This is a genomic window from Tardiphaga sp. (assembly GCF_025356345.1).
GTDB lineage: Bacteria > Pseudomonadota > Alphaproteobacteria > Rhizobiales > Xanthobacteraceae > Tardiphaga.
Window position 1 is genome coordinate 1 of record NZ_JANXTC010000151.1, and the last position, 54,176, is coordinate 54,176.

The window sequence follows — 54,176 nt, forward strand, 5'->3', positions numbered from 1 at the left end:
CTGAAGGTCAGGATCTCGGCATCCGCCGACGGGTATAGCGAAAGAAAGGCGCCGCCCATCAGGCCGCCGAGCCCGGCCAGCGCCGATCCGAACAGGAAGGTGAAGAGGAAGACGCGCTGGATGTTGACGCCGGAGGCCTCGACCATTTCGGCGTCGTCAACGCCGGCGCGGATCAGGGCGCCCAGCCGGGTGCGATTGAGCAGCAGCCAGAGCCCGACGAACACCACGATCCCGGTCACCAGCACGAACAACCGATAGGTCGGATAGAACGTGCCGAACACCTTCATGCCGCCCCGCAGCAATTGCGGGATCGGCACCGTGAAACTGTCGCCGCCAAAGATCACCAGCGACAGATCATTCAGGAAGAAGGCGACGCCCAGCGTCAGCAGTACCTGGCGCAGCTCGTTGCCGCGGACGAATCGCAGCAGGCCCTGGTCGAGCACAAAGCCGATCGCGGCGATCGCCAGCATCGCGCCGATGCCGCCGAGCACGAAGCTGCCGGTATGGGTCGCGACCGTATAGCCAACATAGCCACCGAACAGATAGAGCGCACCATGGGCCAGGTTGACGATCCGCAACAGGCCGAAGATCAACGTGAAGCCGCTGGCCACCACGAACAGCAGCGCCGCGAAGGTCAGGCCGTTGAGGATTTGAAAGAAGCTCATTCCTGATCTTGCCTATGGTGCCGCTGGACCGACCGTGAGGTACCAGTCCAGAATCTGCTCGCCGGTCATGAAGACCACATCCGATTTCTGCTGGATGGTTTCGAAGATGCGGCGGAAATGCTTCAGGCGATGCGGTGCGCCCATGATGTAGGGATGCACAACCAGTGCCATGATCCGGGCTGAATCGACTGAGTCTTCATAAATCTGCTCGAACTGGTCGATGGCCCGGTCGTAATATTCGGATGCCTTGTGGTGCTGGATCAGCATCATCGCGACGTCGTTGCATTCCTGCGTATAGGGGACGTTGACGATCGGCGTCGTGGTGGTCTTCAGCCATACCGGCTGGTCGTCGAGCACCCAGTCGGCGACATAGTCGTAGCCTTCGAGCTTCAACAGATCCGGGGTTTCCCAGGTCTCGGTCAGGCCGGGACCGAGCCAGCCGCGCGGCCGCTTGCCGGTAGCGGCCTCGATCACATCGGCGGTCTTGCGGATGTCGTCGCGCTCGTTCTCGACCTTCTGCATGTTGCGCTGGGTGAAGCCGTGCCCCATGAATTCCCAGTTGCGCGCCTTCGCCGCGTCCACGATCGGCGGATAGGCGGCGATCGCCGCGCCGTTGATCGCCAGCGCCGCCGGAATTTTGTAGTCGTCGAACACTTTCAGCAGGCGCCAGAACCCGACGCGATTGCCGTATTCGTGCCAGGCCCAGTTCGGAATGTCCGGCGTCGGCGAGCCGCCCGCCGGCGGCGTCAGCACGGTACGCGGCATGGTCTGCGTCGCATCCCATTCCTCGACATTGACGATTACCCACACCGCCATGCGGTTGCCATTCGGCAGCTTGAGCGGCGCGCGCGTCGCGATCGGCGAATAGGCAATGCGTTCGGTCGGCAGCATCAATAGGGCTCCGGCGAGGTGATGGTGATACCGAGTGACGGCAGCCCCTCGATGCGGGCGTCGATCACGTCGCCGGGCACGATCGGACCGACGCCGGCGGGGGTGCCGGTATAAATCAGATCGCCCGGCTCGAGCTTCATCTGCTGCGACAGCTGCGCCACGATTTCAGGCACGGTCCAGATCATCTGGCCGATGTCGCCGCGCTGCTTTTCGATGCCATTGACCGACAGCGTGATGGCGCAGCCACTGAAGTGCCGGGCGTCGCGCGCCGGCGCGATCGCGCCACACGGCGCGGACGCATCAAAACTCTTGCCGGCTTCCCACGGCAGCTTGAGGTCACGCGCCTCGCGCTGACGGTCGCGGCGGGTCAGATCGATGCCAACCGCATAGCCCCAGATATATTCCAGCGCTTCCTCGGCATCGATGTTGCGCCCGGCACGGCCGATCGCGATCACCAGCTCGACCTCGAACTGGAAATCGTCGGTAAAGGGAGGATACGGCACGCGCGAACCATCCGGCACCACGGAATCACGTGGCTTCTGGAAAAAGAACGGCGGATCGCGCTCGTCTGCCTCGCCCATCTCACGAATATGGTCGAGATAGTTGCGGCCGACGCAGTAGACGCGGCGCACCGGAAAAAAGCCGCCACCCACCACCGGCACGCCGGTGACGGGAATGGCGCGGAGCATCTGCTGCGAGGTCACGTTCACGCCCCGGATTCCATCTCGGCCTTCCGGCCCTGATACCAGTCGAGGATCTGCTCGCCGTTCCAATGCACGACGCCTTCGTGCTGGTTGAAATAGTCGTAGAGCTCTTCGAGATATTTGATTCGGAACGGCTGGCCGGAGATGTAGGGGTGGATCGCCAGCGACACGATCTTCGGACGCTCGGCGCTCTCCAGATACAGCCGGTCGAAGGTATCGATCGCCCGCTTCTTGAAATGGTCGCTCTCGTGGTGCTGCACCATCATCATCGGGATGTCGTTCAACTCCACCGTATAGGGCAGCGTCACCAGCGGGCCCTTGGCGGTGTTGATGGTGGTCGGCTCATCGTCATAGACCCAGTCGCCGATATATTTGACGCCAGCCTCGGCAAGATATTCCGGCGTGTCCAGCGTCTGCGTCAGGCCGGGTCCGAGCCAGCCCACCGGGCGCTTGCCGGTGAAATTCTCGATCACGTTCATGGCGCGGTCGATCATCGCCCGCTGGTCCGGCTCCTTGTGAATGGGGCCCTGCTCATAGGCGTGGCCCATGAATTCCCAGCCGGCATCCTTGGCGGCCTGGGCCACGCGCGGATAATCCTCGCAGACCCGGGCGTTGATCGACAGCGTCGGCGCGATGCCATGCTTCTTGTAGAGGTCGAAGAAGCGCCAGACACCGACGCGCATGCCGTATTCGTGCCAGCTCCAGTTCGGCACGTCGGGCAGCAGCGCCACGCCGGTCGGCGCCGGGATCACCTGCCGTGCCATCGGCTTGGCAATGTCCCAGACTTCCAGATTCACGATGGTCCAGATGATGATCTTGGCGCCGCCGGGCAGCTTCATCCTTGGGCGGTCGACAATCGCGGAATAGTCGCAGCGTTCGCGCGGAAGCATGGGGCCGGTCATGGGTTGGTTCCCTTTGGGGTGATATTGTTTGGATGGATCACGCCGCCTTGGCGGTGACGATCCGTGGAACGCGCAAGTGCCGATGCCGCGGACAGTTCGCGGCGAGAGGCTTCAACCATGGGCAGCAGCCTTGTTCGCAGCCAAACCGTCCAGTTTCATCACCGCGTCGGTGTCCATCACCAGGCCAAAGGCGGTGCGGATGCAGGCCAGACCCGCTTCATGCAGCGCCGACCCATCCATGCTGTCGACGCAGTCCTCGACCACGATCACCGCGTAATCCCGGACGTTGGCCGCCGTGGTGGTCGCCAGCACGCAGGAATTGGTGTTCACGCCGGTGATCAGGAGCGTGTTGATGCGGTGCGAGCGCAGTAGGAAATCGAGATCGGTGCCGAGAAAGCAGTCGTAGCGCTTCTTGGTATCGACGATGAAATCGCGGGGATCGAGCAGATCCGGCATCACCGTGCAGCCTGGGCCGCCGGCGATGTTGTGGCGCATCACGTTTTTGCGCGTCGCCCGCGGATCTTCCGCGCGGGTCCGCCAGAACGGGTTGGCGCGAATTTCCTTTGCGTCGCGATAGGACGTGACCTGATGGATCACCGGAATGTCGACTGAGCGACACCAGTCAAACAATCGCTTGTTGGCCGCGATGATCCTTGTCGCCACATCCGGCGTGGTCGGCATCGTTGCGACCGACATGTCGAGATGACCGCGATGCAGGTCGATCGCGACGACGGCAGCCTTGATGTGGTCAACGCCGAGATTCATGATCATCATACCAGCGGGTTGAACGAAGTCTTGAGCAGCGCACGCTGATCGATCCCGAACTTGTCGGCAAGCCAGTCGGCCAGCACCTCCTGCCCGATGGTCGGGTTGTCATGCTGGCAATGCTCGGCACCGGTCTCATCAGGTTCGAGCACGCGCATCGTGGCATCGACGCCGTTGGCAATGGCATGATCATAGGTAGAGCGCGCCGCGGTCACCGTCAGCACGTCGTGGCCGCCATGCAGCACCAGATAGGGACACTTCATATGCTCGAGATGGCCCTTCAGGGTGAACGGCTTCATTAATTCATGCGCATCCTTCATGGTCTTGACGCCAAACACCCAGCGGATGTGCATCGCCAGCCCGAAATCGTCGCCCTTCTGTCCCCACATGTCGTGAACCGACCATACCGCGCCATGCGAGATCGTCGCCGCCAACCGCGGCTCGTAGCAGCCGGCGCGCGCGGCATAGTAGCCGCCCATGCTGGAGCCACACACCGCGATCTTGGAGGCGTCGACATCGGCGCGCCGCGCCAGCCAGTCGATGCATTTGCCGACCGGCACTTCGGAATCGGCGCGGGTGGCAAGACCATGACGTCGCAGCGTACCGCCCTGACCGGGCAGATCGACCATCAGCACCGAGATGCCGCGTTGCAGACAGCCATGGGCCTGCATGAACCACATCTCATCCTTGATGGAATCGAGGCCACCCATGCAGATCAGCACTGGCAATTTCTTGCCGGGAAACGGGGCGCGGATGAAATAGCCGCACATCGGCTTGCCGTCCTCGTACGGGATGTCGACCACTTCGCCGGGCGGATTGAGATAGGAAATGAATTTGTGCGAGCAGGCCTCCATCTTCTCGAAGGTCGGCAGCCGGCGCGGGTCGATCGGCTCGAGGTGGAATTCGGCCTGGCGGTAGTAGTCGGCGGCACGGAGGAAGCAGTTCATCGCGGTGCGGATGTGACCGAGCTTTTCCTCGGCCAGACCGCGCTGCCAGTTGTTATCGGCAATCACCATCCATTCCTTGTGCCAGCTCTCGAGATCGCCGGGGATCATTCGGGATCCCGCCAGCATGATCTCGCTGACGCTGCCGCCACCTTCCTGGCTTTCGCCGAGGCCGCGGCGAAACTGGTAGGCCAGCCAGGGGTGCTCCGGCCAGTGATGCCATCCGAATGGCTCGTAATGCGGGCCGCGATCGGCGGTGATCTCCTCGATCGCGTTTTCGTTGATGGGCTTCACGGCTGCCATGGACGTACACGCCTCTAGCTTCGTTAGGGTGCGTGCATCTTTGCGATACAAGGCCGGGAGTCAACGACAATTACATACACTTTATCCGCAGCACACCATTTAAGCGTCACGCTCTATTTTTAGGCGGCATTTTTTGCCAGATAAATAGCGCTTTCTTGTTGTGGGAAAAATGTCCAGACTGAAGTAAATCGAAACTGTATTCACTCGTCCGGTCCGGGAGGACTATCTGATGCTTGATCCGTCCGTCCCGCCCGAAGCTTCCGCGCTGATCCGCGCTGGCAATCGCTCGCTATCCGTCATGGATCATATCCGCGAGGCGATCCTGAACGGCTCGGTCAGCGCCGGAGAACGCATCAACGAGGTCCGGGTCAGCAAGACGCTGGCGGTGTCCCGGACGCCAGTCCGCGCCGCGCTACAGGCACTGGCAGGCGAAGGCTTGCTGGACTATGCGCCGAACCGGGGCTTCACGGTGCGCGAGTTTCCGCTGGATGCGATCGTCGATGCCTATGAAATCCGTGCTTCGCTGGAAGGCGTGGCCGCCCGCTTCGCGGCCGAGCGCGGGCTGAGCACCGAGGAACGCGCCGTCATCGAACAAAGCCTCGCCGCCGGCGACAGACTGCTGGCGCGAGGCACGCTGGAATCCGGCGACATCACGATCTATCGCGACATCAACGGCGACTTCCACGACGCACTGCTGCTCGCCGCCCGCAACCGCATGCTCGCGGAGATGATACGGATCTGCCACCATGTCCCGGTGTCGTCGAGCCGCAACATTGTCGTGTTCGAATATCGCGACGTCCGCCGCCGCCATGACGACCACCATCGCATTTTCGAGGCCATTCTGGCGCAAGAGCCGCACCGCGCGGAAATGCTGATGCGCGAGCACGTCTCCGGCGTGAAGGCGTCGCTGGTGAGGTCGCTTACCGGGCATGATGCCAGCACAAACCGGGTCAATCGCCCGGTGCCCGCGGCGACCGAATAGCAATACGGTCTATAAACCCGAGTTGCTGGCCCGGCCCGCCATCCGGAGCCTCGCGGCTGAATTCGGCTTCGCCAGGCGCGCACAAACGCACTTCGAAACTGGCTATGCCGCTAAGGCTGGAAAGATGGCGATCCCGGCATGACTCGAACATGCGACCTACGGTTTAGGAAACCGTCGCTCTATCCGGCTGAGCTACGGGACCGCGAACCCGCGCGATGAGCGGGCACATCGGAAATTGCATACCAGAGCTCTGGAGATATCGCCAGCCCACGACAGCGATGTCGCCACGTTTCTGCCATCGGCAAGCGCCGCGCCCAGCGACCTCATACCGGTTTGAAGACCCCTGCCGTCCATGCTCGGAACATGGGGCGCGGCGCGAGTTCGCCCGTCATCAGTTGAGAACCCCGTCGAAAAGAAGAGGCTCGATGAACAGGATCATACTTCCTGCCACCGCCGCCGTGGCGGCCGGACTGGCGTATCTCACGTTCTCGCGCAGGACCCCGTGCACCGGCATGCCGCGGTGAGCCAGTCCTACGCTTATGGTCCTGGTGACTATGGCTATCGCGATTGCGGCTTCTGGAATGCAGATGTCGCGGCGGGAATTGTTGGCACTGCCGGCGCCATCGCCGCCGCGGCTTTCCAGGAATTCCCATGATCGGCCGGTCTAAACTCGAGACTCCTACGCGCGTAGTAATGATTTGCTGTGTCCGCCCGGCAGGTGGTTTCGCTGCGAGCGTGGTAATCGACTCATCTGCCCGTCAGGATTGCAGATTAGTTGCGGATAAGCGGCCAGCCGCCCGCTTATCCGTTTCCCAATGGCCACACCCGGACACCGCATCGCGCCACATCGCTAAAATCGTCGATAAATTGTTGTCGGCCAGTTGAAAACGGCCGTGATAATAGCGACAAGAAATGTGTGGTATCTTTCTCCCGATCTTTGTTTGGATTAACTGATTTTGGCGATAGCGAAAAAAAAGACGCTGCTGGTTGGCGGCTGGCTATGCAGCCTGGCGCTGTTGTCGACGCAGGCGCAGGCGCAGTGGTGGACGGCCGCCCCTGCCGATTATGAAGAATGCGCCGAGCGCGTGGAAAGTTCTTCGGCGTCGCGCCCCGACAGGACGACGCTTTTGTCGGATTGTGACAGCAAGTTTGCCGGACGGCGAAAGCCCGGCGGCGGCTACACATATTTCGATTTCATGCAGAACCGTAGCTTTGATATTGCCGGTCCGAATCCGACCACCACCGAGCAGCGAGCGATCGACGAGCAATACACCAGTTATCTCGACACCCATCGCCGCAGCTTCATGGCCGATGCCGCCGCCGAGAAGCAAAGAGAGCAGCAGCAGGCCTCGCTCCAAACCGAACCGGTCGTCGCGCCGGCGCTCGTTCCGCCCAAAGAAGCCAAGGTGGCTAGTGTGCCCCGGGCCAAGCCGCGCCCCAAGGGACCCGACTGCACGGTGGAGCCGCTGGCCTGCGGCTGGTCCAAGCTTTCCTCGGGGTTAAAAAACATTACGGGTTCGTTGTTCGGGACCCCCTCTTCCGAAAAACAAAAACGGATCTGACTCTGCCTAGTCTGTAATGACCATCGCCCAGAACATCCGATAGGGCGATTTGGAGTTGGCGACCGAAGCGACGCCAACTTTGCGAGCGCCCGGCATCAGCAGATTCTCACGGTGCCCGGCGCTGTTTTCCCATTCGCGAAGCGTTTCCGGAAAAGTCAGGAAGCCCGCCGCGATATTCTCCGCCGCTTTCGACATGCGCAGTTTTGCCACCCGAACCAAAAACAATCCGCCAATTTCATGGCTGACCTTGCCGCTGACCGACATGGCCATGGCCTGCTGCAGGGCGACCGCGTTGAGACGGCCGTCCAGCGCAACGCTCGACAAGCCATGGGCCCTGCGGAACATGCTGATCTGGCCGGCGTAGTCGGCTGCGATGCAAGGGCTGACCCCACATGCCAGGGCCGCCATGACGACAAGCGACTTCCAGGAAGTCGCCGCTGCAGAAATATCGCGAAATAGAATATTGAAAATGCCCGGAATGATTCGCACCGGCGCGCACCTCGGGTGATGACCATGTCCGCCTGAAAGCGCGCGCGCCCAGGCGGACAGGGTGAACTAGTTGAGCTTATTTCTTGGCCTTCTTGGCCTTGCTCACCTTGGCCTTGGCGACCTTCGGCGCTGCCTTGGAGGCAGCCTTGGACACGGCCTTGACTACCTTCTTCGCCTTGCGACGGCGATGACCCAGCGGGATGCCGAGCTTGATGGCCTTCTGACGCAGCGAACCGCCGGTACGCTTCATGGCCTTGGAAATCTTCTCCAGCGGCGTCTGGGCCTTGGAATGCTCCTTCAGCGTCTTGACGTCTTCCTTGGTGTATTCACGACGAACGAGTTTCTTCTTTACTGCCTTGGCCATTGTAGCTCCGATTCTTACGTTGAAGTGGTCGATCGGCACACATGGCACCGATGATAGGAAGGATCAAACGTCCGGTTTGACGCGCAATTGCGTTCACCACCGTCAAATCACATCGCTATCTATACTAAAGATATGCGGAATGACATAGCCCTTGACGTCACAGATGGATGTTCTTCATCGCACTTGTTTTGTTCTCTAGGTGGTCGAAAAACGATTCGCGCGCGAAAATCGCCATGATTGCTACCAATTGATGGTTATCAGCGAACTAATGCACGCCTCCGGGGCCGATGGTTCGATAGCAAACATTCGCTGATCTCCGACAGGGGCATCAGACTACCTTTGCCGAATCTATAGCTGGAGTAATCCAGCGTTACGACTCACGAATATCCGCCGCTGTGAGTCCGGGGGAGCCCTTGCCGGCCTGCTCCGCGCGCCTGATCAGATTGACAACATGTCGCGTCAGCGGGATCCGCAGACCGGTCCGGCCGGCCAATTCGACGACTACACCCTGCAGATAGTCGATCTCGGTGCGACGTCCGTCCTGCAAATCCTCCCACATCGATGAACGCGCGCTGGCGTCGATCTTCATGGTTCGCCCGAGTACCAGGGCGAACAGAGCATCCGGCAGCCGCAGCAAGGCCGGAGTCATTCTCGCAGGTACAGGGGTTGGCGAAACCGGCCGGATGCCCGCCGCCTTCAGCACCGCGAGCGCCTCCATCATCTGATCGGCGATCAGGACACGCCAGGCGCGCTGCGCCAGTTGTTCACGCAACGGCAGACCGGACAGGGCATTCAGGGCGTTGTTCAAATTGATGAGCAACTTGCCCCATTGCACTCCAATGATGTCATCGGTCGGCCGCACCGCAAAATTCGGGACCGACAGAGCCGCGGCGGTGCCGGCGGCGTCGTGCTCAACAATGACGGCGCCGGATGTCGCGCGATGGAAGTGCGCATCGCTCAGGGACATGACGTTGAACGGCACCATGCCGCCGAGCACGACCCGGCCGGGCAACCGCTCGCTGAGCACCGCGACATTGCCGACACCATTCTGCAGGCTGACAATCACGGCGTCGTCCGGCGCGTGGCGCGCTATCAGCCCGGCGATCTCCGCCGTATCGGCACTCTTGACCGTGACCAGGACCGCACCGACCCCCTGCATCAGTTCAGCCGTGTCCGACAACCGCAACTGACGCGCGGCGACGCGACAATCAAGCCCGTCGATATCGGTGACCCGCAGTCCGTGGCTCAGGATCTGTTCGATGATGCGCGGCCGGGCCAGCAAACGGACGTCCCTGCCCGCCGCGGCCAGTACCCCGCCCGCAAAGCAGCCGATGCTACCCGCGCCCGCGATACAAATGGACTTTGTTGCGATCACTTCATCACCCGTTCATGGCGCAATCGGTAGTAACAAAATGCCGCTACGATGACTATCGTGCGGAACCGGGGCGCCTTGTAAGCGTCATACCGCATCGCTATGTTCCGTCTTGGGCTATCACCACAGGAGATCACCATGGGTTTGCTCGATATCCTCAACGGCATGCAGAATGGCCCGCGCGGCCCCAGCGATCCCAATGATACGAGCGGCGGAATGTCGCCGATCACCATGGCGATCCTGGCGATGCTCGCCTACAAGGGCTACAAGCACTTCACCGGTAATCAGAATGCGCCGGTCAATATTCCATCATCCTCGAATGCTACACAAGCCAGCCTGCCTGAACATGGTGCGTCGGGTGGCCTGGGCGAGATTCTCGGTGGCCTGTTCGGCGGACATCCCGGCCAGCCCCAGAGCGGCGGCATCGGTGATCTGTTGAAGGGCGGGCTTGGCGGCCTGCTCGCGGGCGGCGCTGCCGGCGGACTGATCAATGGCGGGCTCGGTGACCTGCTCAAGCAATTCCAGCAGAATGGCCAGGGAGAAACGGCGAATTCCTGGGTCGCCAATGGCCCCAACAAGCCGATCGCGCCAAATGATCTGGGCGCGGCGCTTGGAGCCGAACAGATCGATCAGCTGACGGCGCGAACCGGTATGTCGCGGGACCAACTGCTGTCCGAATTAAGCAATGAGCTGCCCGATGCGATCAATCACTTCACGCCGCACGGCCGCCTGCCGACCGACGACGAAGCCACAAGACTTTAACCCGTAGCCAACCATTATTTACAGGGAGAGCACCATGCTCTGGATTCTCTTCATCGGCTTCGTCGCGGGCATCATCGCCCGGATGCTATCGCCCGGCCCCAACAATCCCAGCGGATTCATCCTGACCACCGTGCTGGGCATTGCCGGCGCGTTTCTGGCAACCTTCATCGGCCAGCAGATCGGCCATTACGGCCCCAATCAGGGCGCCGGCTTCATCACCGCCACGCTCGGCGCTCTGGTGGTACTGTTCATCTGGAACAGGCTGGTGGCGCGCCGGGTGATTTCCGACCCGGGCGCATAGCCAGACTTCAATTGTTCACGAAAGAAGCCCCGGGTCGCGAACTGGGGCTTCTTACTGTCGCGGCGCGTCAGCTGAGGTGCATCCCCGCATCCATGCGGACGATTTCGCCGGTCATGTGACCCGACGGCGCGGTAGCAAGGAAGCAGATCAGATTGGCGATGTCCTCGGCCGTCGATGCCATCTTCAGCGGCACCCGCGCGATCACGGATTCGCGCACTTTCGCAGCGGCTTCGGCACCACGGCCCTTGGTGAACCATGGCGTATCGATATAGCCGGGACATACCGTATTGACGCGGATCAGCGGCGCCAGCGCCCTGGCCAGCGACAGCGTGACCGAATTCAACGCGCCCTTGCTGGCGGCGTAAGCGACCGACGATCCCGCCCCGGTCAGGCCCGCGATCGACGATACATTGACGACAGCCGCGGCGCGGCTGGAAGCCTTGGCACCGGCTTCCAGCAACGACCGCGCCGCGCGCACCATCTGGTATGGCCCGATGGTGTTGACGGCATAGATGCGCTGGAAGTCTTCGGCCGACAAACCGTCGAGATCATCATGCGGCACGTGCTTGGTGGTTCCGGCATTGTTGATCAGCGCGTCGATGCGGCCCCATGGCGCGGCGGCGGCAATGATCTTGCGGCAATCCTCGTCCTTCGAGACATCGCCCTGCACCACGACGACCTCCGCGGCGCCCGCCTTGCGACACAGTTCGGCGGTCGCTTCGGCTTCGTTCTGGCTTGAGGAGTAATTGATCACGATGCGGGCACCGTCCCGGGCAAGAATAGCCGCGGTGGCCGCGCCAAGTCCGGACGCAGATCCCGTAATCACGACGCACAAACCATCCTTCGACATCTGCATTTCCTCTGTCCATTTGTTGATCGTGGTTGCGATGTACCATGGCGACGGTCGGCCGGTATACAAGCGGCGCAACTCCGCTCCGCGGAATAAGGCCGGTTGGCGGGCGACCTCATGCCGTCACCGCAGGACGCCCTGCGGCGATCCGGCTTGTCTTCGCTCCGGCTTTTCCGCATCATCGATCGCAACAACATCAGCGCCCCATGCCCGGCATCCAGCCGAATGAGACGAGCGCCCACAAGGAAACGCAGTGACCGATACCGACAACATTGTGGCCGAGACCGCGCAGCGCATCTTCGCCGATTTTGCCGACGCGCAGACCATCAACCACAGCAAGGATGGCGCCTGGAAAGCGCCACTGTGGCAGGCGCTGACCGAGGCCGGCCTGCCTTTGTCATGGGTGCCGGAAGAGTGCGACGGCTCCGGCATCAGCATGGCCGAGGGATTTGCCGTGCTTAGCGCCGCCGGCCGTTTCGGCCTCGCCGTGCCGCTGGCCGAGACCATGCTGGCCGGCTGGCTGCTGGCGCGGGCCGGGATCGCCTCGCCGGAAGGCAAGATGACGGTGGCCCCGGCCAGCCCGAAGGACCGCATCACCCTCAATGCCGACGGCACCCTCAGCGGTCGCGCCCGCGGCGTGCCATTTGCCGGCGACGCCGCGCATATCGCGGTGATCGCCACCGGCATCGGCGGCGCCTCAATCGCGCTGGTCGCTTGCGGCGACTGCCGGATCGAAGCTGGACTTAATCTGGCGAATGATGCGTCGGACACCGTCAGCTTCGGCAATGTACGGCCGGTCGCTATCCAGCCGGCGCCAGCCGGCTGCGACCAAAACGCCTTGATGCTAATGGGCGCGCTGGCGCGCAGCCTGCAGATCGCCGGGACGCTGGAATCCATGCTCGATATCAGCGTGCGCTATTCAGGCGACCGCGTCGCCTTCGAGAAGAAGATCTCGAAATTCCAGGCCGTGCAGCACAACCTCGCGAGACTGGCAGGAGAGACCTCCGCCGCGCTGGCTGCCGCCGGCTCCGCCGCCGATGCGCTGTCAAACAGCACGACGTTCGATGACGCGATCTTTCTCGAAGTGGCTTCCGCCAAGATCCGCTGCTCGGAGGCCGCCGAAAAAGGTGCCGCCATCGCGCACCAGGTGCATGGCGCGATCGGCTTCACCCAGGAGCACATCCTGCATCGCTTCACGCTGCGTGCGCTGGCATGGCGCGATGATTTCGGCAGCGAGAGCTACTGGGCCGTCGAACTCGGCAAGCTGATAGCTGCCCGCGGCGCTGACGAGCTGTGGCCGCTGGTCGCTTCGCGCTGATCCCGACATATAGATTTCTTGAAGAAGCGAGATTTTCATGACCGCAGCCCTGCATTTCGATCCCATCCGCCTGCCTCCGGAATGCGAGGTGCTTCGCCAGGAAGTGCGTGCCTTCCTCGCCGAGGAAATCGCCGCCGGCACCTTCGACCCGCACAAGCCGCAGCGCGAGGATTCCGACGCACCGGAATTCTCCCGTCGCGTCGGCGAGCGCGGCTGGCTCGGCATGACCTGGCCGAAGCAATATGGCGGCCATGAGCGCAGCTTTCTGGAGCGCTACGTCATCACCGAGGAAATGCGCGTGGCGAATGCGCCGACGCGGCGCTTCTTCGTTGCCGACCGGCAGAGCGGCCCGGTGCTGCTCAAATACGCCCCCGAGCACATCAAGATGGATATCCTGCCGCGCATCTGCCGCGGCGAGGTCTGCTTCTCGATCGGCATGAGCGAGCCGAATTCCGGTTCCGACCTGTTCGCCGCCAACACCAAGGCCACCAAGACCGACGGCGGCTGGCTGATTAACGGCAGCAAGATCTGGACGACCTCGGCGCATATCGCCGACTACATGATCGCGATCTTCCGCACCTCGCCTTCCACCAAGGAAAACCGCCGCCACGGCCTGACCCAGTTCCTGGTCAATATGAAAAAGCCAGGCATCGCGGTGAACCCGATCGCGCAGATTACCGGGCAGTATGAATTCAACGAGGTGGTATTCACCAATCATTTCGTGCCCGACGACCACATGCTCGGCGAGCTCGACAGCGCCTGGAAGCAGGCGACCTCCGAACTGGCCTATGAGCGCTCCGGCCCGGAACGCTTTCTCGAAACCTATTACGTGCTCACTGAGCTGGTGCGCGCAGTCGGCAAGAACCCCGATACAAGGAGCGCGGAAGGCATTGGCCGCCTCGTGGCGCAGCTGCACACGATGCGGCGAATGTCGGTGTCGGTGGCCGGGATGCTGCAGGCCGGCAAGGAGCCGGTGGTGGAAGCCTCCATCGTCAAGGACATCGGCACCATCTGGGAGCAGCAGCTGCCGCACCGCGTCCGTGAACTCGCCGCCTTCGTCGACGCCGACGCGACCAATCACGCCACGTTGGACGAAATGCTGTCCTTCGCCATCAAGGTGGCGCCGAAACTGACGATTCAGGGCGGTACCACCGAAGTGCTGCGCGGCATTATCGCGCGCGGTTTGGGGCTGCGGTGATCTGTCATTCCGGGGCGCGAGGGCGCGGCCCGAGCGAACCCGGAACCTCGACATAATTGAACACATCCAGATTCCGGATGCGCACTCGGCCGCGCCGTGCGCGCCCCCGGAATGACGACCATCAGAATGAGGAACACCATGACCACCTACAAAGACATCGCCGTTGAGACCCGCGGCCATATTGCGATCATCGAGATCCGCAAGCCGCCATTCAACTTCTTCGACATCCTGCTGATCCAGCAGATCGCCGATGCGCTAGACGGGATCGACGCCAATCCGGAAATCCGCGCGACGGTGCTGTGCGCCCAGGGCAAGGCATTCTGCGCCGGCGCCGATTTCAGCGATCCGAACCGCAAGGAGACCGAAGCCGCGGCCAAGAGCGGCGACCCCGCCGACAATCTCGGCTCGATCGGCCATCTCTATATGGAGGCGGTACGCATCTTTCGCGCTAAAAAGCCGATCGTCGCGGCGGTGCAGGGCGCGGCGATCGGCGGCGGGCTTGGCCTCGCGGTGTCGGCGGATTTCCGCGTGGCCTGCCCGGAAGCGCGCTTTGCCGCGAACTTCACCAAGCTCGGCTTCCACCCCGGCTTCGGCCTGACGGTGTCGCTGCCGGAAGTAGTCGGCAAGAACAATGCCGAGCTGATGTTCTACACCAGCCGCCGCGTCGGCGGCGAAGAAGCGCTGAAGATGGGCCTGGTGAACGTGCTGGTGCCGCTGGATCAGGTGCGTGACGCCGCCATCAAGCTGGCGGAAGAGATCGCCGAATGCTCGCCGCTCGGCCTGCTGTCGACCCGCGCGACCATGAAGGCCAACCTCGCCGACCGTGTGGCGAAGGCCACCGAGCACGAATTGTCGGAGCAGACCCGCCTGCGCGCGACCGAGGACTTCAAGGAAGGCGTCAAGGCGACCGAAGAACGCCGCGTGGCGAATTTCAAGGGCCGATAAACATTGCCCTGCGTCGTCCCCGCGAAAGTGGGGGCGACGCTTTGACTACGGGTTTTTTCGTACCACCAGCGCATCGACGATGGTGACGCCCTCGCCGTGCGGATGCACCAGCACCGGGTTGAGCTCGATCTCCGCCAGATCATTCTTGAATTGCGCGGCTAATTGCGACACCTGCGCGATCAATGCCGCCAGCGCCGGGACGTCAGCCTTCGCCGCGCCACGGAATCCATTGAGCAACGGCGCGGCCTTCAATTCGCCAAGCATGGCCACCGCCTCGGCGAGGCTGACCGGCGCCGGCCGATAGACGACATCCCTGAACAATTCCGCCGTCACGCCGCCGAGGCCGACCATGATCATCGGTCCGAACGTGGCATCCAGCAGCGTGCCGACAATGATCTCGACGCCCGGCCTGGCCATCGGCGCGACCAGCACGCCCTGCAGGACGGCCTCCGGCCGATGGTGCCGCGCGTTGGCGAGCAGCGCATCATAGGCGAATGCCGCCTGTTCCGGCGTCAGGATGTTGACCCGTACACCGCCGACCTCGCTCTTGTGCGGGATGTCGCGCGACTGGATTTTCAGCACCAGCGGAAGGCCGATCCGGGCGACGGCCTCATTCAGCTCCGCCTTCGCGGTCACCAGAACCTCGTCCGGCAAGGCCACGCCGGCGGCGCGCAGCAACGATTTGCTGTCGTACTCCGACAAGGTCGCCGAAGTCAGACGTGCGGCCAGATTTTCCAGCGCCGGATTTGTCGCAGTCGCCGGTGACAGGCTGAAGGTTGAATAGTTAACCAACTGACTCAGCGCCACGGCCACATGCGTCAGTCCCGACAGCACCACGACACCCGACTCCGCAAGCCCGTTGCGCGCATAGAGCGACGGCAGCGTGTAGGACCAGAACACGATCGGCTTACGCTGCCCGTCCATCAGCGGCGTCAGCTCCGGCTGCTTGAACGGCATCCGCGTCTCGCTCGACAGCGAGATCACCACCAGAATGATGTCGACCTCATCGGAGACCTCGAGCAGATCGAGGGTCTTCTGCAGCCCGCCACTGTGTACGGCCTGGGCGGTGATATCGATCGGGTTGCGCGGCGAGCCGTAGGACGGGATCATCCCGCGGATCTTCGCCTGCACCGCCTCCGACAATTCAGGCACCTGCAGGCCCTGCGCCGACACCGCATCGGCGGCCCAGATGCCGGCGCCACCGGACACGGTGACGACGGCGACACGGTCGCCCTTCGGCCGCGGCGTGGTGGTCAGCACCGCGGCGATCGTGACGGCCTCGTCGAGATCGTGGGAAACGATAAAGCCGTATTTGGCGAACACCGCGTCATAGGCGGCACTCCAGCCGGCCATGCTCGCGGTGTGTGACGCCGCCGCGCGCCCGCCAGCGCCGGAGCGACCCACCTTGGTGACGATCACCGGCTTGCCGCTTTCGGCGGCGCGGCGCGCCGCGGTGAGAAATTTCTCGGTGTCACGGATGCCCTCGATGAACAACAGGATCACGTCGGTCGCCGGATCCTGCACCAGGTAATCCAGAAATTCACCGGCGCCGAGATCGGCCTCGTTACCGGTGGAGATCACGGTACTCAGCGCAATGCCGAGCGCCTTGGCGCGGTTGTAGATCGCAAAGCCGATGCCGCCGGATTGCGCGACGATACCGATCCGTCTGGTCGTGGCGAGCAGCCGCGGCTGCTCCGGCTTCACATCCACCGTCGGGCTGAAGGTGGCGGCGACACGCTTTAACTCATTATAGTATCCCTCGGCGTTGGGGCCCGAGATCCGCATCCCGGTCGATTGCGCCAGCGCTGCGATGGCGTCCTGCATGCCGGTGCTGTCGCCGCCCTCTTCCGCGAAGCCGGACGAGATGATGATCGCGTTTCTGACACCGACGGCGGCACATTCCCGCAGCGCCCCGAGCACGGCACGAGCAGGAATGATGACGATGGCGAGATCGACCGGCCCGCCGATCGAGGCCATCGACGGGTAACAGGTCAGGCCATGGATCTCGGCGTAGTTGGGATTGACCGGATAGATCGCACCGGGAAATGCGTTCTTGCGCAGAAACGCCAGCAGCAGCCCGGGGATCTTCTGCGCGTCGCGCGAGGCGCCGATGATGGCAATGCTGTCCGGAGCGAAAAACGAGTCGAGCGGATGGGTGCGGTTGGCGGCCATTGAAAGGACGTCCTTGTTTTTATGATTATGGGTGGCTCAGGCGACGATGTGAAACGTCACCCCGCCGAGCAGGAACGAATCGCCGCCACAGGGACAGCCGCGCGCGCGGGCCGCATGACGGACCTGCGCGACATCATTGACGCGAAAAACGAGCCCGGTCAGCGCATCGCTGCCGCCCGTGACGAAATGCAGACCGCAATTCACCAGCGCGATTTCAGGCTGGTCATGCGCGGACCGGCGCACCGGCGCACCGATGATCCGGCTCCAGTGCAGCGCCAGTCCCTCGGGATCGGGGCTTTGCAGCTCGACGCCGACCAGCGCCTGCGTGGTATCGTTACGGATCGACCGTTCCCAGTCCGGCCCCGCCGGCGGATAGGGACCGCGAATATCATCGCCGCCGTCGGTGTGATTGAACTCGATGAAGGCCGCGCGGCAGTCGCGCGGGTGCAGTTGCACGCCATGATAGGGCGGATGATCGATCACATGGGCGATCCGAACGCCGATCGACTCGGCATGGCGACCGCGTTCGTCGGGATCGTCGCAGGAGAAGATCGCCATATAGCCGCGGCTCTTGTCGAGAAAGCGGCCGGCCGCGGTACCATCCCGGGTCGGCGCCACGACTTCGAGCAGCATGGTATCGACCGGCAGCAACGCGTTCACGAGGCCGTATTTGGCGACATTCGGATCGCGGTAGCAGACCTCAAGTCCCAGAATGGCGGCGAGATGGCTCACCACCGGCTCCAGCCGCGGCGCCACCAGACAAATTTGGCGAAGCCGCGGGTGAGGCATCTCAGTGGCCCTGGAAAACAGGTTTGCGTTTTTCGACAAAGGCCTGCGCGGCCTCCTTGTGGTCGGCGGTCTCACTGCAGCGGGTATGATGGATGGCTTCGGCATCGAAGCAGGCTTCCAGCGTCATCGTCTCGGCATTATTGATGTTGCTCTTGATATAGCCGAGCGTGATCGACGGCCCCCGCGCCAGCGACATCGCCAGCTCATGCGCGGCCTTCTCGATGTCGGCGTCATCAACCACCTTCGACACCATGCCCAGCGCGAGGGCTTCCTGCGCCGTCAGCACCGGCGACAGCAGATACAGTTCGCGCGCCTTGGCGCTACCGAGCATCTGGGTGAGAAAGTAGGTGCCGCCATAATCGCCGGAGAATCCGACCTTGGCGAACGCCGTGGTGATCTTGACCGAGGCGCTGGCGACACGCAGGTCGCAGGCCAACGCGATCGACAGGCCCGCACCCGCGGCCGCGCCGTCGAGCTGCGCCACCACCGGCTTCGGCATCTGGTGCAGCAGGCGCGACACTTCCATGCCGCGGCGCAGATTGGCGCGCTTGGCTTCGAACGGCAGCGGCGCACGGCCGGCGGCCATCGACTTTACATCGCCACCGACACAGAAGGTGCCACCCGCGCCCTTCAGCAGCACCGCGCGGACGTCATGGTCCTCGGTGGCGCGCCGCGCCGCCGCGACCAGGCCCTCGGTCATCTCGACATTCAGCGCGTTGCGACGGTCCGGCCGGTTCATGGTGATGGTCAGCAGGCCATTGTCGAGCGACTGCAGAACGATGTCATTCATAAAAGTCACCTTTTTATTATTCGTTGTATTCACGGTTCGTCATTGCGAGGAGCCTTTGCGACGAAGCAATCCAGTTCTTTCGAAGTTGGCAGCTTCTGGATTGCCGCTTCGCTTCGCTACAGGGAAAGCCGATTGGCTTTCCCTGACCTCGCAATGACGGGGAGAGGCCGTTTTATGAAAGCTTCTTCTTACTTCTTCACCAGCGGGCAGCGCGAGGCTTCCAGCGGCTGGAACGCCTGCTCGCCGGGAACGGTGGCGAGCAGCTTGTAATTGTCCCAGCGACCTTTTGATTCCGACGGCTTCTTCACTTCGAACAAATACATGTCGTGCACCATGCGGCCATCCTCGCGGATGCGGCCGTTCTTGGCGAACATGTCGGTGATCGGCGTGTCCTTCATCAGCTTCATCACCGGCGCCGAATCGGTCGTGCCGGCGGCCTTGACGGCGTTCAGATAGTGCAGCACCGAGGAATAGACGCCGGCCTGTGCCGAGGTCGGCACGCGCTTGGTCCGCGCCTGGAAGCGCTTGGTGAAGGCGCGGGTTTCCTCGTTCAGATCCCAGTAAAACGCTTCCGCCAGGATCAGGCCCTGCGCGGTCTCAAGCCCGACGCTGTCGATGTCGGAGATGAAGGCCAGCAGCGGCGACAGCTTCTGCCCACCGCTCTTGGTCAGGCCGAATTCGGCGGCCTGCTTGACGGCATTGATGGTGTCGCCGCCGGCATTCGCGAGCCCGATGACCTTGGCTTTCGAGCTCTGCGCCTGCAGCAGGAACGACGAAAAGTCAGACGTGTTGAGCGGATGCTTGACGGTGCCGAGTACCTTGCCGCCGGATTTCAGGATCACCGCGGCGGTATCGCGCTCAAGATCCTGGCCGAAGGCGTAATCAGCGGTGAGGAAGAACCAGCTGTCGAGGCCGGCCTTGACGGTCGCCAGGCCGGTGACATTGGCCTGCGCATAGGTGTCGAACACGTAGTGCACGGTGTAGGGGCCGCAAGCTTCGTTGCTGAGCCGGATCGAGCCCGGGCCGTTGAACATGATGATCTTGTTGCGGGCACGGGCAATCTCGCTTGCGGCCAGCGCGGTGGCCGATGCCGCCACGTCAATGATCGCCTCAACGCCCTGATTATCGAGCATGTCGCGCGCAATGTTGGCCGAAAGATCGGCCTTGTTGAGATGGTCGGCGACCACGATCTCGATCTTGCGGCCGAGCACCTCGCCGCCGAAATCCTCCGCCGCCATTTTGGCCGCGGTTTCGCTGCCGACGCCGGTGATGTCGGCATAAAGGCCGGACATGTCGAGAATCGCGCCAAGCTTCAATGGTTTGGACTGCGCCATCGCCGCGTTTGCGGAAAAAGCCATCGCCGACGCCAGCAGTCCTGAAATAATTCTCTTCACAATTTCCTCCCTGGGAACGGCCCGCGGCATGATGAGCGGCGTTCGTTATTGTTGCTGCAATCATGGCGCAACGCGTCGCCAGCGGCAAGCCGAGCCGTGGGAAGAAAGTAGCTGTCGGGGCACTCGTAGCGGACACGGTGCAAGGCGCCTCCCCGGCAGGCGTCATGCACTGCGGAGCCGGGACTGCCAGCAACGCCGATGCCGGATTAATGTCCCGGCCGCGCGGAGCGGCGCGAAAAACAATGCCGCCCCGCGTCCGGGACACGCGTCCGAACTTTTATAGTTTAGGGTCAGCCAGGATCGCGGCCGAACTCGCAAGCACTGCTCATTCGTATTTCCCGCGAAACGGAATGCATAGGCTGGTATAAGTCGAAGGCGACCGACCGTACGCGGCGGTGGCGTCAGGGGGCGGCAATGGCGGCTAGCGGTCGTCGCGAGGTAGTAATGCTGCTGGCCATTACCTGCATCGCGACTTCGATCGAAGCGGCGCAGGCCGGCGGCTGCTGGTTCGAACCGCAGGGCGAAGGCCGCGTCGCTGCTATCATTGACGCCCGCACGTTTCGCCTGCGGGACGGCCGCGAGGTGCGCCTTGCCGGTATCGAAGTAACCTCCACTTCGGTGGCCGATACTGCCGTGCTGGCCCGGCTGATTGCCGGGCAGGACGTCACGCTGCATGGTGACGATGATGCCCCGGATCGCTACGGCAGGCAGCCCGCCTTCGTGTTTCTCAAGGACGGCCGCGGTTCGGTACAAGTCCAGTTGCTGACGCAAGGCGCGGCACTGAGCGCGGGATCGGTTGCCGAGATAGACTGCGCCGTTGAATTATCCGACGCCGAAGCCCGGGCCCGGCGCGACCGAATTGGGGTCTGGGCCAAGCCGATGGTCATAAAAAACGCGGAAAGTCCGGGCGATATTCTGTCAGAGATAGGGCGGTTCGCGGTAGTCGAGGGCAGGGTCCGATCGGTGCGGCAGACCGGAGCAACGAGTTACATCAATTTTGGTCGAAACTGGACACAAGACTTTGCGGTGACTATCTCGAAGCGCGTGGTAGGCGCGCTTGAGGCTGCCGGCGTCGCGCTTCCGTCGCTTGAAAGACGTCGGATCCGGGTTCGGGGTTGGGTTGACAGGCACGGCGGACCTCGGATCGAGGTCCTTCGGGTGGGCCAACTTGAAGTGGTCGGAGGCAACTAGGCCGCGTGGCAAATCGACGATTTGGCAGAGAGTGACGACGTGACAGCGACGGGACGGCAGACCGGTTCAAGCCGCGGCCTTTGGGCTGCGCCGGTTTTGCTGTGCGCGGCTTTGGCCCTGTCGGCGTGCGGCGATGCCAGCCGTTTCGAGGTCGCGACAAAACCAACCACCCCCACCAGGCCACCGAAGCCGGCTGTCGTGCAGACCCCGGCTGGCGAAAAAGAACATGAGCGAATCCTGGCCTCCTATGGCGGGTCGTATGACGACCCCCGCCTGGAATCACTGATTACCAAGACGGTGGAGCGACTGGTCGCGGCCTCCGAACGGCCTGACCTGGCCTATAAGGTGACGATTCTGAATTCGGGCGCCGTCAACGCCTTCGCGTTGCCGACAGGACAGCTTTATGTCACCCGCGGCCTGGTCGCGCTGGCCAGCGACACCTCCGAACTTTCCTCGGTCCTGTCGCATGAGATGGCGCATGTGCTGGCCAAACATGCCTCGATCCGCGAGGAACAGGCGCGGCAGGCCTCCGTCACCCGGGTCGTGACCGACATGGCCACTGGCGATCCCGACCTCACCGCGCTGGCACTGGCAAAGTCCAAGCTGACGATGGCGAGCTTTTCGCGGGCACAGGAATTCGAGGCTGACGGTATCGGCGTCGGCATCTCCGCCCGCGCCCATTTCGATCCCTACGGCGCCTCGCGCTTCCTCGCCTCGATGGAGCGCAACGCCGCCATGAAGGCCGGCCGCTCGCCGCTCGATCCGCGCGCGCAGGACTTTCTGTCCTCGCATCCGGCGACGCCGGAGCGGGTGCAGAACGCGCAGGCCAACGCCCAGCAATATACCTCGCCCGAAGGTGGCGAGCGCGACCGTGAGACCTATCTCGCGGCGATCGACAACATCGTCTATGGCGAAGATCCCAGCGAGGGTTTCGTTCGCGGTCGCCGCTTCCTGCATCCAAAGCTCGGATTCAGTTTCCAGGCGCCGGAGTCCTTCACCCTCGACAACACCGCGCAGGCCGTGATCGGGGTTCGCGAAGGCGGCAACCAGGCGATGCGTTTCGACGTGGTCCGGGTACCGGCCGAGCAGACGTTGAGCGACTATCTCAATTCCGGCTGGATGGAGAATGTCGAAAAGGCTTCCACCGAGGACCTGACCATAAATGGTTTCCCGGCGGCCTCGGCGACCGCGCAGGGTGACCAGTGGCAATTTCGCGTCTACGCGCTTCGCTTCGGCAGCGACGTCTACCGGTTCATTTTCGCCGCCAAGCAGAAGACCACCGAGAGCGAACGCAACGCCCGCGAAACCGTCACCTCGTTCCGCCGGCTGTCGCTCGAGGAAATCCAGGCGGCACGGCCGCTGCGGCTGAAGGTGATCACGGTACAGCCGGGCGATACGGTCGAGTCATTGTCGCACCGCATGAACGGCGTTGACCGTCCTGCAGAGAGGTTTCGCGTTCTCAACGGCCTTGATGCCCGCGCCAATGTCAAAGCGCGCGACCTCGTTAAGATCGTGGTCGATTAATTCCTCGTCGTCACAACAGCAAAAAGCCCGACCTTGCGGCCGGGCTTTTTCAGAACTGACTTTACGCGACGCTTACGCGGCTTCGTCGGCCACCGCGGCATCGTCGCCGTCGGAATCCGCATCATCCGCGCCAGCCTCGGCACCCGCCTCGGCCTTGGCGCCGCGGCGCGGGCTCTTGGCAAGCTGGCCTTCGATTTCCTTGACCGCTTCGGTCTCGGTGACGTGCTGCACAACCGCGATTTCGCGCGACAGGCGGTCGAGCGCGGCTTCATACAACTGGCGTTCGCTGTAGGACTGCTCGGGCTGCGAGTCGGACCGGAACAAATCGCGAACCACCTCGGCAATCGCGACGATGTCGCCCGAATTGATCTTGGCTTCGTATTCCTGGGCGCGACGCGACCACATCGTGCGCTTGATGCGGGCACGGCCCTTCAGCGTTTCCAGCGCGCGCTTCACCAGCGCAGGCTCGGACAGCTTGCGCATGCCGACATTGGCGACCTTGGCGGTCGGCACCCGCAGCGTCATCTTGTCCTTCATGAAATTGATCACGAACAGTTCAAGCTTGGCGCCCGCGATCTCCTGCTCCTCGATGGCAAGGATCTGGCCGACGCCATGCGCCGGATAGACCACAAACTCGCCGGTCTTGAAGCCCTGGCGCTGGGTCAGAACCTTTTTCGGCTCCTCCGTGCGCGGCGCCGCGGTGGCGGGCTTGGCGACCGCCTTCACCGCTTCCTTCGGAGCAGCCTTGGCGGCAACCGGCGCCTTCACGGCAGCGACGGGAGCCTTGGCCGCAACCGGCTTGGCGGCTGGTTTCTCGGCAACCTTGGGGGCGACCTTGGCGGCGGGTTTCGCAGTCTTGTTGGGCATTGCACTTCTTTTGTTTTTGGAGGACTTGACGTTAACAGATTTACCCGTGACAGGCTTAGCAACGACCGCCTTGGCACGTGGAGATTTGGCAGCCACATCCTTCACGGCGGCCCGGCTATCCTTGACAGAAGGCTGAGCACGGCCTTTGGTTGCTCCGCGGCCAGCTGCGGCGGCTTTCTTCGAAGTAACCTTCGAAGAAGCTTTCGGACTCTTGGAGACACTTTTTTTACGCGTTTTCTGTGACACAGCCTGTGCGCGGGAACTGCCGCGCCCCTGTTTGATGTGAAACGGGGGACCCGGCAGGGCCAATCGAGCGGCACCAAAGGGTCCAGCTTGTTGAATGTGCCTATAATAGCACATTTCCCGCAAAAATCAATGATTTATGGCCCACCTAGGCCGGCTTGGGGCCGTGGCGCCGTTCAAATCAGGGGTAGGGTAAATTTAGCTGTCAATCCGCGCCGGTGATCGAGGCCAGCGCCGGATGCGGAACTTAGTCGCCTGTGCCGGGCGCCGGCGAGAAGAACTTCTCGAACTTGCCGTCCACGCCATCGAATTCCTTGGCGTCAGCAGGCGCTTCCTTCTTCTGGGTAATATTCGGCCAGCTCTTGGCGTATTCGGTATTTACCTCAAGCCATTTCTCAAGACCCGACTCGGTGTCCGGCTTGATGGCGTCGGCAGGGCATTCCGGCTCGCACACGCCGCAATCGATACATTCGTCGGGATGGATGACGAGCATATTTTCGCCCTCGTAGAAGCAATCTACAGGGCAGACTTCAACACAGTCGGTGTATTTGCACTTGATACACGCTTCAGTGACGACGTAGGTCATCCAAGGCTCCGGAAACTATCGATTTTCAGTGTTGGCGTAGCGCACCCACCCCGCAGCCGCAAGGGATGCGGCACACATCGGCACGACGGATTGCAAACCATATATGACGTGCTGGCCAGGGTAGACTGGCCGAGCGATTCAGCCCTGGCGGTCATCGGGCCGGGCCTGCACATCGGCGAACAGTGCGCGCGCCGCGGTGGCGTCGCCCCGCCGTTCGGCAAAGCCGGTGACCTCCATCAGTCGCACCGTTCGGTCCAGCGCCACCGTCACCACATCGCCGATCTTGATGCCATGTCCGGGAGCCTTTTCGCGGGCTCCGTTGACACGGACATGACCGCCTTCGACGAGCGCAACGGCACTACTGCGGGCTTTCACCACGCGCGCATGCCACAGCCACTTATCGAGACGCTGGCGTTCCAATCACCACCATATCCAAACGGTCGATCCCGCCCGTCGCCCGCTCGCAGGGCGTGGCCAGATATCGCAACCTAATCCTTGCGTCCGGCCAGCTGTTCCTTGAGCGCCGCCAGCTTGGCAAACGGCGAATTCGGGTCGATCGGACGGTCACGTTCGCGCGGGGCTGCGCTGGTAGCATAAGGGCGAATGGCCCCGCCGCCACGGTCATTGCGATCGGGACGCCCATCGCGGCCGCCCTTGTCACGCTCACCGCCCTTGAACTTGCTTTTGCCGCGATCGCCGAACTTCTTGTCGCCCTGGCTCTTGTCGCCAAAACGCTCGCGCGGCGGGCGGCCTGCGTTGTCATTGTCGCGCGGCCCGCGGTTCGGCGCGCCTTCGGCCGACGCGCTGGCACTGGCGGCCGGCGCATCGCTGCGCGGACGGCGGAATTCATTACGGTCACGACGGCCCTGATTCGGACGATCGCCCTGACGTTCGCGCTTGGCGCCGTCAGCGGCCTCGCCTTCGGCGGGAGCGACCTGCGCCGTACCCTGCGAATGGGGCTGGCGGCTGCGGTTACGGTCGTGCCGCGGCGGACGGCGCTCTTCCGAACGGCCACCGGGCCGCCAGACTTCAACCAACTCGGGCGCAGCCCCTTCAATCGGCGCCGCCGTTTCGGCGGTAGCCGGATCCACGGAAACGGCGTCGACGGCTTCAGCCGACGCTTCAACCGGGAGCGCTTCCGCAACCGGTGCGACTTCTTCAACAGACGCGGTTGCCTCGGCAGGCGCGGCCTCTTCAACGGCAGCCGCTTCGACGACCGCCGGGGTGGGATCAGACCGCAATTCAACGACGGCAGACTCGCTGGCAACGCCGGGGCCGAGATCGACGCCCGGCAGCAGCGCGGCGGAAGGCGACACCACATGCTGCTCGGCCGATGGCAGCTCCGGTGTGATATCGGCGATCTCCTGCGTCTCGACAGTAACGGCAGGCGCTTCAGCCGCCGCATCGACGTCAGCCACGAGACCTTCGCTCGGCGCATCTGAAGCGACGGCATCATCCGGCGCGGCGCCTGTCACCACGGGCTCGATCGGCGTCGTGGCGGCCACCGGCCGGGGTAGCGCGGGCGGCAGCGGCGGGCGCTTCTCCATGCGATAGCCCAGCGCGCGCAAGATCGAGGCGAAATCCTCACCGGCCGACCCGGTTAGCGAGGTCATCGCCTGGGTCACCACGAAGCTGCGGCCATCGAAGGCACCGGCCGGCTTGTCGCCCGGCGAGGCGTCGCGCCATGACAAAGCGGGACGGATCAGATCGGCCAGTCGCTCGAGAATATCGACGCGCACGGCGCGTTCGCCGCACTGCCGATAGCCGAGGATGCGGTAGGCATCGCGATCCAGCAGCTTGTCGACCGGGAACGAGGTGCGGCCGGAGCCGGCGAGATGCTGCGCCGTGGACAGCGCCGACATGTCGACATTGTCCTGCTTCTGCGCCCACAGCAGCAGCGCCAGTGCGCGCGCGGCGGGCTTCAGCAGTGCCGGGAAGTAGATGTGATAGGCGCCAAACCGCACGCCATATTTGCGCAAGGTGGCGCGCGATGGCTGGTCGAGATCCTTCATCTCGGTGGTGATCTTCTGCCGCTCCAGCACGCCGAGCGCCTCGGTGAGCTGGAAGGCGATGCCGCGGCCGATGCCGGTGATGTCCTCGGCCTTGGTGAGATCAAACAGCGGCCCAAGCAGTTTTTCGATATGCGTCTTCAGCCAGAGCTCGAGCCGGGCCTGCACGGCGTCGCGCGGCGCGCCGGACAGCCGATCATCGGCAATGATGCGCAAGCGCGGATGCAAGACGTCGTCGGCCGCCACCAGCCGCGCCACCGCGTCGCCGGTCCAGCGCATCGTGCCATCGGAGGCCAGCACGAACTGGTCGTCCGGCGCATTCGACAGTTTCTCGGCGCGACTCTCGATCTCGCCAGCCAGCGCCTTCAGCGCCGCGGCCTGCAGGGCCTTTGCATCTGAGCCGGCTTCAGCCGCATCCGGCGCAAAGGTGAAACCGTCCAGACGGCCAATGACATGGCCCTCTACGATCACTTCGCCCGTTTTACCAATTTCAGTATTCAACATTGTATTTTCCCGCAAGCGGCGCATCAATACACTGGTACGGCGATCAACGAAACGCTCCGTGAGCCGTTCATGCAGTGCATCTGACAGTTTATTTTCAAGTTCGCGCGATATTTGCTGCCAATGTTCGGGATCGGCGAGCCAATCGGGACGATTTGCCACAAAGGTCCAGGTTCGGATCTGGGCGATTCGCCCCGATAGCGTGTCGATATCGCCATCGGTTCGGTCGGCCTGCGCGATTTGCGCGCCGAACCATGCGTCAGGAATACGGCCCCTTTGCATCAGGAAGCCATAGATCGTCACCACCAGCTCGGCATGCGCCGCCGGCGCGATGCGACGGTAGTCCGGAATCTGGCAGGTGTCCCACAATTTTTCCACCGCGACCTTGCCCTGCGCCCATTCCTTGACGTCGGGGTCGCGCACGGCGTGATCGAGCACGCGCAAATCCTCGGCGATCGGCGCGCGGGTCAGCGCGTCATGGGTCGGCACCACCGCCAGCGACACCTGAAGCGCGGCGATCGAGGAGAAATCCAGCTTCGAATTGCGCCATTGCAGCACTTTGACGCTGTCGAACGTATGATTCTGCAGCGCATTGACCAGTTCGGGCTCGAACGGCGCGCAGCGGCCGGTGGTACCGAAGGTGCCGTCGCGGGTCGCGCGGCCGGCGCGGCCGGCGATCTGCGAGAACTCGGAAGGGTTCAGCCGGCGGAATTGATAGCCATCATATTTGCGGTCGCTGGCAAAGGCGACGTGATCGACATCGAGGTTGAGGCCCATGCCGACGGCGTCGGTGGCGACCAGATAATCGACGTCGCCGTTCTGGAACATCGCCACCTGGGCGTTGCGGGTGCGCGGGCTCAGCGAACCCAGTACCACCGCGGCGCCGCCATGCTGGCGCTTGATCAGTTCGGCGATCGCATAGACCTCATCGGCCGAGAACGCGACGATCGCGGTGCGGCGCGGCTGCCGCGTGATCTTGCGGTCGCCGGCGAATTCCAGATGCGACAGCCGCGGCCGCGTCACGATGTTGGCGCCGGGCAGCAGCCGCTCGATGATCGGCCGCATCGTCGCCGCGCCCAGCAACAGCGTCTCGTCACGACCGCGGCGATGCAGGATGCGGTCGGTGAAGACATGGCCGCGCTCGAGATCGGCCGCGATCTGGATTTCATCGACCGCGAGAAAGGAGACATCAATGTCGCGCGGCATCGCCTCGACGGTGGAGACCCAGTAGCGCGGCTTCGGCGGTTTGATCTTTTCTTCGCCGGTGATCAGCGCCACCGCGTCGGGGCCGGCGCGATCGACGATCTTGTTATAGACCTCGCGCGCCAGCAGCCGCAGCGGCAGGCCGATAATGCCCGAGGAATGCGCCAGCATCCGCTCGATCGCGAGGTGGGTCTTGCCGGTATTGGTGGGTCCGAGCACCGCGGTAACGCCGGCGCCGGGAGCCCGACCGTTTGAAAAATTCGGCGGGGAGGAAGAAAAGGCCATGATTCTCAGGTATTTCCGCGTCGCCGGCTTTTCAAGTCATGTGTCGGATTGCGACGTCTCGGCAGCCGCGGCTTAAGCTTTGGAACAGGAACGGAACGAAACCGGCCCGAATCGGTGACTCCGCACCGGTGCGCCGCGACCACCCCAACATCTCGGGCCGCGACTCCGGTTCCTTGACTAGATCAAGTTTGCGGCGCGGCAACAAGGCCTGCGAAACCGCCGATTTCCTTAATGCGCCGCGGACTCCGAACCGCTCGGGAGTCAAGCGCGATGTCGGCCGATGTCGCCGCCACAATCCCGCCGCAAGACCTGAAAATCGGTGCGGGTTTGACCGGTTCGGCGAAATTTCTTGCGGCAAGATCGTGGCAAGGCCCGCGCGCGCGTCAATTCGTCTTCGCCGCGGTCCGCGGCGTGGCGGTGGTGACGAATTCGACCGCCTCCAGCATCGCGCTGCCGAGCGGAGTCGGCACCGTGACCTTGAACGGCACCAGCACCCTTGTTCCGGCGATCGGCGCGAACCAGACTTCCATGTTGCGCTGCGCGGCGAGATATTTGATCGCGGCGCGGTCGGGAATGTAGCCGGCCACCGGCGTGAAATAGAGCGCGCAGACCAAAGCGGGGCCGTGATAGCCCTTCTCGGCCTTCACGGTTTCCATCCGCTTGTAATCGAGCTTGAGGTCGTAGCGCATGCGGCCGTCGAAGATCGACATCCCGGTGCGGCAGGAATCCGCCGTCAGCACCTCGCCGGAACCGGCGGCGCGGATCAGCGAGCCGGTCATCGGGTCGAGCACATTGCGGCGGTGCGCGTCGGTGATGGCGAGCCGCTCCGGATCGACCGGCGGCTCCGGCTCGATCGAAAACTCCTTCACATAGCCGGAAGTCAGCGTCATGCGGATGGTTTCCGCCTTCTTCGCCGACACCGTGGTGGCGACATAGCCGGACGGCACCAGGGAGCCGGCGACGACGCGGCCATTGGAGGCGCCGGTGCCGGAGCCGCCGGCAAAGGCCTTCAGCAGGCCGGAAGTGCCGCCGCTCGACACCGCATTATACTGGTCGTCGCCGATCTCGATCACCCAGCCACCCTTGCCGACCGCGATGCCGGCCAGGCTGGCCTCGTATTTGGCCTCCAGCCGGCCCTGCGCCTGCGCCGGCGCGGCCGCGGCCAGCCCGAGCAGCAGCGCCGCCTGCGCGAGGCCCGCGGCCGATGACAAGGCCGGTCGGCCATAAGTCGCCGGCCGGGTCGACAGATTCAGCAACGATGTCCCGTGGAAGCTCACCTGGTGCGATTCCCACTGCTGCGGCGCGCCATGCGCGGCCGCGAAAAGATTGGCGATAGTTCCGGCTGGAATACGTCGATTATATGATTGAACACAAACCGGAAATGGCGATAGACAATGGATCGGCCGCGATTTTCGCCGGCTGGCCGCCGCCTGCGATCTTGACCTTGGCGGCCAAGCCCCCTATAGGTCCGCGGTTCCTGAAAATGGACTCGATTTACAACCCCTGCCTGGCAAAGGCTGGCGCGGGGATGAACAAGGATTTCACCATGTCCCGCCGCTGCGAACTGACACTCAAGGGCCCCCAGGTCGGCCACAAGGTGAGCCACTCGAACCACAAGACCAAGCGCCGGTTTCTGCCGAACCTGGTCAATGTGACCTTCCTGTCGGACGCGCTGGGCCGCGGCGTGCGGATGCGCGTCTGCACCAACGCCGTCAAGTCGGTCGATCACCGCGGCGGTTTCGACGCCTATCTGATCAAGGCCAAGGAGAGCGAGCTCTCGCAGAAGGCCGTGCTCCTGAAGCGCGCCATCCAGAAGAAGACCCCGGAGGCGGAAGCCGCTCCGGTCAGCGTCGTCGAAGCCGCGCCCGCCGCCTGAGGCTGTTGCCTCGGCGATCAAGCGGATTACAGAATTTAGAGACGGCCGGATCGCAGGATCCGGCCGTTTTGTGTTGGCGTTTGATCCGCGAGGACCGCGGTGATTGGCTATCATGTCCCGGACCCGGCGCGGCCTTGCGATGCGAAGCATCGCCTGGCAGTGCACTGCGTCCGGGGAACGATTCCAACGAGCCGACCAGCATCTACGCTGGACCACCGCGAGACCATCCATAACGCCTTCTTCGACCGGAATTTTCGCGAGGACGCGCCATGAAGCTGCATTATTATGCGGAAACCGACAGCCTCTACATCGAACTCAACGGCGCGGCCGGGACGCGGACGATTGAAGTCGTCGAGGGCATCAACGTCGACCTCGACGCCAATGGCGATGTCGTCGGCTTCGATATCGACCATGCCTCGGGCAAGCTCGATCTCTCCAGGGTCGAGACCTTCGCGCTGCCGCCGGCAACCGCCGCGGAATGAAGTCGGAAGCGCACCATCGGGAAGCGCACAGCCCCGTAGGGCGGAATAGCGCCAGCGTATTCCACCGTCTTCGCGCGTGACATGGCGGCGGGTCACGCTTTTCTGACCCGCCCTACGGTTGTTCGAGATAGGCGCAGAAGCGCTCAACGGCTGTTGCCAGCGTCTTGTCGGAGACTCCCCCGACACACTTCACCACGAGACTGGCGTTGAGCGTCATGATGCGGTTGGTTCTTATCCAACTCGGTACCGGGAGGGCTCCAGTCAGCATGTCCGCATCCGCAAGCGGCAGACCGTGCCCGGCCTGCGGGCGCGACGTCACGGGAAGCGCGATGAAATCGCGAAAATTGTCGGCGCGGGTCAGCGCCAGCACCGGCCGGCGCTTGGAGGCCGACAGGTCCGTGAATGGATACGGAACAAGAAGCAGATCGCCCCGCTCACACATGATTCCAGACTTCGTCCTCGGAATTGTCCCACACCGACTCCAGGCCTACGGCCTGCGCCTGCATCAAGTCGCGCCATTCGGCGCGGTCGCGACCTTCACGAAGCGTGACAACAAATGCCAGCACTTCGCGCGCGAGCGGCTCGGGTAGCAGCTTCACCTGACTATACACCATGTCGGCAATGGTCATCGATGCCTCCGGTCAGTCGATAGCATACCATATGCATCGCAAAGCAGCCAGCTCTCAGGCGCAGGGCGGAATAGCGAAACGTATTGCGCCCTTCACGCATCTCATGGCGGCGGGTCACGCGTCGCCGACCCGCCCCGCGGCTTCCATCACGGCCGCCCACAACATCGCCGCATTTGCCGCGGGAACGCCACGCTGGCCGCCCGGTTGTTGTCATGGTGCGCCGCCATGGTGGCGCTCGGACAACCGGGAGAATTTTTATGACCACGAAGCGAAACGGGATGCTGCCGCTACTCGCGGCCTTGGCGATCGGGGCGGCGACGCCGGTGTGGGCCGCGGACTACTTCCCCGCGCAGCCTTATGCGCGGGCGCCGGTCGAACAGGCGGTCGGTCCGGTGACGCTGCAGGAGGCGCTGGCGGTGGCCAGCCAGATCGGCGTCGTCACGGTGACCAAGACCAATTACGACGACGACCAGTGGGAGATCGAGGGCCACGACAGCCAGGGCAAGTGGATCGAGGTCGATGTCGACGCCCGCACCGGCGAAGTGCGCAACGTCGATCGCTCGATCATCTGAGGCGGGCGGGTGAGGGGTGAGAGTTTCACGCGATAGCCCCTCACCCGACCGGCATCGCCGCGCCGTGCCGGTCGACCTCTCCCCGCGAGCGGGGCGAGGTCATCAAAAATCGCCGTCGCCGCGTTATCACTCGATCTAACTATGATCTTCCTCCACCATTGCCCCACTCCAGCGATCGCGGCCGTGCCAGAAGCCGCAGGCGGGATCGGGGCACCAGTCGCCTGAATAGTCGATGCCCTGCTGGTGCGGACAGCCGAGAATGGCGCCGGCAATGCCGACCGACAGCGCATGGTGCTCGGCGATGAAGGCCAGCATCGCTTCCGCGACGGCGCCATCCTCGCGGATATCGCCTTCGCTGACGGTCCACGCCCGCGTCGCGGTGGCCGGCTGGGCGAAAGCCGGCATGATGCCGACGCTTACCTTGGTGGCGCGGTCGAGATCCGGGCCGTAATAGGCCACGGTCGCCAGCGGCCAGCCGCGGCGGCCCTTTTTCGCCTTCTTGCGCAGGCGCTTCAGATATTTGTTGTCCATCGGAATTCCGCGGTGTTGCCTAAGGCGGAATCGCGCAGCTTCTCCCGCCGCCTACCCTACCCGGTCGCGGCGGATAACGCTTCCGTCTTCGCCATCCGCGCGACAGCGGACGCCAACCCGCCCGACGCCCATTCGAGATAGGGGTCGTACGGCGCGGTTACGCGATGGCGGCGCTGACATCCGGCGCGGCGAGCAGCTCGCGGATGTCGGCCGCGGACTTCGCCTTGCTGAACAGCCAGCCCTGCATCTGGGTGCAGCCCAGCGTGCGCAGCCGGTCGAGCTGCGGCGCGGTCTCGACACCTTCGGCGGTGGTCACCATGGCGCGCGCGGCGGCGATCGTCACCACCGCCTGCACGATCGACGACGAGCCGCCATCGCCGAGCATGCCGGCGACAAAGCTGCGATCGATCTTGATCTTGTCGAACGGGAAGCGGTGCAGATAGCTCAGGCTGGAATAGCCGGTGCCGAAATCGTCCAGCGCGATGCCGACGCCGATGTCGCGCAGCTGATGCAGGGTCGCCAGCGCGGCGTCGTCGTCGTGAATCAGCACCGCCTCGGTGATCTCCAGTTCGAGCCGGCGCGCCGGCAGGCCAGAAGCGCCGAGCGCCGCCACCACCTGCAGCACCAGCGTCTGCGACTTGAACTGCACCGGCGAGACGTTGACCGCGAGCTTGACATGCGACGGCCAGGCCGCCGCTTCGAGGCAGGCGCTGCGCAGCACCCAGTCGCCCAGCTCGTTGATCAGCCCGGTCTCCTCGGCGACCGGAATGAACTCCGCCGGCGAGATCATGCCGCGCTCCGGATGGCACCAGCGCAGCAGCGCCTCGCAGCCGGTGACGGCGTTGCTGGCGATGTCGACCAGCGGCTGGTAGTGGATCTCGAGATCGCCATGGCCATCGCGGCGAACCTCGGCGAGCGCGCGGCGCAGGTCCTGGTCGAGCAGCCGGCGCGCCTGCGCGCTTTCATCCATCGCCGCGGCGAAGAAGCGGAAGGTGCGGCGGCCGTCGGCCTTGGCGGCGTACATCGCCAGATCGGCGTGGCGCAGCAACTGGTCGAGGTCGGTGCCGTCCCGCGGCGCCAGCGCGATGCCGATCGAGGCGTCGGTGGTGAGCTGGTGGCCGAGGCAGTTCAAGGGCTGGCGGATCGCCAGATAAAGCTGCGCGACCAGCGCCCGGACGTCGGCGCCGCTGCTGATCGCGGTCTGCACCACCGCGAATTCATCGCCGCCGAGGCGCGCCACGAAGCCGGATTTGCCGACGCAGTTGCGCAACCGGACCGCGACGACCTTCAGCAACTCGTCGCCGATGGCATGGCCGAGCGAATCATTGATGCCCTTGAACTCGTCAATATCGATGTAAAGGATCGCGAACTGGGCGCCGTCGCCGAGCGTGGCAATCTCGCGCTCGAGCTGCTGGCGGAACATCACCCGGTTGGGCAGATCGGTGAGCGCGTCGTAATGCGCCAGATGCGAGATGCGCTGCTCGGTGTGGCGGCGCTCGGTGATGTCCTCCACCGTCGAGGTCCAGCCGCCATCGGCCGAGCGCTGGTACAAAAGCTGGATCGAGCGACCGTCCGGAAGCATCAGGACCTTGCTGTGGGGCTGGCCGTCCGCGGCGGTTTCGCCGAAATCGCGGCAATATTCGTCGATATCGCCGATGAAGCTGCCGACTTGCTTGCGGTGCGCTATCAGGTCGCGGAAATGGCAGCCCGGTTTCACGATGTCGGGCGACAGGCCGAACATGCGGATGAAGCGATCGTTGCACACCACCAGCCGCGCCTCGGCGTCGAACAGCAGCAGGCCCTGGGTCATGCTGTTGATGGCGGTGTCGAGATATTGCGACTTCCGCGCCAGCGCCTGTTGCGCCGCGCGGTGCTGCCGCGTCAATTGCCGCACGATCAGCAGCAGGGTGACGAAGATCACAATCGCCGCCAGTGCGGCGCCGATCACCTGCAGCCTTGTCTGCTGCTGCCAGTCGGCCAGCGCCACCTTCATGGGGGTAGTGGCCACGATCAGAACCGGCGCACCATCCAGCATCCGGGCCGAAGTGAGCTGGTCCTCACCGTTGATCGGGCTGATGTAACGTCCGGATGAAGCGCTGCCCGCCGCGAGGATATTCTGGAACGCCGGACTCGCGGCGATGTTCTGGCCGACCACCCGCTCGTCCCGCGGGTAACGCGCCAGCACGGTGCCGTTGCGATGGGTCATCGCGATGATGGCGTCCTGGCCGAGCGCCAGCGAGGCAAAGAAACTCTCGAAATGCACCGGCTCGACGCCGCGGCTGACGACGCCGATGAACTCGCCTTTGGCGCCCACCAGCCTGCGCGCGAACAATGCCGTCCAGGCGCCGGTAACGCGGCTGATCAGCGGTTCGGCGCTCACCATTTGCGGCCCGTCGCCGGCCCGCAGCCGCCTGAAATAATCACGGTCGGCGACATTCGTGGCCAAGACCGGCCACGCCTCCGATGAATTGATCAGCCGGCCGTCGGCATCGAACAGATTGAGGCCGCCGACATATTTCTGGCCGCTGAGCTTGCCGCGCAGCATGCGGTGAATCTCGAGCCCGGACATCCGGCTGCCGTAGGATTCGGCGCTGTCGATCCCGGCCGACCGCATATAAGCGACGACGTCGTTCTGCACGCCCTGCAGATCATCGAACTGCTGGTCGAAGTGCCGGGAGACCAGCAGCACGGTGTTTTCCAGCTGCCGCTTGCTGGTCTCGATGGCGCGGTCGCGAAAATGCAGCGCGACCAGTCCGGTGCCGATCGCGATCGCGATGATCAACAGCGCGCCACAGAGGATCAGCCCGCGAACCGGGCCGAGTCGAAACCCCCTCCGCCGCGCGGACGCCGCGCGCGGCGCGCGCGCGCCGCCAAATCCCTGTTGCCGCCAATGCATCGTCACATGCCCCCAGACCATGGTGGTAGCCGGCTGATACACAACACTCGGTTAGCAAGGTCGGTAAATCTTTGATGAAAATGCCGAGCGCTCCGCCCGGGTTCCGACATATCAAGCCTGCGATCGTCGACCGCGCTGAATGGATTAACAACACTCTCACCAATCTGGGCTGCCAGCAGGGCGAGACGCACAAATGTTGGATTACTGGCGAGATTGAATCTAAAGCAAGGCGGCGACTTATCGACCGAGCAACGATAACCGGATTGACTGCCCGTGATGATGCCCGACAGCCCGAGCGACATAAGTCGACTTGCCCCGCGCTGGCTGCTCGCCGCCGCGGTGCTGGTCGTGGTCGGGTTTTCGGCGATCTGCGGCAGCGTACTGCTCAGCATGCGCCAGGGCGATGAACGGCTGGCGAACCAGATGCTGAGCAACCTCGCCGCCAGCATCGACGCCGACATCGGCCGTAACATCGAGCTGTATGATCTGTCGCTGCGCAACGTCGCGATCAATGTCCCGGCGCCGGAAGTCGCCGCCGCCTCGAAACCGCTGCGGCAGCTGATCCTGTTCGATCATGCCGCCACCGCCCGGCATTTCGGCGCCCTGCAGGTGATGGATATTGCCGGCAATGTAACGGTTGATTCCGCCCGGCTAGAGCCGGCGCCGCTTAACTTCGTTGACGAGGAATTCTTCAAGGTCCACCAGCGCGATCCCCTGTTCGGCCTGTTCATCAGCAAGCCGATGCTGCACGACGGCGCGTATGGGCTGGTGCTGAGCCGGCGCATCGAGGCCCGTGACGGCAGCTTCCTCGGGGTGGTGTCCGGCTTTATCCGCTACAGCTATTTCCACGAGATGATGGCCCGGCTGCAGCTCGAGCCGGAGGATGTGATCACAGTGATCCGGCAGGACGGTGTGCTGGTGATGCGGGCGCCGTTCGACATGGACGTGGTCGGCCGTGACATGAGCCGGACGCCGGCGGTGCAACAGGCGCTGGCGTCGTTGGCCGGAGCCTATGTCGGCCAATCCGCCATTGACGGGGTGCAGCGGCTATTCGTCTGGCGCGAGGGGTCGCACCCGCTGATCGTGATCGTCGGCCGCGCCACGGCGACGATCTATGGCCAGTGGCAGCAGCAGGCCCTGCAGATCGCCGGTGCGATGGGAGTGCTGGGTCTGATCGCCTGCGCCGGCCTGCTGCTGCTGGCGCGCGAAATGCGCAAGCGCGCGCTGGCGGAGAACCGGATGGCGCGCTTCGCCATGACCGACAGCCTCACCGGCCTCAGCAACCGCCGCCATTTCGACACCGTGATCGAAGCCGAGTGGCAGCGCGCGCTGCGCGTCCAGATGCCGCTGGCGCTCTTGATGGTCGATGCCGACCACTTCAAAATCTACAATGACGTGTTCGGCCATCAGGCTGGCGACCTCGCGCTGTCCGGCATCGCCGGCAGCCTGGCGCGGCACGCGCAGCGCGCCAGCGACTGCGCCGCCCGTTATGGCGGCGAGGAGTTCGCCCTGATCCTGCCCGGCCTGTCGCTGGCCGAGGCGATCGAACTAGGCGAGCGGATCCGGATCGAGATCAGCGCATCGCAGGATGGCGGCGTCGGATCCATGACGGTCAGTATTGGCGCGTGCAGCATGGTGCCGTCGGCGCGGGCCGCGCCCGAGGATCTGATCCGGGACGCCGATATCGCGCTCTATACCGCCAAGGCGCGCGGCCGCAACCAGACCTTCCCGTCCCGCGCATCCCAGCAGCCGCTGGCGGCATAGGCCATGGACCGGGCGCGCGGACCGTCGCCACGGGCGTGGCTGGCTTAAGCTCTTATTAACCGAGCTTGCTAACTCCGCTTCCATGGTTGCTGGACTAAACCTCTGGGTGAGGGGTGGCGATATGCGATTGCGTCTGCGGACAACAGCGGCCGATGAACGGCGCATGACACCTGGCTCGGCCGGGCGCGGCGACGTTGCCCCGGCGCTGCGCCGCAGCCCGGTGTCGTGGCTGGTCGCGATCGGCGTGTTGCTGGTCGCCGTCATCGCCGGCGGCACCGCCGTCACCGTCGATCATTTCCGCCAGCGCGCGCTCGACAACAGCACGCGCGAGCTGGAAAATACGGTCCGGTTGCTGACCCGGCATTTCGACCAGCAGTTCAAGGACCTGCAGCGCGTCCAGAAAAGCCTGACCTCGCATCTGCGCACCAACGGCGTGATGACGCCGGAGGGTTTTGCGAAATACATGGCGAGCTATGAAGCCCATGCGATGCTGAGATCGACCGCCGACGATGATTTCAACGGCAGTCTGACGGTGCTCGACGCCGAGGGTAATCTGATCAACTGGTCGGACGCCTGGCCAACCCCGACCATGCCGGTGGTCGACCGGGCCTATGTTCAGGCGATCAAATCGCCGCAGTTTGGCGACAACGAGGAATATGTGCAGCCGGTGCTGAGCCGGTTGACCGGCCGCTGGAAGACGCTGTTCGCGCGCCGGATCAGCGCCCCGAACGGCGAGTTGCTGGGCATCGTGACCCGCGGCGTCGAGCCCGCGCCGCTGGAAAAATTCTTCGCCTCGGTGATGCTGGGCGATGACGCCGCGATCGCGATGTACCACCGCGACGGCACCTTGCTGGCGCGGTTTCCCTCGGTGCCGGAGGCGATCGGACAGAATTTCGGATCGAGCGCCCAGCTGCAGCATTTGCGCTTCAGCGACGAGCCGGCCACGATCCGGGCGATCAGCGCGATCGACGGCGTCGATCGGCTGGGTACGATCCGGCTGATGCGCGACTTCCCGATCGCACTGGTCGCCAGCGCCACCATCGAAAGCGCGCTGGCGGACTGGCACACGCAAACCAAGATGCTGGTCGGCATCGCGGGGCTCTCCGCGCTGATCATCGCCGGCCTGCTGTGGCTGGTGATCTGGCACATCCAGCGCCAGAACCGCGACGCGCGGGCCGAGCTGGCGCTGCAGAAGAACCGGCTCGACACCGCGATCGACAACATGACCCAGGGCCTGCTGCTGTTCGATGCGCAGGCGCGGGTGGTGGTCTGCAACCAGCGCTATCTGGACATCTACGGCCTGTCCCGCGGCGTGATCCGGCCCGGCAGCCGGTTTCGCGACGTCATCGCGCATCGCAAGGACACCGGGTCGTTCGCCGGCGAGATCGACGACTATGTCGAGGCGGTGCTGCGCGACGCCGCGCGGACCACCATCACCACCATGCGCACCGCCGACGGCCGCGCCATCCAGATTTCGTCGCAGCCGGTGCCCGGCGGCGGCTGGGTGGCGACCCACGAGGACATCACCGAACGTCGCCGCAGCGAGGAGAAGATCGCGCATCTGGCGCATTACGACCCGCTGACCGACCTGCCGAACCGGACCCTGTTCCAGGAGGAGCTGGAGCGGGAGCTCAAGCGCGTCGATCGCGGCGCGCAATGCGCGGTGCTCTATATCGACATCGACGAGTTCAAGGGCATCAATGATTCGCTCGGCCATCCGGTCGGCGACGAATTGCTGCGGCATATCGCGATCCGGCTGCGCGGCTGCGTGCGCGGCTCCGACGTGGTGGCGCGGCTGGGCGGCGACGAATTCGCCATCGTCCAGACCGGCGTCGAGAGCCAGAGCGACATCACCGATCTGATCGGGCGCATCTATGCCGCGATCCGCGAGCCGTTCGAATGCCTTGGCCACCAGCTGCTGACCGATGCCTCGATCGGCATCGCGCTGGCGCCGCGCGACGGCAGCGACCTCGATTCGCTGCTGAAGAACGCCGATCTGGCGATGTACGACGCCAAGGCCGACGGCCGCCGCACCTATCGCTTTTTCGAGCCGCGGATGGACGCCAAGGTGCAGGCCCGCCGCACGCTGGAATTCGATCTGCGCCGCGCCGTCACCGAAGGCGGCCTCGGCACCGGCGGCTTCGAAGTGTTCTATCAGCCGCTGCTCGACCTGCAGAGCAACCGCGTGACCGGCTGCGAGGCGCTGCTGCGCTGGCGCCACCCCGAGCGCGGCCTGATCCCGCCTTCGGAATTCATCCCGGTCGCCGAGGAGATCGGCCTGATCAGCCAGCTCGGCGAATGGGTGCTGACGACCGCCTGCATGGAAGCCGCGACCTGGCCGGACGACATCAAGATCGCCGTCAACGTCTCGCCGGTGCAGTTCCGAAGCCAGGCGCTGGCGCTCCACGTCGCCGCGGCGCTGGCGGCCTCGGCCCTGCCGGCCCGGCGGCTGGAGCTGGAGATCACCGAGGCGGTGCTGATCCGCGACGACGAAATGGCGCTCGCCATCCTGTACCGGCTGCGCGGCCTGGGGGTGCGGATCGCGCTCGACGATTTCGGCACCGGCTATTCCAGCCTGAGCTATCTGCAGCGCTTCCCGTTCGACAAGATCAAGATCGACCGCTGTTTCGTCACTGACATCGCCGAGGCGCAGGGCTCGTCGTCGATCGTCCAGGCGGTGGTCAATATCGCGGCCTCGCGCAACATGACAACCACGGCGGAAGGCGTCGAGACCGAGCAGCAGAAGGAGCTGCTGCGCGCGCTCGGCTGCACGGAAATGCAGGGCTGGCTGTTCAGCGCCGCGAAGCCCGCCGCCGACGTGCGCACCCTGATCGCCAGCCACCGCGCCAAGGACATGGCGGCGTAGCCCGATCGTTTTCACCCGCGGCGCGCCGCCCTACTCCACCAGCGTGAACTGCATCAGCAGCGTTCGCTGCAGCATCGAGAAATTGTCGTCGGAGATCAGTGTCAGTACCGTCTCGCCCTCGGCGGTGACGTGCGCCTCGAGGCCCTCAAAATTGTCGATCTCGTAGCCGAGGTCGGCGTCGAAGATCGCGGGGCCGTCGACGGTGGCGCCGGGCACGATGCCGGCCAGCGCGATGCGGCGGATGCGGATGCCGGCACCGCCGAGCAGCGAGAATTTGCGCTCCAGCAGCAGGAGGTCTCCGGTCGGCAATTGCACGGCGTCGCTGATATCAAAATTGTCGGTGCGGCGGACCGCAAAGGTCGCCGGTGCCTTGCCGCCGATCAGCCACGCCATGATGTTGCCGGCGGGATCGAGACCGCGCTCCGAGATCGCGATCAGCAGCCCGGCCAGCGCGAAGCCGCTGTGCCCGACCACCAGCGATTCCAGGCTGCCATTGGACGGCAATTGGCGCATCCCCGGCGGCTGCGGCATCACCTCGCCGCGGGCGCGGACGCCGTCGCGGCCGAAACCGAATTTCAGGATCTGGTGCACCCGCTCGAGGCCGACATAGACCGTGGGCCCATCGACCGCGATCGACTCGCTGTCGTACCAGCCGCGCGCGGTGATCGGCCGGCCATCGGCGCCGAGGATCGGCGCGGCCTCGACATCGGCGAGGCCGGTCATCGCAGCGCCGTTATAGGTGATCCTGCCGGTGAACCAGTTGCCCTTGTCGCTGATGGCGACGAAATTTTCGCCCTTGGCGTCAAGCCGCAGACCGGAAAGGCCGCCGAAGTCGCGATATTTCGAGGTCAACACCAGACCGCTGCGATAGCGCAGCGATCCGAACCGCAGATGGCCGCGGTCGCGGGTGTCGAAGGAAGGAATCGGGCGAGATTCGATCTCGATGGAGACCGGCGCGGCGGCGATCGGCGGTGCGGCGACCGGGACGCTCTGGGCATAGGCGAAGGAGGCCATCGCCGCGGTCGCGACAGCGCTCCAGATAAAATGACGGCGGGTGAGATCAGCGGCCACGCGAGGACCTTGTAGAATGGGTAGAGCGCAGCGAAACCCATCACAGCGACGAGACAATGATGGGTTTCGATGTCGATCGCGCCGACGCGCGATCGACATCTCGACCCATCCTACGAAGGACTAATGCGTCTTCCGCCTGCGGCGACCGGTCGGCGCGGCGCCCGAGGTCTCGGAGAACAATTCCGCGAGCTTCTCGGTAATCGCGCCGCCGAGTTCCTCGGCGTCGACGATGGTCACGGCGCGGCGATAGTAGCGCGTCACGTCATGGCCGATGCCGATCGCGATCAGCTCGACCGGCGAGCGGGTCTCGATCTCCTCGATGATGTGGCGCAGATGGCGCTCCAGATAATTGCCGGGATTGACCGACAGCGTGGAGTCATCGACCGGCGCACCGTCGGAAATCATCATCAGGATCTTGCGCTGCTCGGAACGGCCGAGCAGGCGCTTGTGCGCCCAGTCCAGCGCCTCGCCGTCGATGTTCTCCTTCAACAGCCCCTCGCGCATCATCAGCCCGAGATTCTTTCGCGCCCGGCGCCATGGGGCGTCGGCGGATTTGTAGATGATGTGGCGCAGATCGTTGAGGCGGCCCGGGTTGGCCGGCTTGCCGGCGGCGAGCCACGCCTCGCGCGATTGCCCGCCCTTCCAGGCCCGGGTGGTGAAGCCGAGAATTTCCACCTTGACGCCGCAGCGCTCCAGCGTCCGCGCCAGAATGTCGGCGCAGGTCGCCGCCACCGTGATCGGGCGACCGCGCATCGAGCCGGAATTGTCCAGCAGCAACGTCACCACCGTGTCGCGGAAGGTGGCTTCCTTCTCGTGCATGAAGGACAGCGGGTGGTGCGGGTCGGTGACGACGCGCGACAGCCGCGCCGGATCCAGAATGCCTTCCTCGAGATCGAACTCCCAGGCGCGGTTCTGCTGCGCCATCAGCTTGCGCTGCAAGCGGTTGGCCAGCCGCGCCACGATGCCCTGCAGATGCGCGAGCTGCTTGTCGAGATAGCTGCGCAGCCGTTCCAGCTCGTCGTGGTCGCAGAGGTCCTCGGCGGCGATCACCTCGTCGAATTTCGGCGCGAAGGCGTGATATTCCGGACCGCGCAGCTCGTTGGCGCCGCGCGAATTCGGCCGTGTCGCCTCGCCCGGGCTTTCATCGTCGCCCATCTCGCCGTCGTCGAACGTGTCGGCGGTGGAGGCCTGCGCGGATTCCATCGACTGGTCGGACATCTCGTCCGAGGTCTGCTGCGCCTGGTCGGCGCTCATCTCCTGGGCGGCATCGCTTTCCGGCGAGCCTTCGGCGCCGGCCTGGTCATTCTCACCCTGGCGCTCATCATCCTGATCGTTCTCGTCGTCCTCGGAATCGGCGCTGCGCTCATCGCCCAATTCCAGCGCCGACAGCAAATCATGCACGGCGTCGCCAAACTTGGCCTGATTCTCGGTGAGGCCGTCGAGCTTGTCGAGGCGGTGGCCGATCTTGTCCTCGAGGATCGGGCGCCACAGGTCGACCATCTTCTTCGCCGCGTTGGGCGGCGCGAGGCCGGTGAGACGCTCGCGCACCAGCATCGCCAGCGCATCGGCCAGCGGCGCGTCGGCGCGGTCGGTGATTTCGTCGAATTTCCCACGATGGAAATGGTCGTCGAGCATGGCGCTGAGATTCTTCGCCACGCCGGCCATGCGGCGCGAACCGATCGCCTCGACTCGGGCCTGCTCGACCGCCTCAAAGACACCACGCGCTTGCGGATTGCCGGGCATCAGCTTGCGATGCACTTTCGGGTCATGACAGGCGAGCTTCAGCGCGATGGAGTCGGCATGGCCGCGCACGATCGCGGCGTCGCGCTTGCTCATTTTTCGCGCGGGTTCGGGCAGCCGCGCCTTGCCGGGCGACAGGCCGGGCCGCTCGGCGGCGAAGGTGACCTCCAGCTCCGGCGATCGGGCGATGGCGCGCAGGCACGACGTCACCGCCCGCTTGAACGGCTCGGTCGGGGCTTCCTTGGCACCGGTGCGGAACTTGTTGGTGGTGGTTGTGGTCATGAGATCGCGCGACGCTCCAACATGTTAATCTTCATCCGGCGATCGCTGATCATCTAACTCTACGAAGCGGGTGGTGATCGCAGGCCAATCATAAGGGCAGTTCATTGGGAATAACTTATTGGCAAGCCCCGTTTCAAACGCGGCTTCTCGTCTTGCGTCATCATAGGCTTCTCGGGTGGCTTCGGGTACGCGCGGCTTCAGGCTTGGGTTTTGATGGAGTACGCGCGTCGCGCGCCGGCGCTGTACCTCGATGGAGCGGACCCAGCTTCGCGAGCGATGCGTCGGTTGGTAATCCCATTTTAGAAGATGGAGCATCAGAACGCGCAGTGCACTTTCCAACTCCCTGTACTCAGTGCGCCCCACGTCGGACAACTCCTCAGCGACATTTTTCGCGTCGATTTCGGTGAGCCTGCCGGCTCTCAGCAGCGCGACCTGCTGCTCGACCCAGCCATAGAAATCGTCGGCATATCGGATTGATCCCACCGGACCTTCGTCCGGCGTAGACGGCACTTTTGACTTTGTCGTCGTGCTCATCGCGCCTCTCCTTCTTCCCGCTCCCCTTGTGGGAGAGGATGGATCGACCGCGAAGCGGTCAAGACGGGTAAGGGGTCCGCGGGCTCTGAGCTTGGCGACTACCCCTCATCCGCCTACGCTTCGCGGAGGCACCTTCTCCCAAAGGGGAGAAGGGAAGTAAGAAACCAGTTCGCCTCAGCTCAGCGCGACATTCACCGAACTCTCCGGCAACTCCGCATTGAAGCAGCGCTGGTAGAATTCCGCCACCAGCGGGCGCTCCAGTTCGTCGCACTTGTTCAGGAACGTGACGCGGAAGGCGAAGCCGATGTCCGAGAAAATGTCGGCATTCTCGGCCCAGGTGATCACCGTGCGCGGGCTCATCACCGTCGACAGGTCGCCATTGGCAAAGGCATTGCGCGTGAGGTCGGCCAGACGGACCATCTTGTTGACGATGTCGCGGCCTTCCGGGGTGCGGTAATGCTTGGCCTTGGCCAGTACGATCTCGACTTCCTCGTCATGCGCCAGATAGTTCAGCGTGGTGACGATCGACCAGCGGTCCATCTGGCCCTGGTTGATCTGCTGGGTGCCGTGATAGAGGCCCGAGGTGTCGCCGAGGCCGATGGTGTTGGCGGTCGAGAACAGCCGGAACGACGGATGCGGCTTGATCACCTTGTTCTGGTCGAGCAGCGTCAGGCGGCCGGCGACTTCCAGCACGCGCTGGATCACGAACATCACGTCCGGACGGCCGGCGTCATATTCGTCGAACACCAGGGCGATGTTGTTCTGCAGCGCCCACGGCAGAATGCCGTCGCGGAATTCCGTGACCTGCTTGCCGTCGCGAACCACGATCGAATCCTTGCCGACCAGGTCGATGCGGCTGATATGGCTGTCGAGATTGACGCGCACGCAGGGCCAGTTCAGCCGCGCCGCCACCTGCTCGATATGGGTCGATTTGCCGGTACCGTGAAAGCCGGTCACCATCACGCGGCGGTTGCGCGAGAAGCCGGCAAGAATGGCCAGCGTGGTGTTGCGGTCGAAACGGTAGTCGGAATCGATGTCCGGAACGTGCGGGTCGCCGTTCGAGAAAGCAGGCACTTCAAGGTCCGAGTCGATCCCGAACACCTGACGAACCGACACTTTCATGTCGGGAATGCCGCTCGGCGATCCGGAGATTTCTTGCGCTTTGGTCATGGCGGCGGTCATCAATCCTCCGTGGTCCCGGTTAAGCCGAAACCAGTCTCAAAATGGCTGCGGGTGGGGTGCTGAATGGAACGTAGCAGACCAATGCAGCCGCACAAAGCCCGCGCAGCAATCAAAGTTCCGCAACACGATCATTGAGATAGGGTGTCAACGCGATTTTGGAAGGCTGCCCTGCGCATCGGCGAGGGCGGAAAGACACAAAATGTGTCGCGGGTGCGAGGGATCCAGGCCCCCGACTTGCGATTTCATCCCTATATGGTCGTGATTGACCCAAGGGCGCGGGCGCCGGATCGGATTTTTGGTGAGTTCCTGGATTGAATCGCTGACGCATTTCGTCGCCGCCCATGCTTGGCTCGGCTACCTCACGCTGTTTCTGGCGGCGTTGCTGGAGGCGGTGCCGGTGGTCGGCTCGGTGATCCCCGGCTCGACCATCATTCTGGCGCTGAGCGCGCTGGTGCCGTCGGGCGAGCTCGATCTGGCCTGGGTACTGCTGTCGGCCGCCGTCGGCGCCGTGCTCGGCGATGGCACCGCGTTCTGGGTCGGCCATGTGCAGCAGCGCCGCATCCTGGAAATCTGGCCGCTGTCGAAATATCCCCGCGTCGTCGCGCAGAGCGAGGCGTTTTTTCACCGCTACGGCACGCTGGCGGTGTTTTTCGGCCGCTTCGTGCCGCCGATCCGCGCCTTCGTCCCGGTCACCGCCGGGGCGCTCGGCATGAAGCCGTTGAAATTCTATACGGTGAACATCCTCGCGGTGTTCCTGTGGGCGCCGGCCCATGTGCTGCCCGGCGTGCTGGCGGTGTCGGCGCTGCACCAATATAGCGGCACGCCGCACCATTCCGGCTATGGCAAGCATATCTGGATTCCGGCGGTGATCCTCGTCGCCGCCCTCGCCGGACTGGCGACCTGGTGGTGGCACCGGCGGAAGCGGCTGGCGGCGCAGGCCGCGTAGCCCGGATCAGCCCTTGCGACATCCGGGGCCCAACGGACATGTCAAACACCCCGCGCCGGACCGCGATATCCGTGCTGACGCACGGGATATCTTGTGCGGGCTACTACCCTTGATGCCCGTACCTGCTCACTCAACGCGGACATAAATACTGATCGCAACGACCGCCCGCTCAACCCCGATAGATCAACGTAACCAGAACGTTAATATTGCTTGCCTGATCACGTCAGCGCATCTTAACAGTGAAGCTCAAGAACAGCGCCCGGAGTTTCGACGCGGGCCTCAGCCGACCCGGCCCGCGTGACTATCGGCGGATGCCGGGCCTCCGCCGCTTTGCGAGTTGTTCGACAACCTGGCAGCTTCAATGATCGACGCATGGTACTTCGCAGGCAATGGCAGGACCGTGGGACCGCTCAGGCTCGCGGAACTGAAGACGCTGCTGTACCCGATCGCGAACTGGGAAAAACTGATGGTGTGGCGCACCGGCTTCAGCAAGTGGCAGACTGCGGGAAGCGTCTGGGAAATTCTCGAACTTTACGAGACACCGTCATCAGACCCGACCGTCGCGAACTCCGACATTGAGAATGATCCGCATCGCGCCCTCAAGAGCTCGATGCCGCTCAAGCTTCTGCTTGGCGCTTTCCTGCTTGTCACAGCCGCCGCCGTCGGAGCGCTGGGACTGGCGCTGGTTCAGAGCGTGCCGATCCTCCCGCCCCCGACGTCGACGACAGCCGTGCCCAGCATTGAAAGCGGGATTTCATCCGCGCTGGACAAGATCCGGACCGGGCTGCCGAAACGAATAGATGCGACGACGATCCTGACCGGTGTCCGAAGCAATAAAACCGAAATGATTTTCGAAAATCTGATCACGACGGATATTGCCAAATTTGACGACACCACCAAGGACCAGTTGCGGCTGTCCGTGATCAAGAATGTCTGCGGCAATGTCGAGACGCGGCGCATCCTGGATGTTGGCGGCTCGTTCCACTACACTTACGCCGACATGCAAACCCGGCCGGTGTTCGCGATTGATGTGTTCAAACGTAGCTGCCCGTAAGGCGGCTACCCCCGGGATGAAAATCGCGGAAGCCGCGCGGCGGACCGAAGCAGCGCCGCGAAACGCTAGGGCTGGACGGCCATCCACACCGAGATTTCAATCAGGCGCCAGACGGCGGCCACCGGCGCGAAGACCAGACTGAAATGCACCTGCAAGGGTTGTGTCGGGTAAAATCCCGTCATGCGCAACAAGCCCTTGTCGTCGATCAAGGCGGCCGCGACGAATTTCGGCTGGTAGAGGACAATCGGACTGAGGTTGATGCCGTTCGTCCGCATGTTTGCAAAAGTCGTTGAGAGTTGTCTGGCTGAATTGAGTTTTTGGAAACCCGGCGCCGCCAGATCGCGAAACACCGAATAGTTGCCGGTCAGATTGGCGTGGTTGAGCGCTATCAGCGAGTTATGCGCCAGAATGGCGGCGCCTTCGTCATTCGGCGCCAGTAATCGCGGCGCGGCCGCGGTGTTCGACTTGACCTCGAGCAATTCCCTTTTTGTGTCGGCGTTAGCGCCGCTGCCGGGCGCCCCCACGGCAAGCACGGCCAGGGCCATGCAGACAAGCCATGTCCGCGTTTCCGCCACCACGACGCGACGCCCGCGCCGCGTCGCGCCGAAACGCCCCGGCGGTACCTCTACCAACTATATTGCGCGCTGACGCGACCACCCGTCATGCTCTTGCCGTAGCCTGACACGTCGGCCTGCGCCCAGCCGCCGGCACCCGACATGGTGAGCCGGTCTCCCGAAGACAGGATACCGCGGGCGAGCACGCCGGCCGCGCTGAAGCCGTAGCCGTACACGCCGCCGAACGCGCTGGCGTTCATTTTCATGCCGAATTTTTCCGAGCCGTTCAAAGTGGGATCCGACAGCGCCATGCCGATCGCGACGCCAGCCTTGATGCTGGCGACCTGCCGGTAGAGGGCGCCATTGTCGGATGCCAGATTGCCGGAATTGTCCGAAGTCACGACGCCGAGCAGGCCCTGTTGCCGGGACCGGCTGAAATCGGTGTTCATGCCGGGCGCGGTATAGCTTTGGTTCGAGGTGCCAAAGGTCATCTGGTTATTGGCCGAAGCCGTCGCACCGGCGCCCAGCGCGGTCGAGTTTTCATAGGCGGCGGCGACTGTGGCGCCGTTGCCGATCGCGGTGGCATTGGTTGCCGCGGCGGTGGCGTTCTGGCCGAAGGCCGACGAACCCAGCCCGGACGCGGTCGACCGCGTGCCGACCGCGATCGCATTGCTCGCGGTCGCATTGGCGCTCTGACCGAGCGCGATCGAACCAGCCATGAGCGCGCTGGAGCCTTGACCCTGGGCGATCGCGGCATCTCCCCGCGCGGTGCTATTGTCGCCGAGCGCCACCGCGCCCAAACCGGACGCGGCGTTCAGGTTGCCGCTCGTGACGGCTCCCTGACCCACGGCCACATTAAGATTGCCGGTCGCCACAGCCCCCTGACCCGTCGCAGTATTGTCGGCACCGACCGCCACCGCCCCGGTGCCCGTGGCCAGATTGGGGTCACCGATCGCGACCGCGCCATTGCCGGACGCCACGTTCAAATGGCCGATCGAGACCGCGCCAATGCCATTGATGACGCTGGAGGTGCCGCCGGCGAACGAACCTTCACCCGCCGCCGCCGCCACCATCGCGCCGAACCCGATCGCGACCGTGCTGCCGGCGAGCGCTTGCGAGGAACTGCCGACCGCGGTTGCGTTAAGAGCCGACGCGGCCGATCCGGTCCCCAAAGCGATGGCATTGACCGCCTGGGCGCTGGCGCCCTGGCCCTGGGCCATCGCCCCGGCCCCGGTGGCGTTGGAGCCTTGCCCCAGCGCAATCGCGGCCTGCCCCAGCGCGATATTGTTATCGCCGCTCGCAAGTGCGCCGTCGCCGACCGCGCGGTTGGTATTGCCGCTGGCGACCGCGCCGTTGCCGGAGGCCGCGTTCAAATTACCGATCGACAGCGCGCCGGTGCCGGCCACCACCGTGGAGGTGCCGCCGGCGAACGAGCCCGCGCCGGCCGCCGCCGACACCAGCGCGCCGAACCCGATCGCCACCGAGGTGTCGGCGAGTGCCTGTGCCCCGGTGCCGATCGCGGTCGCATTCAGCCCCGTGGCGGTGGCCCCGGTGCCGAAAGCCAGCGAGCCGATCTGGCTCGCCCTTGCATTATTGCCGATGGCGATCGCAGTGACGTCCCCGGTAAAGGCCTGAAATCCGCCGGTGCCGGCACCGGACAGCGCGCCGCCGCCCAAGGTGATGCCGCTCGAATAGGTGGTGAGGCCGGGATCACCGATCGTGATCGCGCCGCCGAAGGCCGAAATACCCTGGGTGGCCGCGAAGGTGCTGGCATCGATATTGCCGGCCACATTCAAGGAGCTGCCGATGCCGACCTTGCCGCTGAATACGGAGTCGCCGGTGACGTCGACGCCGCCCGCCTTCACCGTCACCGTTCCGGTGAATGCGGTATCGCATGAATCAAGCGTGTTGGCGTAGTCGGTAAGATTCTGCGCCTGATGCGCGAACACCGTTCCGGCAACCTGGCTGGCGATGCCGGCGACGCTTGAAGCGGCGCCAACCGCCGCCGCCGCGGTCGCCACCGATCCGGCGGCCGAGTCCAGACTCAGGGCCGTGGCGGCCCCTGCCGCCGTGCCGAGCCCCGGCGCAGCCCCACCCGGTGCAGCGGACCCAGCAGCCGCGGCGACGAGTCCGCCAGCCATGATCCCATAGGATACGCCGGCGGCGGCCTCAGACACCGATTGCGCGGTCAATCCGACGACGCTGGCCGCCGCACCCGTGGCGTTCAGCGCGATGCCGACGTCGTTGGCCGTGAGCGCACTGTTCGTCGCCTGGCTGATGCCGTGGGTATATTGCTGCGAGCAACCGCCGCCGCCAACCGATGGATTTGCAATTGCCGCGCTCGTCACCACCGGGGTGGGCGTCGGCGACATCGGGTTCGGGGCACCGACGTTGGCGCCGGCGGCCCATGCCGATCCGGCCATTGGCAGCGACTGCGCCGCGATCAGAACCATGCTGATGCCGCCAGCCAGCATGCGGCGGCGCGCCAACGCAAGGGTTGCCACTGGTCTACTCCGGATCGTTCGGGTGAAAGGTCGCCCACCGGCTCCGCGTCCGACTATTGTCGGTTCCGGCCTGCCGATCGATGCGAAGGAACTCGCGCCCGTCACGACGACGGGCGTACGGCGGTCTCTCCGTAGAGATCCGGACTTGATGAAATCGCGCGATGGTTTTTGGTTAGTGATTCGACGCCGTCGCAACCTCACCTAGCGCTCCCGATGGTTAACCAAAAGTTAACGCGGAACCGCGCAGACGGTGCCGAGGTGCCGAGGTGCCGCCGCGGCGTCGCGCACCGGAACCCGACGGGAGCAAATCGCACCCCCGGCAGCCAAAAATTAACCTCTTGATTTAACAAACATAATCGCCACGCCGCCGCTTGACTCGGCGGCCCATTTGACTTGAAAAGCGGGCGACGGCAGTTTCGCCGGCCACGCCTCGTCCCCATATCTTTTGAATGTCCGAAAACATGCGCAGCTATATCGACTTCGAAAAGCCGGTCGCCGAACTTGAATCCAAGCTCGACGAGTTGCGCGCGCTCGCCGCCGGCGGCAGCGATATCGGTGACGAGATCGTTCGCATCGAGGACCGCGCGGCGCAGACGCTGAACGAGCTCTATGCCAATCTGACGCCGTGGCAGAAGACCCAGGTGGCGCGCTGGCCGACCCGGCCGCATTGCATGAACTACATCGAGGCGCTGATCACCGAATTCACGCCGCTGGCCGGCGACCGCAAATTCGGCGACGACGAGGCGCTGATCGGTGGCTTCGGCCGGTTTCGCGGCGAGGCGGTCTGCATCCTCGGCCAGGAAAAGGGCAACTCCACCGAAAGCCGGCTGAAGCATAATTTCGGCATGGCGCGGCCGGAAGGCTACCGCAAGGCTGTCCGGCTGATGGAAATGGCCGACCGCTTCGGCATTCCGGTGCTGTCGCTGGTCGACACCGCCGGCGCCTATCCCGGCATCGGCGCCGAGGAACGCGGCCAGGCCGAGGCGATCGCGCGCTCGACCGACACTTGTCTCGGGCTCGGCGTCGCCAACGTCGCCGTAATCATCGGCGAAGGCGGCTCCGGCGGCGCCATCGCGATCGCCACCGCCAACCGCGTCTTGATGCTGGAGCACGCGATCTACAGCGTGATCTCGCCGGAAGCCGCCTCCTCGATCCTGTGGCGCGATTCCGCCAAGGCGCAGGAAGCCGCCACCAACATGAAGATCACCGCGCAGGATTTGCTGCGCTTCGGCGTCATTGATTCAATCCTCAAAGAGCCGGCCGGCGGCGCGCACCGCGACCCGGCTTTGATGATCGCCACCACCGGCGACGCGATCGCCGAGGCCTTCAACGATCTGCGCGGGCTGGACCCCGCGACGATCCGCCAGCAGCGCCGGCAGAAGTTTCTGGATATTGGTCGCAAGATCGGCTGAGACGAAGTCCGTCAGCAAAAAGCCCGCGCTCTGCAAAGAGGGCGGGCTTTTTTTGGATCGTTACTTTCAGCGAAAACGCTCGAACGCCGCTGCGCGGCGCGCCACCCTCTCCCGCCAGCCGCCGCTGCGCGGCGGCCGTGGGAGAAGGGAAGAAAGGAGCTTCGCCTGCTTACTTCTTCGCAGGGGCCATCTTGCTGTCGGCCGGCTTCGGCGTGTCAGCCTTCGGGGCTTCGGCGGGCTTGGCGACTTCCGGGGTCGCGGCGGCTTGGTCCATGCGCTCGACCTTGGCGCCTTCGCGCAGCTTGGTGACGTAGTCGGCCTGCGCCTTGCGCACCACATAGGTCTCGATCTGCGGCTTGACCTGCTCGAAGGCCGGCGCCTGGCGGTTGCGCTTTTCCTCGACCTTGATGACGTGCCAGCCGAATTGCGACTTCACCGGATCCGAGATCTTGCCGGGCTCCATCGCGAAAGCGACCGCGGAGAATTCCGGCACCATCTGGTCCTTGGTGAAGAAACCGAGATCGCCGCCATCGGCCGCGCCCGGATCCTTCGACTTCTTCTTGGCCAGTTCGGCGAAATCGGCGCCCTTCTTCAGTTCGTCCTCGACGGTCTTGGCCTCTGCCTCGGTCTCCACCAGAATATGGCGGGCGTGGACTTCGGCTTCGCCAGTGATCTGCTTGGCGGCGTCGTCATAGACCTTCTTCATGTTGTCGTCGGTGACCGCCGCCTTGCCTTCAACGGCCAGCAGATTGTCCATCAGCAGGCGGTTGCGGGCGAAAGCCAGCTTGGTCTTGAAATCATCGCGGTCGGCGATCTTCTTGTCCTCGGCGGCCTTGGCGACGATCTTCATATCGATCAGGAACGACAGCACATTGTCCTTCTTGGTCGCCGGGTCCATCTGGGCGAGGCTGGCGCCGAGTTCTTCTTCGGCAATCGTGACGTCGCTCTGGCGGATCTCGGAGCCGTTGACCTTGGCGAGAACCGGGTTGGCGGCGCTGCTATCCTGGGCATAGACCGGGAAGCTGGACAGCATCGCCAGGGCGAAGGCGCCGGTGATGCTGGCGAGTGCGAGGCCCGGGCGCTGGCCCGGTTTCTTGTCGGGCATCGGGAACGTCATGGGAAATCCTTGTCTCGGAAGGTGGCCTGTCGGGATCGGCGGGACACTCACTTAAATGACTGCAATTGGCAACGCGAAAACTCTGTCAAAATGATGAAATCCTTGACAGGTTCGCGCCGAAGTGGAGACGTTGACAACCCTCTGTCGCAGCCATATCTGTGCCAAACTAGGCCGGTGGCGAAGGCGCGATTTCGGCTGTGCATGGGCCATCGGAACGCTTTGGCCCCTGAACCCTTGATTACGTCATCCCCGCGCCATTTTCGTGGCCTCCCCCTTTCGGGGCCCCGGGGAGGCGTGTCGATACCGACATGCGTCTCCATCGGACCACCCCACGGCAGCAAAGCCGAACGGCAAAGACAGGATTTCGTTATGATCGGCGCGCTCGCCCGCAAGTTCTTCGGCTCCGCCAATGACCGCCGCATCAAGGCCTACAACACCCGCGTCGAGGCCATCAACGCACTGGAGCCCGAGATCGCGGCGCTCTCCGACGAGGCCCTGAAGGCGCGCACCGCCGAGTTCAAGGCGCAGATCGCCGCCGGCAAGACGCTGGACGAGTTGCTGGTCCCCGCCTTTGCCACCGTCCGCGAGGCCGCCAAGCGCACGCTCGGCCAACGCCATTTCGACGTCCAGCTGATCGGCGGCATGGTGCTGCATGAGGGCGACATCGCCGAGATGAAGACCGGCGAAGGCAAGACCCTGGTCGCCACCCTCGCCGTCTACCTCAACGCGCTGGCCGGCAAGGGCGTCCATGTCGTCACCGTGAATGACTATCTCGCCAAGCGCGACTCGGGCTGGATGGGCCAGATCTACGGCTTTCTCGGCCTGACCACCGGCGTGATCGTCCATGGCCTCGACGACGGCGAGCGCCAGGCCGCCTATGCCTGCGACATTACCTACGGCACCAACAACGAATACGGCTTCGATTACCTGCGCGACAATATGAAGTACCGACTCGAGGACATGTGCCAGCGCGGCCATTTCTACGCCATCGTCGACGAGGTCGACTCGATCCTGATCGACGAGGCGCGCACGCCGCTGATCATCTCCGGCCCGCTCGACGACCGCTCGGAATTCTACAACACCATCGACACCTTCCTGCCCAAGCTGGAGAAGAAGACCGACTTCGAGGTCGACGAGAAGCAGCGCACGGTAACGCTGACCGAAGACGGCATGGAGAAGATCGAGACCCTGCTGCGCGACGCCGGCCAGCTCAAGGGCGAGACGCTGTACGACGTCGAGAACGTCTCCGTCGTGCACCACATCAACCAGGCACTGCGCGCCCATTCGCTGTTC

General features: G+C 64.1%; 46 protein-coding genes, 1 tRNA gene and 2 pseudogenes. 18 read left to right on the top strand and 31 right to left on the bottom strand.

The features are described 5' to 3' along the window. From Q0S16_RS08650 to Q0S16_RS08675, 6 genes are all read right to left on the bottom strand, one after another. On the bottom strand, window positions 1-665 hold a 665-nt coding region (locus tag Q0S16_RS08650), incomplete at its 3' end, for a branched-chain amino acid ABC transporter permease (protein ID WP_295847083.1). Between the two features lie 12 nt (window positions 666-677). After that, window positions 678-1,556 (bottom strand): polysaccharide deacetylase family protein, encoded by an 879-nt coding sequence (locus Q0S16_RS08655; protein WP_295847085.1) that lies wholly within the window; start codon window positions 1,554-1,556, stop codon window positions 678-680. After that, on the bottom strand, window positions 1,556-2,245 hold the full coding sequence (locus tag Q0S16_RS08660; protein ID WP_295847171.1) for a fumarylacetoacetate hydrolase family protein: 690 nt from the start codon (window positions 2,243-2,245) through the stop codon (window positions 1,556-1,558). Before Q0S16_RS08660 ends, Q0S16_RS08655 begins: the two co-directional genes overlap by 1 nt. Window positions 2,246-2,262: 17 nt before the next feature. After that, window positions 2,263-3,162, bottom strand: coding sequence for a polysaccharide deacetylase family protein (locus tag Q0S16_RS08665; RefSeq protein WP_295847086.1), 900 nt, complete (start codon window positions 3,160-3,162; stop codon window positions 2,263-2,265). A 111-nt stretch (window positions 3,163-3,273) separates the two neighbouring features. Beyond that, window positions 3,274-3,927 (bottom strand): cysteine hydrolase, encoded by a 654-nt coding sequence (locus tag Q0S16_RS08670; protein ID WP_295847088.1) that lies wholly within the window; start codon window positions 3,925-3,927, stop codon window positions 3,274-3,276. A 5-nt stretch (window positions 3,928-3,932) separates the two neighbouring features. Then, the gene (locus Q0S16_RS08675; RefSeq protein ID WP_295847089.1) at window positions 3,933-5,174 is read right to left on the bottom strand and encodes an alpha/beta hydrolase family protein; all 1,242 of its coding nucleotides are present in this window, start codon (window positions 5,172-5,174) and stop codon (window positions 3,933-3,935) included. 229 nt (window positions 5,175-5,403) lie between these two features. Between Q0S16_RS08675 and Q0S16_RS08680 the strand changes: the two genes are divergently transcribed. Next, entirely contained in the window at window positions 5,404-6,156 is a 753-nt protein-coding gene (locus Q0S16_RS08680; protein ID WP_295847091.1) for a GntR family transcriptional regulator, read from the top strand. Window positions 6,157-6,281: 125 nt separating this feature from the next. Here Q0S16_RS08680 and Q0S16_RS08685 read toward each other — a convergent pair. Then, window positions 6,282-6,358, bottom strand: a tRNA-Arg gene (locus Q0S16_RS08685). A gap of 754 nt (window positions 6,359-7,112) precedes the next feature. Here Q0S16_RS08685 and Q0S16_RS08690 point away from each other — a divergent pair. Then, window positions 7,113-7,718, top strand: coding sequence for a hypothetical protein (locus tag Q0S16_RS08690; protein ID WP_295847094.1), 606 nt, complete (start codon window positions 7,113-7,115; stop codon window positions 7,716-7,718). A 6-nt stretch (window positions 7,719-7,724) separates the two neighbouring features. On the opposite strand, the gene Q0S16_RS08695 is transcribed toward Q0S16_RS08690, so the two are convergent. From Q0S16_RS08695 to Q0S16_RS08705, 3 genes and pseudogenes are all read right to left on the bottom strand, one after another. Further along, window positions 7,725-8,207, bottom strand: a complete 483-nt coding sequence (locus Q0S16_RS08695) for a CAP domain-containing protein (protein ID WP_295847096.1) — start codon at window positions 8,205-8,207, stop codon at window positions 7,725-7,727. Between the two features lie 181 nt (window positions 8,208-8,388). Then, window positions 8,389-8,571 (bottom strand): annotated as a pseudogene (locus Q0S16_RS26420) (hypothetical protein); the annotation flags it as partial. 370 nt (window positions 8,572-8,941) lie between these two features. Further along, on the bottom strand, window positions 8,942-9,946 hold the full coding sequence (locus Q0S16_RS08705; RefSeq protein WP_295847100.1) for a 2-dehydropantoate 2-reductase: 1,005 nt from the start codon (window positions 9,944-9,946) through the stop codon (window positions 8,942-8,944). A gap of 135 nt (window positions 9,947-10,081) precedes the next feature. On the opposite strand from Q0S16_RS08705, the gene Q0S16_RS08710 reads away from it, so the two are divergent. Next, window positions 10,082-10,705, top strand: coding sequence for a YidB family protein (locus Q0S16_RS08710; RefSeq protein ID WP_295847102.1), 624 nt, complete (start codon window positions 10,082-10,084; stop codon window positions 10,703-10,705). 34 nt (window positions 10,706-10,739) lie between these two features. Further along, window positions 10,740-11,006 (top strand): GlsB/YeaQ/YmgE family stress response membrane protein, encoded by a 267-nt coding sequence (locus Q0S16_RS08715; RefSeq protein ID WP_295847103.1) that lies wholly within the window; start codon window positions 10,740-10,742, stop codon window positions 11,004-11,006. A 67-nt stretch (window positions 11,007-11,073) separates the two neighbouring features. Here Q0S16_RS08715 and Q0S16_RS08720 read toward each other — a convergent pair whose 3' ends face one another. Further along, entirely contained in the window at window positions 11,074-11,856 is a 783-nt protein-coding gene (locus tag Q0S16_RS08720) for an SDR family oxidoreductase (RefSeq protein ID WP_295847105.1), read from the bottom strand. A 253-nt stretch (window positions 11,857-12,109) separates the two neighbouring features. On the opposite strand from Q0S16_RS08720, the gene Q0S16_RS08725 reads away from it, so the two are divergent. The 3 genes from Q0S16_RS08725 (at window position 12,110) to Q0S16_RS08735 (ending at window position 15,317) form a co-directional block, all read left to right on the top strand. Beyond that, window positions 12,110-13,174 (top strand): acyl-CoA dehydrogenase family protein, encoded by a 1,065-nt coding sequence (locus Q0S16_RS08725; protein ID WP_295847108.1) that lies wholly within the window; start codon window positions 12,110-12,112, stop codon window positions 13,172-13,174. 37 nt (window positions 13,175-13,211) lie between these two features. Next, the gene (locus tag Q0S16_RS08730; RefSeq protein WP_295847110.1) at window positions 13,212-14,372 is read left to right on the top strand and encodes an acyl-CoA dehydrogenase family protein; all 1,161 of its coding nucleotides are present in this window, start codon (window positions 13,212-13,214) and stop codon (window positions 14,370-14,372) included. Between the two features lie 138 nt (window positions 14,373-14,510). Continuing rightward, window positions 14,511-15,317: an enoyl-CoA hydratase/isomerase family protein gene (locus Q0S16_RS08735; protein ID WP_295847111.1), complete on the top strand. Its 807-nt coding sequence runs from the start codon at window positions 14,511-14,513 to the stop codon at window positions 15,315-15,317. Window positions 15,318-15,362: 45 nt separating this feature from the next. Here the strand turns inward: Q0S16_RS08735 and Q0S16_RS08740 are convergent, their stop codons facing one another. The 4 genes from Q0S16_RS08740 to Q0S16_RS08755 form a co-directional block, all read right to left on the bottom strand. Then, on the bottom strand, window positions 15,363-17,489 hold the full coding sequence (locus Q0S16_RS08740; protein ID WP_295847114.1) for an acetate--CoA ligase family protein: 2,127 nt from the start codon (window positions 17,487-17,489) through the stop codon (window positions 15,363-15,365). Between the two features lie 36 nt (window positions 17,490-17,525). Further along, window positions 17,526-18,278, bottom strand: coding sequence for a hypothetical protein (locus tag Q0S16_RS08745; RefSeq protein WP_295847116.1), 753 nt, complete (start codon window positions 18,276-18,278; stop codon window positions 17,526-17,528). 1 nt (window position 18,279) lies between these two features. After that, window positions 18,280-19,068, bottom strand: a complete 789-nt coding sequence (locus Q0S16_RS08750; RefSeq protein WP_295847117.1) for an enoyl-CoA hydratase — start codon at window positions 19,066-19,068, stop codon at window positions 18,280-18,282. Between the two features lie 188 nt (window positions 19,069-19,256). Further along, window positions 19,257-20,462, bottom strand: a complete 1,206-nt coding sequence (locus Q0S16_RS08755) for an ABC transporter substrate-binding protein (RefSeq protein WP_295847118.1) — start codon at window positions 20,460-20,462, stop codon at window positions 19,257-19,259. Between the two features lie 444 nt (window positions 20,463-20,906). Between Q0S16_RS08755 and Q0S16_RS08760 the strand changes: the two genes are divergently transcribed. Both Q0S16_RS08760 and Q0S16_RS08765 read left to right on the top strand, forming a co-directional pair. Further along, the gene (locus Q0S16_RS08760) at window positions 20,907-21,653 is read left to right on the top strand and encodes a thermonuclease family protein (RefSeq protein ID WP_295847122.1); all 747 of its coding nucleotides are present in this window, start codon (window positions 20,907-20,909) and stop codon (window positions 21,651-21,653) included. Between the two features lie 39 nt (window positions 21,654-21,692). Further along, window positions 21,693-23,177 carry a M48 family metalloprotease gene (locus tag Q0S16_RS08765; RefSeq protein WP_295847125.1) on the top strand — a complete coding sequence of 495 codons (1,485 nt, stop codon included), beginning with the start codon at window positions 21,693-21,695 and terminating at the stop codon, window positions 23,175-23,177. 72 nt (window positions 23,178-23,249) lie between these two features. Here the strand turns inward: Q0S16_RS08765 and Q0S16_RS08770 are convergent, their stop codons facing one another. The 5 genes from Q0S16_RS08770 to Q0S16_RS08790 form a co-directional block, all read right to left on the bottom strand. After that, on the bottom strand, window positions 23,250-24,347 hold the full coding sequence (locus Q0S16_RS08770; protein WP_295847175.1) for a CarD family transcriptional regulator: 1,098 nt from the start codon (window positions 24,345-24,347) through the stop codon (window positions 23,250-23,252). 187 nt (window positions 24,348-24,534) lie between these two features. Then, on the bottom strand, window positions 24,535-24,873 hold the full coding sequence (gene fdxA, locus Q0S16_RS08775; protein ID WP_295847129.1) for a ferredoxin FdxA: 339 nt from the start codon (window positions 24,871-24,873) through the stop codon (window positions 24,535-24,537). A 138-nt stretch (window positions 24,874-25,011) separates the two neighbouring features. Next, a complete protein-coding gene (locus Q0S16_RS08780) occupies window positions 25,012-25,293 on the bottom strand; it encodes an RNA-binding S4 domain-containing protein (RefSeq protein ID WP_295847132.1) in 282 nt (93 codons plus the stop codon). Window positions 25,294-25,361: 68 nt separating this feature from the next. Beyond that, window positions 25,362-28,871 (bottom strand): helicase-related protein, encoded by a 3,510-nt coding sequence (locus Q0S16_RS08785; protein WP_295847134.1) that lies wholly within the window; start codon window positions 28,869-28,871, stop codon window positions 25,362-25,364. Window positions 28,872-29,254: 383 nt separating this feature from the next. Continuing rightward, window positions 29,255-30,049 carry a DUF3108 domain-containing protein gene (locus tag Q0S16_RS08790; protein ID WP_295847178.1) on the bottom strand — a complete coding sequence of 265 codons (795 nt, stop codon included), beginning with the start codon at window positions 30,047-30,049 and terminating at the stop codon, window positions 29,255-29,257. Between the two features lie 368 nt (window positions 30,050-30,417). Between Q0S16_RS08790 and rpmB the strand changes: the two genes are divergently transcribed. Next, window positions 30,418-30,747: a 50S ribosomal protein L28 gene (rpmB, locus tag Q0S16_RS08795; RefSeq protein WP_295847138.1), complete on the top strand. Its 330-nt coding sequence runs from the start codon at window positions 30,418-30,420 to the stop codon at window positions 30,745-30,747. A gap of 269 nt (window positions 30,748-31,016) precedes the next feature. Continuing rightward, entirely contained in the window at window positions 31,017-31,229 is a 213-nt protein-coding gene (locus Q0S16_RS08800) for a DUF2283 domain-containing protein (protein ID WP_295847142.1), read from the top strand. 112 nt (window positions 31,230-31,341) lie between these two features. On the opposite strand, the gene Q0S16_RS08805 is transcribed toward Q0S16_RS08800, so the two are convergent. Both Q0S16_RS08805 and Q0S16_RS08810 read right to left on the bottom strand, forming a co-directional pair. After that, the gene (locus tag Q0S16_RS08805) at window positions 31,342-31,671 is read right to left on the bottom strand and encodes a type II toxin-antitoxin system PemK/MazF family toxin (RefSeq protein WP_295847145.1); all 330 of its coding nucleotides are present in this window, start codon (window positions 31,669-31,671) and stop codon (window positions 31,342-31,344) included. Then, window positions 31,664-31,858 (bottom strand): hypothetical protein, encoded by a 195-nt coding sequence (locus Q0S16_RS08810; RefSeq protein WP_295847147.1) that lies wholly within the window; start codon window positions 31,856-31,858, stop codon window positions 31,664-31,666. Before Q0S16_RS08810 ends, Q0S16_RS08805 begins: the two co-directional genes overlap by 8 nt. 257 nt (window positions 31,859-32,115) lie before the next feature. On the opposite strand from Q0S16_RS08810, the gene Q0S16_RS08815 reads away from it, so the two are divergent. Continuing rightward, on the top strand, window positions 32,116-32,430 hold the full coding sequence (locus Q0S16_RS08815; RefSeq protein ID WP_295847149.1) for a PepSY domain-containing protein: 315 nt from the start codon (window positions 32,116-32,118) through the stop codon (window positions 32,428-32,430). A gap of 135 nt (window positions 32,431-32,565) precedes the next feature. Here the strand turns inward: Q0S16_RS08815 and Q0S16_RS08820 are convergent, their stop codons facing one another. Together Q0S16_RS08820 and Q0S16_RS08825 are read right to left on the bottom strand one after the other, a co-directional pair. Next, window positions 32,566-32,961, bottom strand: a complete 396-nt coding sequence (locus Q0S16_RS08820) for a hypothetical protein (protein WP_295847150.1) — start codon at window positions 32,959-32,961, stop codon at window positions 32,566-32,568. A gap of 157 nt (window positions 32,962-33,118) precedes the next feature. Beyond that, window positions 33,119-35,878 (bottom strand): EAL domain-containing protein, encoded by a 2,760-nt coding sequence (locus Q0S16_RS08825; protein WP_295847151.1) that lies wholly within the window; start codon window positions 35,876-35,878, stop codon window positions 33,119-33,121. 255 nt (window positions 35,879-36,133) lie between these two features. Here Q0S16_RS08825 and Q0S16_RS08830 point away from each other — a divergent pair, with 255 nt between their 5' ends. Together Q0S16_RS08830 and Q0S16_RS08835 are read left to right on the top strand one after the other, a co-directional pair. Continuing rightward, window positions 36,134-37,621, top strand: coding sequence for a sensor domain-containing diguanylate cyclase (locus Q0S16_RS08830; protein ID WP_295847181.1), 1,488 nt, complete (start codon window positions 36,134-36,136; stop codon window positions 37,619-37,621). A gap of 163 nt (window positions 37,622-37,784) precedes the next feature. Further along, window positions 37,785-40,487, top strand: coding sequence for an EAL domain-containing protein (locus Q0S16_RS08835; protein WP_295847153.1), 2,703 nt, complete (start codon window positions 37,785-37,787; stop codon window positions 40,485-40,487). A 30-nt stretch (window positions 40,488-40,517) separates the two neighbouring features. Here Q0S16_RS08835 and Q0S16_RS08840 read toward each other — a convergent pair whose 3' ends face one another. From Q0S16_RS08840 to cobS, 4 genes are all read right to left on the bottom strand, one after another. Further along, a complete protein-coding gene (locus Q0S16_RS08840) occupies window positions 40,518-41,501 on the bottom strand; it encodes an esterase-like activity of phytase family protein (RefSeq protein ID WP_295847183.1) in 984 nt (327 codons plus the stop codon). Between the two features lie 177 nt (window positions 41,502-41,678). Then, window positions 41,679-43,580: a cobaltochelatase subunit CobT gene (cobT, locus tag Q0S16_RS08845; RefSeq protein WP_295847154.1), complete on the bottom strand. Its 1,902-nt coding sequence runs from the start codon at window positions 43,578-43,580 to the stop codon at window positions 41,679-41,681. A 24-nt stretch (window positions 43,581-43,604) separates the two neighbouring features. After that, window positions 43,605-44,114, bottom strand: coding sequence for a DUF29 domain-containing protein (locus tag Q0S16_RS08850; protein ID WP_295847155.1), 510 nt, complete (start codon window positions 44,112-44,114; stop codon window positions 43,605-43,607). A gap of 174 nt (window positions 44,115-44,288) precedes the next feature. Continuing rightward, window positions 44,289-45,296, bottom strand: a complete 1,008-nt coding sequence (cobS, locus tag Q0S16_RS08855; RefSeq protein WP_295847157.1) for a cobaltochelatase subunit CobS — start codon at window positions 45,294-45,296, stop codon at window positions 44,289-44,291. A 298-nt stretch (window positions 45,297-45,594) separates the two neighbouring features. Here cobS and Q0S16_RS08860 point away from each other — a divergent pair, with 298 nt between their 5' ends. Further along, window positions 45,595-46,242 carry a DedA family protein gene (locus tag Q0S16_RS08860; protein WP_295847159.1) on the top strand — a complete coding sequence of 216 codons (648 nt, stop codon included), beginning with the start codon at window positions 45,595-45,597 and terminating at the stop codon, window positions 46,240-46,242. Window positions 46,243-46,579: 337 nt separating this feature from the next. Further along, window positions 46,580-47,296 (top strand): DUF4339 domain-containing protein, encoded by a 717-nt coding sequence (locus Q0S16_RS08865; protein WP_295847162.1) that lies wholly within the window; start codon window positions 46,580-46,582, stop codon window positions 47,294-47,296. Between the two features lie 65 nt (window positions 47,297-47,361). Here the strand turns inward: Q0S16_RS08865 and Q0S16_RS08870 are convergent, their stop codons facing one another. Both Q0S16_RS08870 and Q0S16_RS08875 read right to left on the bottom strand, forming a co-directional pair. After that, complete coding sequence (locus tag Q0S16_RS08870; protein WP_295847163.1) at window positions 47,362-47,874, bottom strand: hypothetical protein; 513 nt, start codon at window positions 47,872-47,874, stop codon at window positions 47,362-47,364. Window positions 47,875-47,921: 47 nt separating this feature from the next. After that, window positions 47,922-50,354 carry a hypothetical protein gene (locus Q0S16_RS08875; RefSeq protein WP_295847164.1) on the bottom strand — a complete coding sequence of 811 codons (2,433 nt, stop codon included), beginning with the start codon at window positions 50,352-50,354 and terminating at the stop codon, window positions 47,922-47,924. A gap of 449 nt (window positions 50,355-50,803) precedes the next feature. Here Q0S16_RS08875 and Q0S16_RS08880 point away from each other — a divergent pair, with 449 nt between their 5' ends. Then, the gene (locus tag Q0S16_RS08880; protein WP_295847167.1) at window positions 50,804-51,766 is read left to right on the top strand and encodes an acetyl-CoA carboxylase carboxyltransferase subunit alpha; all 963 of its coding nucleotides are present in this window, start codon (window positions 50,804-50,806) and stop codon (window positions 51,764-51,766) included. Between the two features lie 169 nt (window positions 51,767-51,935). Here the strand turns inward: Q0S16_RS08880 and Q0S16_RS08885 are convergent, their stop codons facing one another. Continuing rightward, a complete protein-coding gene (locus Q0S16_RS08885; RefSeq protein ID WP_295847168.1) occupies window positions 51,936-52,883 on the bottom strand; it encodes a peptidylprolyl isomerase in 948 nt (315 codons plus the stop codon). A gap of 369 nt (window positions 52,884-53,252) precedes the next feature. Between Q0S16_RS08885 and Q0S16_RS08890 the strand changes: the two are divergent. Further along, window positions 53,253-54,176, top strand: a pseudogene (locus Q0S16_RS08890) (preprotein translocase subunit SecA); the annotation flags it as partial.

Bases quoted from the DNA above. Each gene is read 5' to 3' on its own strand.
- Q0S16_RS08680 (WP_295847091.1), top strand. From the start codon at position 5,404: ATGCTTGATCCGTCCGTCCCGCCCGAAGCTTCCGCGCTGATCCGCGCT.
- cobT (WP_295847154.1), bottom strand. From the start codon at position 43,580: ATGACCACAACCACCACCAACAAGTTCCGCACCGGTGCCAAGGAAGCC.
- Q0S16_RS08715 (WP_295847103.1), top strand. From the start codon at position 10,740: ATGCTCTGGATTCTCTTCATCGGCTTCGTCGCGGGCATCATCGCCCGG.
- Q0S16_RS08660 (WP_295847171.1), bottom strand. From the start codon at position 2,245: ATGCTCCGCGCCATTCCCGTCACCGGCGTGCCGGTGGTGGGTGGCGGC.
- rpmB (WP_295847138.1), top strand. From the start codon at position 30,418: ATGTCCCGCCGCTGCGAACTGACACTCAAGGGCCCCCAGGTCGGCCAC.
- Q0S16_RS08830 (WP_295847181.1), top strand. From the start codon at position 36,134: ATGATGCCCGACAGCCCGAGCGACATAAGTCGACTTGCCCCGCGCTGG.
- Q0S16_RS08850 (WP_295847155.1), bottom strand. From the start codon at position 44,114: ATGAGCACGACGACAAAGTCAAAAGTGCCGTCTACGCCGGACGAAGGT.
- Q0S16_RS08880 (WP_295847167.1), top strand. From the start codon at position 50,804: ATGTCCGAAAACATGCGCAGCTATATCGACTTCGAAAAGCCGGTCGCC.
- Q0S16_RS08835 (WP_295847153.1), top strand. From the start codon at position 37,785: ATGACACCTGGCTCGGCCGGGCGCGGCGACGTTGCCCCGGCGCTGCGC.
- Q0S16_RS08730 (WP_295847110.1), top strand. From the start codon at position 13,212: ATGACCGCAGCCCTGCATTTCGATCCCATCCGCCTGCCTCCGGAATGC.
- Q0S16_RS08810 (WP_295847147.1), bottom strand. From the start codon at position 31,858: ATGACCATTGCCGACATGGTGTATAGTCAGGTGAAGCTGCTACCCGAG.
- Q0S16_RS08825 (WP_295847151.1), bottom strand. From the start codon at position 35,878: ATGGTCTGGGGGCATGTGACGATGCATTGGCGGCAACAGGGATTTGGC.
- Q0S16_RS08800 (WP_295847142.1), top strand. From the start codon at position 31,017: ATGAAGCTGCATTATTATGCGGAAACCGACAGCCTCTACATCGAACTC.
- Q0S16_RS08720 (WP_295847105.1), bottom strand. From the start codon at position 11,856: ATGTCGAAGGATGGTTTGTGCGTCGTGATTACGGGATCTGCGTCCGGA.
- Q0S16_RS08710 (WP_295847102.1), top strand. From the start codon at position 10,082: ATGGGTTTGCTCGATATCCTCAACGGCATGCAGAATGGCCCGCGCGGC.
- Q0S16_RS08665 (WP_295847086.1), bottom strand. From the start codon at position 3,162: ATGACCGGCCCCATGCTTCCGCGCGAACGCTGCGACTATTCCGCGATT.
- Q0S16_RS08675 (WP_295847089.1), bottom strand. From the start codon at position 5,174: ATGGCAGCCGTGAAGCCCATCAACGAAAACGCGATCGAGGAGATCACC.
- Q0S16_RS08740 (WP_295847114.1), bottom strand. From the start codon at position 17,489: ATGGCCGCCAACCGCACCCATCCGCTCGACTCGTTTTTCGCTCCGGAC.
- cobS (WP_295847157.1), bottom strand. From the start codon at position 45,296: ATGACCGCCGCCATGACCAAAGCGCAAGAAATCTCCGGATCGCCGAGC.
- Q0S16_RS08805 (WP_295847145.1), bottom strand. From the start codon at position 31,671: ATGTGTGAGCGGGGCGATCTGCTTCTTGTTCCGTATCCATTCACGGAC.
- Q0S16_RS08785 (WP_295847134.1), bottom strand. From the start codon at position 28,871: ATGGCCTTTTCTTCCTCCCCGCCGAATTTTTCAAACGGTCGGGCTCCC.
- Q0S16_RS08670 (WP_295847088.1), bottom strand. From the start codon at position 3,927: ATGAATCTCGGCGTTGACCACATCAAGGCTGCCGTCGTCGCGATCGAC.
- fdxA (WP_295847129.1), bottom strand. From the start codon at position 24,873: ATGACCTACGTCGTCACTGAAGCGTGTATCAAGTGCAAATACACCGAC.
- Q0S16_RS08760 (WP_295847122.1), top strand. From the start codon at position 20,907: ATGCTGCTGGCCATTACCTGCATCGCGACTTCGATCGAAGCGGCGCAG.
- Q0S16_RS08735 (WP_295847111.1), top strand. From the start codon at position 14,511: ATGACCACCTACAAAGACATCGCCGTTGAGACCCGCGGCCATATTGCG.
- Q0S16_RS08750 (WP_295847117.1), bottom strand. From the start codon at position 19,068: ATGAATGACATCGTTCTGCAGTCGCTCGACAATGGCCTGCTGACCATC.
- Q0S16_RS08655 (WP_295847085.1), bottom strand. From the start codon at position 1,556: ATGCTGCCGACCGAACGCATTGCCTATTCGCCGATCGCGACGCGCGCG.
- Q0S16_RS08885 (WP_295847168.1), bottom strand. From the start codon at position 52,883: ATGACGTTCCCGATGCCCGACAAGAAACCGGGCCAGCGCCCGGGCCTC.
- Q0S16_RS08820 (WP_295847150.1), bottom strand. From the start codon at position 32,961: ATGGACAACAAATATCTGAAGCGCCTGCGCAAGAAGGCGAAAAAGGGC.
- Q0S16_RS08745 (WP_295847116.1), bottom strand. From the start codon at position 18,278: ATGCCTCACCCGCGGCTTCGCCAAATTTGTCTGGTGGCGCCGCGGCTG.
- Q0S16_RS08840 (WP_295847183.1), bottom strand. From the start codon at position 41,501: ATGGCCTCCTTCGCCTATGCCCAGAGCGTCCCGGTCGCCGCACCGCCG.
- Q0S16_RS08815 (WP_295847149.1), top strand. From the start codon at position 32,116: ATGACCACGAAGCGAAACGGGATGCTGCCGCTACTCGCGGCCTTGGCG.